The sequence below is a fragment of the Pseudomonas sp. Con_6 genome (assembly GCF_059379395.1).
Window position 1 is genome coordinate 4,928,612 of sequence record NZ_CM182011.1, and the last position, 56,570, is coordinate 4,985,181.

Here is a 56,570-nt window from a genome sequence, read left to right on the forward strand (position 1 = left end):
GACCGATCACGCCGGCACCGATCACGCCCAGGCGCTTCGGTACGCTCTGGAATTCCAGGGCGCCGGTGGAGTCAACGATGACGTTCTGGTCGACCGGAGCCGGAGGAATGTCGATCGGACGGGAACCGGAAGCCAGGATCACGTTCTCGGCTTCGATGATTTCAGTGGTGCCGTCAGCCTTGGTGACTTCGACCTTCTTGCCAGCCAGCAGCTTGCCGTGGCCCTGGATCGAGGTCACGCCGTTGGCCTTGAACAGGGTGGCGACACCGCTGGTCAGGTTCTTGACGATGCCAGCCTTGCGGCCAACCATCGCGGCGACGTCCATCTTGACTTCGCCGGTGGAGATACCGTGGACGTTGAAGCTCTCTTTGGCTTCCTTGTACTTCCAGGAGCTGTCCAGCAGCGCCTTGGATGGAATGCAGCCAACGTTCAGGCAGGTACCGCCCAGGGCCAGCTTGCCGTCGGCATCGGTGTATTTCTCGATGCAGGCAGTGGAGAAGCCCAGTTGCGCGGCTTTGATGGCGGCCACGTAGCCGCCAGGACCTGCACCAATTACTACTACGTCGAACTTCTGGCTCATAAAAGATTCCTTTATAGCTTCAAGCAGCAAGCCTCAGGCTGCAGGGCGACCGGCTTCTCTTCGAAGCCCGCGCCCCGCAGCGTGCGGCTGCGTGATTAGATATCCAGCAGCAGACGTGCCGGGTCTTCCAGCAGGTTCTTGATGGTCACCAGGAAAGTCACGGCTTCTTTACCGTCGATCAGGCGGTGGTCGTAGGACAGCGCCAGGTACATCATCGGACGGATCACGACCTGGCCATTGACGGCCATTGGACGCTGGATGATGTTGTGCATGCCGAGGATCGCGGCTTGCGGCGGGTTGACGATCGGGGTCGACATCATCGAGCCGAAGGTACCGCCGTTGGTGATGGTGAAGGTGCCACCGGTCATCTCTTCGATGGCCAGCTTGCCGTCACGAGCCTTCTTGCCGAAAGTGGCGATGCCGTTCTCGATTTCCGCCAGGCTCATCGACTCGGCGTTACGCAGTACCGGTACCACCAGGCCACGGTCGCTGGAGACGGCAACGCCGACGTCCGCGTAGCCGTGGTAGACGATGTCGTTGCCGTCGATCGAGGCATTGACAGCCGGGAAGCGCTTCAGCGCTTCGGTGGCGGCCTTGACGAAGAACGACATGAAGCCCAGGCGCACGCCGTTGTGGGACTTCTCGAACAGGTCCTTGTACTTCGAACGCAGGGCCATGACTTCGGTCATGTCGACTTCGTTGAAGGTGGTCAGCATGGCCATGTTCGACTGGGCTTCGACCAGACGCTCGGCGATCTTGGCGCGCAGACGGGTCATCGGCACGCGCTTCTCGGTGCGGTCGCCAGCGGCGGTGACCACAGGAGCAGCAGCGGCAGCCGCGGCCGGCTTGGCAGCCGGTGCAGCGGCAGGTGCGGATTTCTTCGCGGCAACGGCGGCTACGACGTCTTCCTTGGTCACGCGACCGCCCTTGCCGGTACCGGCAACGGAAGCCAGGTCGATGCCGTTCTCTTCAGCCAGCTTGCGCGCGGCCGGAGCGGCGATCGGGTCGTCTTCGCCAGCGTCGGCGGCAGCAGCAGCCTGGGCAGGCGCGGCAGCTGGAGCGGCGGCAGGAGCAGCAGCGGCAGCACCGCCAGCTTCGATCGAACCCAGGACTTCGTCGGAGAGGACAGTATCGCCTTCGTTCTTGACGATAGCGCCCAGCACGCCGTCAGCGGTGGCCAGCACTTCAAGGACGACCTTGTCGGTCTCGATGTCGACGATCAGGTCGTCGCGCTTGACGGCTTCGCCCGGTTTCTTGTGCCAGGTGGCAACGGTGCCGTCGGCAACCGATTCCGGGAAGGTAGGGGCTTTGATCTCGATAGCCATTATCAGTGGTTCCTTAATTCGGTTTCAGGTGCGCGAGGCATTAAACGGTGAAGGCATCTTGCAGCAGTTTTTCCTGCTGCTCGGCGTGCATCGAAGCGTAACCACAGGCTGGCGCGGCAGACGCATCACGACCAGCGTATTCGAGTACCAGGGCCTTGTTGTGACGGCCCAGGATGCGACGCATGTGGTGTTGGCTGCTGTACCAGGCGCCCTGGTTCATCGGTTCTTCCTGGCACCACACGACGTTCTTGAGCTCGGTGTATGGGGCGAGGATTTCGACCAGATCGTCCTCAGGGAACGGATACAGTTGTTCGATACGCACGATGGCGATGTCTTCACGACCTTCGGCACGGCGTTTTTCCAGCAGATCGTAGTAGACCTTGCCGCTGCAGAGGATCAGACGGGTGACTTTCTTCGGATCGAGGGTATCGATTTCCGGGATTACCGTCTGGAACGAGCCTTCGGCCAGATCTTCCAGGGTCGAGACGGCCAGCTTGTGGCGCAGCAACGACTTCGGCGTCAGCACGATCAGCGGTTTGCGCAGCGGACGGATCACCTGACGACGCAGCAGATGGTAGATCTGCGCCGGGGTAGTCGGTACGCAGACCTGGACGTTGTGCTCGGCGCACAGTTGCAGGTAGCGCTCAAGACGTGCCGAGGAGTGCTCAGGGCCCTGACCTTCATAACCGTGTGGCAGCAGCATGGTCAGGCCGCACAGACGACCCCATTTGTGCTCGCCGCTGGTGATGAACTGGTCGACGACCACTTGCGCGCCGTTAGCGAAGTCACCGAACTGGGCTTCCCAGATCACCAGCGCGTTCGGCGTGGTGGTCGAGTAGCCGTATTCGAAGGCCAGAACAGCTTCTTCGGACAGGAACGAGTCGTACAGGTCGAAACGTGGCTGGCCCGGGAAGAGGTTCTGCAGCGGGATATAGGTGCTGGCGTCCTTCTGGCTGTGCAACACCGCGTGGCGGTGCGAGAAGGTGCCGCGGCCGATATCCTGGCCGGTCATGCGGATCGGATGACCTTCGAACTGCAGCGTGGCGTAAGCCATGGTCTCGGCGTAACCCCAGTTGATCGGCAAGCCACCGGCCTGCATCTTCTGACGGTCTTCGTAGATTTTCGAGACCTGGCGCTGAACCACAAAGCCTTCCGGCAGCTCCAGCAGCTTGGCGGACAGTTCCTGCAGGGTCTTGAGATCGAAACGAGTGTCGTGACGCGCGGTCCAGGCATGACCCAGGTATGGACGCCAGTCGACGAACAGCTCCTTGTTCGGTTCCTTGACCAGGCTCTTCACCACGTGCAGGCCGTTGTCCAGGGCGTTACGGTACTCGTCGACCTTGGCCTGCACGCGTTCGGCGTCCAGACGACCGGCTTGCACCAGGCTGTCGGCGTACAGCTCACGGGTGGTGCGCTGCTTGGAGATCTGTTGGTACATCAGCGGCTGGGTGCCGTTCGGCTCGTCGGCCTCGTTGTGGCCGCGACGACGGTAGCAGACCAGGTCGATGACCACGTCACGCTTGAACTGCATGCGGTAGTCGACGGCCAGCTGGGTCACGAACAGCACGGCTTCCGGATCGTCGCCGTTCACGTGCAGGATCGGCGCCTGGATCATCTTGGCGACGTCGGTGCAGTACTCGGTGGAACGGGAGTCCAGCGGGTTGCTGATGGTGAAACCAACCTGGTTGTTGATCACGATGTGCACGGTGCCGCCGGTCTTGAAACCGCGGGTCTGCGACATCTGGAAGGTTTCCATGACCACGCCCTGACCCGCGAACGCGGCGTCACCGTGGATGGAGATCGGCAAGACCTTGTCGCCAACAGCGTCGTTGCGGCGATCCTGACGGGCACGGACAGACCCTTCCACCACTGGCGAGACGATTTCCAGGTGGGACGGGTTGAATGCCATGGCCAGGTGGACTTCGCCACCAGCGGTCATCACGTTGGAGGAGAAGCCCTGGTGGTACTTCACGTCACCGGAGCCCAGCTCGACCTTCTTCTTGCCTTCGAACTCGTCGAACAGCTCGCGCGGGTTCTTGCCGAAGGTGTTGACCAGCACGTTCAGACGGCCGCGGTGGGCCATGCCGATCACGACTTCCTTGGTGCCGTAGGAGCCGGAACGCTGGATCATTTCGTCCAGCATCGGAATCAGACTTTCGCCGCCTTCCAGGCCGAAACGCTTGGTGCCCGGGTACTTGGTGCCCAGGTACTTCTCCAGACCCTCCGCCGCAGTGACGCGCTCGAGCAGGTGACTCTGGATATCGGCGGAGAAGGATGGACGCCCACGCACGCTCTCCAGACGCTGCTGGAACCAGCTGCGCTGCTCGGAGTCGACGATGTGGGTGAACTCGGCGCCAATGGTGCGACAATATGTCTGCTGCAAAGCCTCGAAGATTTCGCGTAGGCTCGCCTCCTCCTTGCCGATGAACAGGTCGCCGGCACGGAAGGTCGTATCAAGATCGGCATTGGTCAAGCCGTAATGATTGATCGACAGGTCTACTGGCGCAGGGCGCTGCCACAACCCCAACGGGTCGAGCTTCGCAGCTTGGTGGCCGCGCATACGGTAGGCCTGGATCAGTCGCAGCACTTCGACCTGCTTCTTCTCGTGTTCACTGCTCACGCTCCCGGCGGATACCGGTTGGGCGCGGCGCTGGTTCTTCGCCAGCAGTACGAAATGGTCGCGGATCGTCGAGTGCGATACATCGGTAGCAGTGCTGCCTTCGGCGGGCAACTTCTGGAAGTAGGTGCGCCACTCTTCTGGCACAGCGTTAGGGTCGTGCAGGTAGAGCTCATAAAGCTCTTCCACATATGCAGCGTTACCACCTGACAGGTGGGCGCTGTTCCACATGCGCTGCATCACGCTTTCTTGCATGCTTGGTCACCCTCGGTTAGGGGCCTCGATCGGCAGAACCACGTAAGCCTGGAGTCTTCTCACCAAAACCAGGCCTGCAAGATCCCGCAGATTTACCGGGTACCAGCCCGGATGCCCCTGCTGGTCTCATATCTTCATAGGTAAAAGCTCGGGCTTATGACCCTCGCTCGGGTTTCACCTCGGTGCGGGCTAGCGCCCGCACTTTGGCGTACTGCGGTTACAACTTCACACTTGCAACATCACACTTTCAGAATCAGGTACCGCTCTGGAGCAGCATGTTACGTACGTGACCGATTGCCTTGGTCGGGTTCAGACCTTTCGGGCAGACGTTCACGCAGTTCATGATCCCGCGGCAGCGGAACACGCTGAACGGGTCATCCAGGGACGCCAGGCGCTCCTGGGTCTTGGTGTCACGGCTGTCGGCCAGGAAGCGATAGGCCTGCAGCAGAGCGGCTGGACCGAGGAACTTGTCAGGGTTCCACCAGAACGACGGGCAAGAGGTCGAGCAGCAGGCGCACAGGATGCACTCGTACAGACCGTCGAGCTTGTCACGCTCTTCTGGCGACTGCAGACGCTCGATGGCCGGGGCCGGGGTGTCGTTCTGCAGGAATGGCTTCACCTTCTCGTACTGCTTGTAGAAGATGCTCATGTCGACGACCAGGTCACGGATTACCGGCAAACCTGGCAGCGGACGCACCACCAACTTGTTACCTTTTACGACAGAGGACAGCGGCGTGATGCACGCCAGGCCGTTCTTGCCGTTGATGTTCATGCCGTCGGAACCGCAAACGCCTTCACGGCAGGAACGACGGTAGGAGAAACCTTCGTCCTGTTCCTTGATCAGCGCCAGCACGTCCAGCACCATCAGGTCCTTGCCACCGGTGTCGATCTGGAACACCTGGGTTTTAGGCGCCGAGTCGGTATCCGGGTTGTAACGATAAACTTCTACTTGCAACATGGCGGCCACCCTTAGTAAGTCCGGACTTTTGGTTCGAACGCCGGTACGGTCTTCGGCGCGAAGTTGACTGCACGCTTGGCAACCCGCTTCTCACCTGGGAAGTACAGGGTGTGGCACAGCCAGTTTTCGTCGTCACGGTCTTCGTAGTCTTCACGGGCGTGGGCGCCGCGCGACTCTTTACGGACTTCGGCCGCGATGGCGGTAGCTTCGGCGACTTCCAGCAGGTTCTGCAGCTCCAGCGCTTCGATACGCGCGGTGTTGAAGGCCTGGGACTTGTCGTTGATCTTGACGTTGGCGATGCGCTCACGCAGGTCGGCCAGCTGGGCGATACCTTTCTGCATGTATTCGCCAGTACGGAACACACCGAAGTAGTTCTGCATGCAGCTCTGCAGCTCGCGCTTCAGGGTTGCCACGTCTTCACCGGTGGTGCGCTCGTTGAGCTTGTTCAGACGGTTCAGGGCGACTTCGACATCGGTGTCGCTGGCGTCGCGGTACTCGATACCGTCGGTCAGCGCTTTTTCCAGATGCAGGCCGGCGGCGCGACCGAAGACCACCAGGTCGAGCAGCGAGTTGCCGCCAAGGCGGTTGGCACCATGGACCGAAACGCAAGCGACTTCACCTACGGCGAACAGACCCGGAATGATCTGGTCCTGGCCGTTGGCGTCCTGGGTGATGGCCTGGCCATGAATGTTGGTGGCAACGCCACCCATCATGTAGTGGCAGGTCGGAACGACCGGAACTGGCGCGACGACCGGGTCAACGTGAGCGAAGGTCTTCGACAGTTCGCAGATACCCGGCAGGCGGCTGTGCAGCACTTCCTCACCAAGGTGGTCGAGCTTCAGCATCACGTGGTCGCCGTTCGGGCCACAACCATTGCCCGCGATGATCTCTTTCACCATCGAACGGGCGACGACGTCACGACCGGCGAGGTCCTTGGCGTTCGGCGCATAGCGCTCCATGAAACGCTCGCCATGCTTGTTGATCAGGTAGCCACCTTCACCGCGGCAACCTTCGGTAACCAGTACACCTGCGCCGGCGATGCCGGTTGGGTGGAACTGCCACATCTCGATGTCCTGCACCGGCACGCCGGCGCGCAGGGCCATGCCCACGCCGTCACCGGTGTTGATCAGGGCATTGGTGGTCGAGGCGTAGATGCGACCGGCGCCGCCGGTAGCCAGCACAGTGGCCTTCGAACGAATGTACTGGGTTTCGCCGGTTTCGATGCAGATCGCGATCACACCGACGAATGCGCCGTCCTGGTTCTTCACCAGGTCAACCGCATAGTACTCGTTGAGGAAGGTGGTGCCTGCCTTAAGGTTGCCCTGATACAGGGTGTGCAGCAGCGCGTGACCGGTACGGTCGGAAGCGGCACAGGTACGGGCAGCCTGGCCACCCTTGCCGAAGTCCTTGGACTGACCACCGAACGGACGCTGGTAGATACGACCGGTTTCGGTACGGGAGAACGGCAGACCCATGTGGTCCAGCTCGAAGACTGCAGCCGGGCCCTCCTGACACATGTACTCGATAGCGTCCTGGTCACCGATGTAGTCGGAACCCTTGACGGTATCGTACATGTGCCAGCGCCAGTCATCGTTCGGGTCGGCCGAAGCGATGGCGCAGGTGATGCCACCCTGGGCCGATACAGTATGCGAACGGGTCGGGAAGACCTTGGTGATCACGGCAGTCTTGTGACCGCCCTGGGCCAGCTGCAGCGCTGCGCGCATGCCGGCACCACCGCCGCCAACAATGATGGCGTCGAAAGAAATCGTTGGAATGATAGCCATGAATCAGATACCCCAGAGAATCTGCACACCCCAGACGAAGTACGCGAACATCGCGACACCACATACCGCCTGGAACAGGAAACGAATCGCAGTCGCCGATTTACCGAACGCCATAGGGGTCAGGTAGTCGGTCGCAATGGTCCACATGCCGACCCAGGCGTGAGCGCCCAGGGCAACCAGTGCCAGCAGACTGAAGATACGCATCGCGTTGTTGGAGAACAGAGCGTGCCACTGGGCATATTCGATGCCAGGGTGCGCAACCAGGTAGCCGATCAGAAAAATGAAATAAGCCGCGAGAACGACCGCAGAAACGCGCTGCGCCATCCAGTCATAGAGGCCCGAACGCGACAGGTTCGTGACGTTGGTTACCATATCCAAACTCCCGCCAGGATGATCACCACCACGGAGATGACGATGACGATTTTCGAGCCCAGTTTGCCGCCTTCCAGCGTCTCACCGATGCCCATGTCCATGATCAGGTGGCGCACACCGGCCACCAGGTGATACAGCAAGGCGGACAGCAGAGCCCAGAACACGAACTTGGCCAGCGGACTGGTCAGACACGCCTTCACCTCGCCGAAGCCTTCCTCGGAACCCAGGGATTTGCCCAATGCATAAAGCATGATGGCCAGGCCCAGGAACAGGATGACGCCGGAGATACGGTGGAGAATGGACGTGTAAGCGGTGATCGGGAGTTTGATGGTCCTTAGGTCTAGGTTTACAGGTCGTTGGCTTTTCACGGCTTTTTTCACACTGAAGAGCCCCTAGCAAGCAGGGCAAAGTTGTTGGTAAGTGTACTGGTCAGGTACCCACCACCCAGGGAGCGGCGACCCCCAGAGAGACGGGCGCGCAAGCCCTTGGAGGTCGGGTGCCGAGTATAGACAGTTAGGCTACTAATGACAACGTGAAGGGCTAGCCCAAATAGCGCATTGCCTTTACCGGACAAAAGGCGTAAATGGGCGGGATTTTCGAGGAAAAACAGGGCCTAAAGCCTATTACAACCATGCTTTAGGCAAATTGACTTTCGAATTTATCTCACTATAGTGGTGCGGGCCCTGCGTGGGGGGTCTGTCAGATGATTTCAAGCATTAATAGGAGGCCACATGGCTGACAAAAAAGCGCAGTTGGTCATCGAGGGCGCAGCCCCCGTCGAGCTGCCCATTTTAACCGGCACCGTTGGTCCAGATGTTATCGACGTTAGAGGGTTGGGGGCCACGGGTCACTTCACTTTCGACCCTGGTTTCATGGCGACCGCATCCTGCGAGTCGAAGATCACCTACATCGACGGCGACAAGGGCATCCTGCTGCATCGCGGCTACCCGATCGAACAGCTCGCCCAGCAATCCGACTACCTCGAAACCTGCTACCTGCTGCTCAACGGCGAACTGCCGAACGCCGAGCAGAAGGCCCAGTTCGTCAGCACCGTGAAGAACCACACCATGGTGCACGAGCAGTTGAAGTCCTTCTTCAACGGCTTCCGCCGCGACGCCCACCCAATGGCCGTCATGTGCGGCGTGGTTGGCGCCCTGTCGGCGTTCTACCACGACTCGCTGGACATCAATAACCCGCAGCACCGCGAGATCTCCGCCGTGCGCCTGGTCGCCAAGATGCCGACCCTGGCGGCGATGGTCTACAAGTACTCCATGGGCCAGCCCATGATGTACCCGCGCAACGACCTGTCGTACGCGGAAAACTTCCTGCACATGATGTTCAACACCCCGTGCGAGATCAAACCGATCAGCCCGGTGCTGGCCAAGGCGATGGACCGGATCTTCATCCTCCACGCCGACCACGAGCAGAACGCCTCCACCTCCACCGTGCGCCTGGCCGGCTCCTCGGGTGCCAACCCGTTCGCCTGTATCGCCGCCGGCATCGCCGCACTGTGGGGCCCTGCCCACGGCGGTGCGAACGAAGCCGTGCTGACCATGCTGGATGAAATCGGCGATGTCTCGAACATCGACAAGTTCATCGCCAAGGCCAAGGACAAGAACGATCCGTTCAAGCTGATGGGCTTCGGCCACCGCGTCTACAAAAACCGCGACCCGCGCGCCACCGTGATGAAGCAGACCTGCGACGAAGTCCTGCGCGAGCTGGGCATCAAGAACGACCCGCAACTGGAACTGGCCATGCGCCTGGAAGAGATCGCCCTGACCGATCCGTACTTCATCGAGCGCTCGCTGTACCCGAACGTCGACTTCTACTCGGGCATCATCCTGAAGGCGATCGGCATTCCGACCAGCATGTTCACCGTGATCTTCGCCCTGGCACGTACTGTCGGCTGGATCTCGCACTGGAAGGAAATGCTCTCCAGCCCCTACAAGATCGGCCGTCCTCGCCAGTTGTACACCGGCTACGAGTCCCGCGACCTGGTCAAACTGGAAGACCGCAAGTAAGCTTCGGCCGAATGCGAAAAAAGGCTGCCTGATGGCAGCCTTTTTATTGGGCAGTATTTCTACAGTTGCCGAAAAAGCAGTATTCCCGGCAACTGTAACGCTTCACTTAGCCTTTTCGGCCCGCTCCTTCAGCGCCTTCAGGGTATTGAACGGCGCATCCACGATGAACTTGTTCGCAACCATGGCTGGCACGCTGCCCCCAGGCTCGGTATGCAATTGATAGGTCACTTCGGTGGAGTCACCTCTAGGCACCAACTTCCAGAAGCCGTCGGCCGCAGCAACACGAACGAAGCCTTTCTCTTCCGGCTGATAGGTCGGTTCAGCATTGATCTTGCGGGTCACGCTGCCGTCCGCCTCCTGGACCGTGGTGATATGCAGAATCGAATCCCGCGGCGTCACCGGCCACGGCGTATTGAACTGAGCATAGGTCCAGCTCTGGTCACCTTCGTGCTTGAGCAGCTTCTGCAGCTTGCACTCGTGAATCCAGGCACAGGAGCCAGCCACGTCCTCCTGTAACTTCGTGATGGTCGCCACCGGCGCCTTGATCACGGTCTCGCCACGATAGGCCTTGTACTTGGAACCTGGCACCTCACTGAGGGAAACCTTGATCCCCTCCTCATTTTTGGCGACTTCCCATTGCTCGGCCAACGCCATGCTCGACAAGGCAGTCAAACCCACGATTACTGCTACACGCTTCAACGATCTCATCCGCTTGTTTTCCTTGTTGTCGAAGATCAGCCTTCAGGCCGCAGTCATCTGCTCCCACCAACCGATGATCCTGATCGCCTCGTCGCGATCCGTGCCGCAGACCTCGCTGTCCGCCTTGAAACCCGAACAGACCGCCGGACGTTCCGGCTTGCCGAACAGATCGCACAGATTGACGGCGGACAGGTGAATGCAGCGCTCGCCGGCCGGCTTGCCGTCGGGCATGCCGGGAATGAACGAGCTGATCGATGGCGCAATGCAGCAGGCTCCACAGCCTTCACGGCATTTCATGGAAATCAGAACCTCAGAGAAGCAAATAGTGCGGATGAAAGGATAGTAGCGACTAAAACAATCGTTTGAAATTACCGACAGGATGAAATAACGCTGACCGACCAGTTCCCGTCGTGAACGGCTACTGCTTGAATTCGAATTCGATGGCGGCGCCTTCGATCTCTTGCTGGCGGCTTTCGTTGCGCAATTGCAGCTGCATTTCGTTGCTCAGCAGGCGGCCATTGAGCTGGAACGGGCTTTGCGTCTCAGGCTTCTCACCGAACATCGCCGGCAGCAGCGGCTTGCGCACTTCGGCCTCGATCTGCTCAACCGGCTTCATGGTCTTGACCATGTCCGGTGGCAGGCTGAGGTCGAGCTTGACCTTGGGCAGCGGTGCGGCAATGGCATCCGCCTTCTTGCGACTGGGCGTCTTGCTGGCCTTGATCGGCTTTTTCACCGGCTTCTGCGTGGCAGCAGGCTTCTTGGCCGGTTGCGGCCTGGCCTTGCCGGCCTCGACTTTCTGCGCCGGTGCCTTCGACTCGGCTAGCAACAGAGGGGCAGCCGCAGGATTGGCCAGCGCCGGGGCGACCAATGGCACCGCGAGCAAACCCGCCAACAGCAGACCGGCACAACGCAATGGAGTCATAGGCAACGACAGAACACCCGAGGAAAGTCGCTATGGTCCCTGTTCCAGACATGCCTGACAAGATGCAGATTACAGATAGCCAGTACCGGTCGCTGCTTCCTGGCACAGCTGGTTCGCCAGCATACCGAGAGTCATCAGCGCCCTCTCCGCCTCACGATTCCAAGGGATGCCGCAGTTGAGACGAATGCAGTGGTTGAACTGCTCGGTATTACTGAAGATCAGCCCCGGCGCGATGCTGATGCCTTGCTGCAATGCCCGAACATGCAATTCCTGAGTATTGACCCGCCCCGGCAGGCTGACCCAGAGGATGAAGCCGCCGGTTGGCCGGGTCATCTGCGTGCCGTCGGGGAAATACTGCTGCACCGCCAACTGATAGGCGCTGAGGTTCTTCCGGTATTCCTGACGGATAAAGCGCAAGTGGCGGTCGTAGCCGCCATTCTCCAGGTAAGAGGCCACCCCCATCTGCGTCACGCTGCAAGCGGAATGGGTACTGAAGGTCTGCAGGCGCTGGATTTCCTGCTGGTAGCTGCCGGCGACCATCCAGCCGATGCGCACCCCCGGCGACAGGGTCTTGGAAAAACTCGAGCAGTAGATCACCCGACCAAGGCGATCATGCGCCTTGAGCGACTTTGTCTTGCCCTGCTCGAACATCAATTCGCCATAGATATCGTCTTCGATGATCTGGATATTGAAGTCCGAGGCCAGACGCAACAGTTGCTTCTGCCGGTCTTCCGGAATGGTGCCGCCCAGCGGGTTGCTCAGGCGCGCAGTCAGCACCAGGGCCTTGATCGACCACTGGTTGGCCGCCAGTTGCAGTGCTTCGAGGCTGATACCGGTGGACGGATCGCTGGGGATCTCGATCACTTTAAGGCCAAGCAGATCGGCCAGTTGCAGCAAGCCATAATAGGTCGGCGACTCGGCGGCGATCAGGTCGCCGGGACGGGTAAGCACCCGCAACGACATCTGCAGGGCATCGACGCACCCATGGGTGACTACCACTTCCGACGGGTCGACCACCACCCCGGCATCGCGCATGCGAATGGCGATCTGTCGACGCAGCGGCTCGAAGCCCGGGCTGAACATGTAGCTGAACGCCCGCGGGCTCTGGAATCGTGTGACCTTGGCCAGTTGCTGGTGCAGCGCGCGTACCGGCAGGTAATCCACGTGGGGCACCGCAGCGCCCAGCGGGAACACGCCATCGCGGCGGGCTTCGGTCAACACCTGCTGGATGATGCTGGCACGGGTGACCAGGCCCGGCCGCTCGACCCGGGCGATATCCGGCGTCGAAGCGGTCAGCGCGGGCGTCTGGTGCACATAGTAGCCGGACTGCGGACGAGCGCGGATCAGCCCCTGGTCCTCAAGATTGGCGTAAGCCTGCAGCACCGTGGCATGACTGACGTTCAGTTGCGAACTCATCTTGCGCACCGACGGCACGCGCTCGCCCGGCTGATAGACGCCGCGCCGGATATCTTCGGCGAGCTGTTGGGCGATACGCTGATAAAGCAACAGGTTGGTCATGATCCACTCTCGACACGCGCAGGCAATCTTGATTGTTGTAGTCCAGGCCAGCGAAGAATACCGTAACAGTTGCCAAGTGTACTGGAACAGATTGCAGATCAGACGACAATACAGTTGCATGAAAGCGCTGAAAAGCGCTGCGTTGGAATAAGTAGAACCGTATCCATAAAAAAACCCGGCCTCTTTCGATGGCCGGGTTCTTCATGCCGCCTGACTTAACGCTCCGCGCCAAGCCGGCCCTTTTCGTCGGAGAAGACGATCTCGACGCGGCGATTTTGCGCCCTGCCCCGCTCCGAGGCATTCACCTCGACCGGATACTGGTCGCCGTAGCCGATCACCTTGATACGTTTCTCGTCGATGCCGAGGTCCACCAACATGTCGGCCACCGATTGCGCCCGATCGCGCGACAGAGTGAGGTTGTCCTCCGGGTTGCCGGTGCTGTCGGTGTAACCCTCGATACGTACCACCCGCTTGGGGTTCAACTGAAGGAACTGCACCAGCTTGAGCACGGTACGGCTCGCGGAATTCTTCAGCTCGGCCTGACCGGTGTCGAACAACACGTCGCCAAGGGTCATCACCAGTCCGCGGTCGCTCTGGGTCGTAGCGAGGCTGACGATCTGCTCTTCCAGCCACTTGCCTTGCTGCTGCACGCTGCTCAGCTTGGCTTCGCGCAAGGCCAGTTGCAGGCGCTGGCGCTCCAGCTCCAGCTTGGCCTGGCGCTCCTGATTGAGCATCAGGTTGCTGTGCTCGCGGGCAATCTCGCTGTAGCGCTGACTCAGGTAGGCGTAATGCCGCACATCGCTGCCAGTGCCCCAGTAAGTGGCCAGGCGCTCGGCCTTGGCCAGTGACTCGCCGGCGCGAATGACGTCCCGCGGCGCGCTGCGCAGGACATTGGAATCATCCTTGACCGACTGGAAGCTGGTGCTCGCCTGCTCCAGGGCCACTTCGCTGCGCTCACTGGCGCAGCCCTGCAGGCCAAGCACGCCGGCCAACGCCAGCAGGGCCAGAGATTTGTTCGAACTCACTGCTGTTCCCCCAGTTGCTTGCGCAGGCGATCCACCCGGGATTGCAGCAAGGTCAGTTGTTCCTGGCTCTTCAGGGTCAGCACCCGGGCTTCAGCCAGGCGCGCATCCAGCTCGGCCTGCTCGGCGCGCATACGCGCATCGCGGAACGACTCGCTGGCCATATTGGACCGAGCCCTTGCCAACTTGTCTTCAGCCAGTTTCAGCTCGGCCACATCATCGGTCGCACCGACAGCCTTGGCCTGTTCCAGCGCCTGTTCAGTCAGGCGCATCTGTTCCTCGGGGGCCGGATCACTGGCGCAACCGGCCAGGGCCAGCAACGCCAGAGCAATGAATAGCGGTTGAGTTCTCACACGGATTTCCTACTGTTTTGGGGCGTCGAGCGGCGCCGGCAACTGCGCCTGCCAGCGCTCGACGTTGCGTTGCACCACCGCCTGGACTACGCCAGAAGCCGGCAATTCTGTCAGTTTTTTCGCCAACTGTCCGCGCAACCAGGCATCGTTACAGGCGGAATTGTGCGACAGCGCCAGAAACAACCCGGGATGATCCAGGGCCTGGCCGCGGGCCACCAGGTCATTGGCCATGCCCAGGCTCTGCGCCATGGCCATACCGGCATAACGCCCTGCAAGCACGTAGTCGACCTGACCGAGCAGCAGCTTCTGCATCGCCTGGGTCAAGTTAGGTACCACTGCCAGTTTGAGCTCAGCCTTGGTGAAGGCGGAGAACTCCGGGGTCAGGCGAGCCTTTTCCGAGATGGCGCCCTGGTGCTTGTGCAGGTCGGCGAGGTTGTCATAGACCAGCGCGGAGTCGTGACGGGTCCAGACCACGTATTCGTTCTGAACCACGGCCGGATGGATGTAGTCCATGGTGGTCAACTCGTCGACGGCCAGCGGCGCGTCCACCAACAGATCCATGCGCCCGCTGCGCACCTCGGCCTGGGCATCGGCGCGCTTGCCGCCGTACAGCACCTCGATTTTCAGCCCCAGCTCGGCAGCGACCTGCTGCAGCAGGTCAACATTGGCACCGACCAGGTGCCGGGGATCCTGCGGATCACGCCAGGAGTAAGGCGGCGCATCCGGACTGCCGGTGGCTACCAGCCGCTCGCATTTGCCCACCGCTAGCGCCAACGATGGCAGGCAGGCCAGCCCGAGTACGGCCAGCATTCCCTTCCTCATGCACCTACCCCTTTTTCCGATCTGCAGAAATCAAAAAGCCCGGTTGCCCGGGCCGCGCGAGATGGAAACCACCCCCACACGGCCCGTGACAACCGGGCCCTTTATAAGTGAAGCGACTGGATTAAACCAGCTTCTCCAGCTCAGGAACGGCTTCGAACAGATCCGCCACCAGGCCGTAGTCGGCCACCTGGAAGATCGGTGCTTCTTCGTCCTTGTTGATCGCGACGATCACTTTCGAGTCCTTCATACCGGCCAGGTGCTGGATCGCGCCGGAGATACCGACGGCGATGTACAGCTGTGGCGCGACGATCTTGCCGGTCTGGCCGACCTGCATGTCGTTCGGTACGAAGCCTGCGTCGACCGCGGCGCGGGAAGCGCCCACTGCCGCGCCCAGCTTGTCGGCCAGGGCGTACAGGTGCTTGAAGTTGTCGCCGTTCTGCATGCCGCGGCCGCCGGAAACGACGATCTTGGCAGCGGTCAGCTCAGGGCGGTCGGACTTGGCCAGCTCTTCGCCAACGAAGGACGACTTGCCAGCGTTGTGCACGGCAGCGACAGCTTCGACGGCAGCCGAACCACCTTCGCCGGCAACGGCGTCGAAGCCGGTGGCGCGAACGGTGATGACCTTGACCGCAGCGCTCGATTGCACGGTGGCAATGGCGTTGCCGGCGTAGATCGGACGCTTGAAGGTGTCGGCGGATTCAACCGAGATGATCTCGGAGATCTGGTCGACGTCCAGCAGCGCGGCAACGCGTGGCAGGACGTTCTTGCCATTGGAGGTGGCAGGCGCCAGCACGTGGCTGTAGGCCTTGCCCAGTTCGGCCGCCAGCGGCGCGACGTTTTCCGGCAGGAAGTTGGCGTAGGCGGCGTTGTCGGCAACCAGGACCTTGGCCACGCCAGCGATCTTGGCTGCAGCTTCGGCTACACCACCGACGTTCTGGCCAGCGACCAGGACGTGGATGTCGCCACCGATCTTGGCGGCAGCGGCAACGGTGTTCAGGGTAGCGGGTGCAACGGCACCGTTTTCGTGTTCAGCGATAACCAGGATAGTCATTTAGATTACCTTCGCCTCGTTCTTCAGTTTCTCGACCAGTTCAGCAACCGACTTGACCTTGATGCCCGCGCTGCGTGCAGCCGGGGCTTCGACTTTCAGGGTCTTGTTGGTCGAGGCGGTGGAAACGCCCAGCGCGTCTGGAGTGACGGTCTCCAGCGGCTTCTTCTTGGCCTTCATGATGTTCGGCAGCGACGCGTAGCGCGGCTCGTTGAGGCGCAGGTCGGTGGTGACGATCGCCGGCAGGTTCAGGGCAACGGTCTGCAGGCCGCCGTCGATTTCGCGGGTGACGTTGACCTTGTCGCCAGCCGGTTCGACTTTCGAGGCGAAGGTCCCTTGGGCGAAGCCGGTCAGCGCAGCCAGCATCTGGCCGGTCTGGTTGTTGTCGCTGTCGATGGCCTGCTTGCCGAGGATGACCAGCTGAGGCTGCTCTTTATCGACGACGGCTTTCAGCAGCTTGGCGACAGCCAGGGAAGTCAGCTCTTCGGCAGACTCCACCAGCACGGCGCGGTCGGCACCCAGTGCCAGGGCGGTACGCAGTTGCTCCTGGGCAGTGGCCGGGCCGACGGTAACGACGACGATCTCGCTGGCGACGCCTTTCTCTTTCAGGCGTACGGCTTCTTCGACGGCGATCTCGCAGAAGGGGTTCATGGACATTTTGACGTTGGCGAGGTCGACGCCGGAGTTGTCCGCCTTGACGCGAACCTTGACGTTGTAGTCGACCACTCGTTTGACAGCTACAAGAACCTTCATGGATTCCTCGTTACTCTCCGGTGAAAAGAATGTCGCCTGGGCCGAAGCCGGCGATTGCGCGTGGGTACAAGGGCACCTCTGAAAACGATCACGGCGGAACGAATTTAGACTGACTGGGCAGTCCCGATTCGACCCTTCATCGCAAAACCCCAAGGCCATTTCTTGTCGTGGCGTGTAAACTCCACTACACAGCGGGGTTTGGCATAACTGCCCTGCTCTTTGCCAGGTTTTTAGGGGTGCTCCTGCATCCGACGGTCAGCCTACGGCGAGCGTAAAACCGCCCGTATCTTGACCGTAACGCCCAATCCGGTCAATACGGCAAAACCGCCAGCTTCCAGCCGCGCCTCTTTGATTTTACTGGGCTGCGGCAAATTCAAACAAACGTTTGTATTGGACCGCGCAAGTGGTGTAGATATAATGCGCGGCCAAGAGAAAGCGGTGTAGTACGTCATCCCCCGAAGCTACAGAATCGCCCCCTTCGACGTGACCGCCTTGCACCCACTACAAAGAAAAACCTGATGAGCCTTGAGTAGGAGAGAACCTGTGGAACGCGAATACATGGAATTCGACGTGGTCGTCGTCGGCGCAGGCCCGGCGGGCCTGTCCGCCGCCTGCCGCCTGAAGCAGAAGGCCGCCGAAGCCGGTAACGAAATCAGCGTCTGCGTGGTCGAGAAAGGTTCCGAGGTCGGTGCCCACATCCTCTCCGGCGCGGTCTTCGAGCCGCGCGCCCTGAACGAACTGTTCCCCGACTGGAAGGAACTCGGCGCGCCGCTGAACACCGAGGTCAAGCGCGACGACATCTACGTCCTGAAGAACGGCGACAGCTCGATCAAGGTACCTGACCTGTTCGTGCCCAAGACCATGCACAACCAGGGCAACTACATCATCTCCCTCGGCAACCTGTGCCGCTGGCTGGCCCAGCAGGCCGAAAACCTGGGCGTGGAAATCTACCCGGGCTTCGCCGCCCAGGAAGTGCTGTTCGACGACAACGGCGTGGTGCGCGGGATCATCACCGGCGACATGGGCGTGGACCGCGAAGGCCACCCGAAGGACGGCATGTACACCCCTGGCATGGAACTGCGCGGCAAGTACACCCTGTTCGCCGAAGGCTGCCGCGGTCACCTGGGCAAGCAACTGGTCAAGCGCTTCAACCTGGACAGCGACGCCGACGCCCAGCACTACGGCATCGGCCTCAAGGAGATCTGGGAAATCGACCCGGCCAAGCATGAGCAGGGCCTGGTGGTGCACACCGCCGGCTGGCCGCTGGACGTGATGAGCAAGGAAAACACCGGCGGTTCCTTCCTTTATCACCTGGAGAACAACCAGGTGGTGGTCGGTTTGATCGTCGACCTGTCCTACTCCAACGCCTACCTGTCGCCGTTCGACGAGTTCCAGCGCCTCAAGCACCACCCGGTGATCAGCCAGTACCTGGAAGGCGGCAAGCGCATCAGCTACGGCGCCCGCGCCATCTGCAAGGGCGGCCTGAACTCGCTGCCGAAGATGGTCTTCAACGGTGGCGCGCTGATCGGTTGCGACCTCGGCACCCTGAACTTCGCCAAGATCAAGGGCAGCCACACCGCGATGAAGTCCGGCATGCTCGCCGCCGAAGCGGTGGCCGATGCCCTGCTGGCCGGCAGCGAGGGTGGCGACCAGCTGAACAGCTATGTCGACGCGTTCAAGGCCAGCTGGCTGCATGAAGAACTGTTCGCCAGCCGCAACTTCGGCCCGGCGATGCACAAGTTCGGCCCGCTGTTCGGCGCGGCGTTCAACTATGTCGACCAGAACTGGTTCGGCGGCAAGCTGCCGTTCACCCTGCACGACACCAAGCCGGACTACGCCTGCCTCAAGCTGGCGGCCGACTCGAAGAAGATCGATTATCCGAAGCCTGACGGCAAGCTGAGCTTCGACAAGCTGAGCTCGGTGTTCCTCTCCAGCACCAACCATGAAGAAGAACAGCCGTGCCACCTGAAGCTGGCCGACGCCGGCATCCCGATCGGCACCAACCTGCCGCTGTACGACGAACCGGCGCAGCGCTACTGCCCGGCTGGCGTATACGAGGTGGTCGCCCAGGAAGACGGCAGCAAGCGCTTCCAGATCAACGCCCAGAACTGCGTGCACTGCAAGACCTGTGACATCAAGGATCCTTCGCAGAACATCACCTGGGTGACGCCGGAAGGTGCGGGTGGGCCGACCTACCCGAACATGTAAGCCAAAAAAGCCCCTCGCATGAGGGGCTTTTCATTTCAGGGCACCGCGGCCGCGCGTCGCGTTTTCGGTTTCAGTTGTTGGCCAGGGCCAGGTCGTCTTCCGCGCAGAGACGCTCCCGCCCGCTGAAATACAACGCCGTCATCACCCCGACAAACCCCATCACCGCACAGAATCCGACACAAACCCAAGGACTCCAGGGCATCAGCGCGATCAGCATCAACGGCGTGGTGCTCGCCCACAGTGCATAGGCCACGTTGTAGGTAAAGGAAATCCCCGAAACCCGGATCCGCGCCGGGAACAGACCGACCATCACCGACGGCACCACCCCCACCACCCCGCAGGCCAGACCGGCCAGGGCGTAGGCCAGGCCTACCGTGTCCCAGCCCGCCACCAGGCTGCCATACAGGGCGCCGATACCCAGCGGCAACAACAGCGAATACAGGATCAACGCCCGCCAGGCACCGATGCGGTCCACCAGCACGCCGGCCAGCACGCAGCCGATATTGAGGAAGACGATACCTATGCTGCTGAGGGCAAAGGTCTGCCCGGCCGCCATACCGAAGCGCTGCTGCATCACCGTCGGCGTGATCACCACCAGCACCACCACCGCCGACGTCAGCACGCAGGTCAGCAGGGCCGCCGGGACCAGCGCCCGGCGATGCTCGCGCAGCACCGCACGCAGGGAAAACTCCACCGGCTGGTCATGGCGCTGCGCGGCCAGGGCAAGGAACACCGGGGTCTCGCTGAGCCAGCGACGCAACCAGACGCCGATCACGCCAAACACCCCACCGAGCAGGAACGGATAACGCCAGGCGTAGTCGAGAATCTCTTCAGGGGTGTACACGCGGGCCAGCAATGTCGCGGTGAGGGCACCAAGCAGATAGCCGAAGGTGAGCCCGGCCTGGAGAAAGCCAAGGGCATAACCGCGACGTCCCACAGGCGCATGCTCGGCGACGAAGGTCCAGGCGCTCGGCACCTCGCCGCCCACCGCTGCGCCCTGAAGGATGCGCAGGGCGAGGAGGATCAGCGGTGCGGCATAGCCGATCTCGGCATAGGTCGGCATCAGGCCGATCAGCAGGCACGGCAGCGCCATCATCAGGATGCTCAGACTGAACACCTTCTTGCGTCCCAGGTGGTCGGCGAAGTGGGCCATGAGGATGCCGCCCAGGGGCCGCGCCAGGTAGCCGGTGACGAAGATCCCGAAGCTTTGCAGCAGACGCAGCCACTCGGGCATTTCCGGCGGGAAGAACAACTGGCTCAGGGTCAGGGCGAAGAACACGAAGATGATGAAGTCGTAGATCTCCAGCGCACCGCCCAGGGCCGCGAGACCAAGGGTTTTGTGGTCGCCGCGCGAGAGCCGCGCGGAATCGTTGGCAGTCATAGGGGTTTCCGCAGGAATGAACGGGACCGCGCGCCGCGCGCGCCTGAACGAGGGGCAGAGCATAACAAAAATGAGCCGCGTGACAGGCGCTTCAGGTAGGCCGGGAAAACACCGTGTGACCGAGGTTGTGCGAGCGCTTGGCGCAGAGGCGCAGGGTCTTGCCCGACGGATGAGGCAACTGACCGATCACCCGCGGCGCATCCACGAGGGCCATGAACGCATGCAGGGTCTCGTCATCCGGCACCTTGGGCAGGCTGATGCTTACCGCCTGGCGCTGGCCCGGCGGCACCGCGGGCATCTTCAGGTGTTGCGACTCGTACAGCAGCGCATGCTGGATCTGCACATTGACCCGACAGAAGCGCTCCAGGTCGACCCCGGCATGGCTGGCCAGGTCGATGTTGCCAATCAGCAGGTTGAACGGCAGCAAGGCATTCTGCACCAGATGCTGCAGGTCTTCGAAGGACTGCACGGGAGCGATGCGGAAGTAACCCATGCCGTTGAGCATCTTCTCCAGTTGCAAGAGCTGCATCGGATGCGCATCGGCCAGCAGGATTCGCAAGGATTTATCGGCCATCGTCGTTGACCAGGGTGCGGTGGTTGTGGGGAACGATCCTTGGTCAAGACTTCCGCGCCGAGGCGCATTCCTGGGAGCTTCCCTTGATAGTTGACGGGAAACCGTCGGAAATCAAGGCAGCGTCAAGAATTTGTTGGAGTAGCGGATTGCCGCTTCGCTCCACTCGAAACGATATATCGATCAAATGGTAATAATTCTCACCAGCATTTGACCATTTCGCCTTACCATCCCACCCTCTCCGCCAGGGCGCCCCCGCCCCGCGGGTAAATTAAGGCATGAGCCTCTCGTCTACCTGGGAGCCTCCCGTGCGCCGCGTTCCCGCCGCCCGGGCCAATCCCTCTGGCTGGAACCCCGCATGAGACGTCCGACGTTCAAACGCCGCCTGCTGATCTGCACCCTGGGCATGGCCGCCCTCGGCGCACTGGTGGCCTGGAAAGCCTTGCCGGGCAACGATCCGCTGAGCACGGTCGCGGTCACCCGCGGCGATATCGAAAGCAGCGTGACCGCCCTCGGCACCCTGCAACCACGACGCTATGTCGATGTCGGCGCCCAGGCCTCGGGACAGATCCGCAAGTTGCACGTGGAGCCCGGCGACCAGGTCCGCGAAGGCCAGCTGCTGGTGGAAATCGACCCCTCGACCCAGCAGGCCAAGCTTGATGCCGGACGCTACTCCATCGACAACCTCAAGGCGCAACTGGCCGAGCAGCAGGCCCAGTACAAGCTCGCCGAACAGCAGTACAAGCGCCAGCAGAGCCTTGCCGCCGGTGGCGCTACCCGCGAGGAAGACGTGCAGACCGCCCAGGCCCAGCTCAAGGTGACCCAGGCGCGCATAGACATGTTCCGCGCGCAGATCCTCCAGGCCCAGGCCAGCCTGCGCAGCGATGAGGCAGAGCTGGGCTACACGCGGATCTATGCACCGATGTCCGGCACCGTGGTCGCGGTGGACGCCCGTGAAGGCCAGACCCTCAATGCCCAGCAGCAGACGCCGCTGATCCTGCGCATCGCCAAGCTGTCGCCGATGACCGTCTGGGCCCAGGTGTCCGAGGCGGATATCGGTCATGTCAAACCGGGCATGCAGGCCTACTTCACCACCCTCGCCGGCGGCAAGCGGCGCTGGATTAGCACCGTACGGCAAATCCTGCCGATTCCGCCCAAGCCCCTCGACCCCAGCATGCAAAGCAGCGGTGGCTCATCCAGCGCCAGCGGCGGCAGCACCGGCAAAGTGGTGCTGTACACCGTGCTGCTCGACGTGGACAACCCGGACAACAGCCTGATGGCGGAAATGACCGCCCAGGTGTTCTTCGTCGCCGGCCAGGCCAGCAACGTGCTCACCGCGCCGCTGGCGGCCCTGGAAGACGATGGCGACCAGGCCGACCGGCGCCTGGCTCAGGTGGTGGGGCGCGACGGGCGCATCGAGCAGCGCCACGTGCGCACCGGTATCAGCGACCGCCTGCGGGTGCAGGTGCTAGACGGCCTGGCCGAAGGCGAGCACCTGCTGATCGGCGCGCCTGTCGCCAGCGGAGGCTGAATGAGCACGCCCCTGATCGAGCTACGGGATATCCGCAAGTCCTACGGCGGCGTCGACACGCCTAAGGTCGAGGTCGTGCGCGGCATCGACCTGGCCATCCATCCCGGCGAGTTCGTCGCCATCGTCGGTGCCTCCGGCTCCGGCAAATCGACGTTGATGAACATCCTCGGCTGCCTCGACCGCCCCACCAGCGGCCAGTACCTGTTCGCTGGCAAGGACGTCGCCGAACTGGACGGCGACGAACTGGCCTGGCTGCGCCGCGAGGCCTTCGGCTTCGTGTTCCAGGGCTACCACCTGATCGCCTCCGGGTCGGCCCAGGAGAACGTCGAGATGCCGGCGATCTATGCCGGCACCCCGGCTGCCGAGCGCCATGCCCGCGCCGCCGCCCTGCTGGAACGCCTGGGTCTTGGCGAACGCACCGGCAACCGCCCGCACCAGCTGTCCGGCGGCCAGCAGCAACGGGTGTCCATCGCCCGCGCGCTGATGAACGGCGGGCACATCATCCTCGCCGACGAACCCACCGGCGCCCTCGACAGCCACAGCGGCGCCGAGGTCATGGCCCTGCTCGACGAACTGGCCAGCCAGGGCCATGTGATCATCCTTATCACCCACGACCGCGAGGTCGCCGCCCGCGCTCAACGGGTCATCGAGATTCGCGACGGGCTGGTGATCAGCGATTCGGCGAAGGACGCAGCACCACGCCAGGCAGTGCAGAAATCCGGCCCGCAGGCCGAAGAACTGCGCCAGCACCTGGACCGCGGTGCGACCCAGCGCGGCGCCTGGAAAGGCGAACTGCTGGAGGCCCTGCAGGCGGCCTGGAGAGTCATGTGGATCAACCGCTTCCGCACTGCGCTGACCCTGCTCGGCATCGTCATCGGCGTCGCCTCGGTGGTGGTCATGCTCGCGGTCGGCGAAGGCAGCAAGCGCCAGGTAGTGGCCCAGATGGCCGCGTTCGGTTCCAACATCCTCTACCTCAGCGGCAAACCGGCCAGCCTCCACGCCCCGGCGGGCATCGTCACCCTGGACGATGTCGAGGCGCTGTCCGGCCTGCCCCAGGTGAAGAAGATCATGCCGGTGATCGGCAGCGAGCTGACCGTGCGCTTCGGCAACGCCAGCGGCAAGTTCTACGTCGGTGGCAACAACACCTTTTTCCCCGGGATCTTCAACTGGCCAGTGGCCGAGGGCAATTTCTTCACCGACGCCGACGAGCGCAACGCCGCCGCAGTGGCGGTGATCGGACCCAAGGTGAAGGAGAAGCTGTTCGGCGAGCGCAACCCCATCGGCCAGTACATCCTGATCGGCCAGGTACCGTTCCAGGTCCTCGGCATCCTGGTGGCCAAGGGCGCCAGCTCGGGCGACACCGACAGCGACGGGCGCATCGTGGTGCCCTATTCCGCCGCCTCGATCCGCCTGTTCGGCAGCCGCGATCCGGAATACGTGACCATCGCCGCCGCCGACTCGGCCCGGGTCAAGGAAACCGAAGCAGCGATCGATCACCTGATGCGCAAGCTGCACTACGGCAAGCAGGACTACGAGCTGACCAACTTCGCCGCGCTGATCCAGGCCGAAGCACGCACGCAGAACACCCTGTCGCTGATGCTCGGCGCCATCGCCGCGATTTCCCTGCTGGTGGGCGGCATCGGGGTGATGAACATCATGCTCATGACGGTGCGCGAGCGCACCCGCGAGATCGGCATCCGCATGGCCACCGGCGCGCGTCAGCGCGACATCCTGCGCCAGTTCCTCACCGAGGCGGTGCTGCTGTCGATGGTCGGCGGTGTTACCGGCATCCTCCTCGCTGCGCTGATCGGCGGCGGTCTGATGCTCGCAGACATCGCCGTGGCCTTCTCCCTCGGCGCCGTGCTCGGCGCCTTCACCTGCGCCGTGATGACCGGCGTGGTGTTCGGCTTCATGCCGGCCCGCAAAGCGGCCCGGCTGGATCCGGTCAAAGCCCTGACAAGCGAATAATCGATGAAAGTGCCTAGCCGTCTCAGCCTCCTGTCCCTCTGCGTGCTGCTTGCCGCTTGCTCCAGTCACGAGCCGGACAGCGCCTTGCCGCCCACCCCTGCGCAGTGGCAGGGCGAAACTTCACCCGCGCCACTCGCTGACGGCGCCTGGTGGAAGGCCTTCGCCAGCCCGCAGTTGAACGCCTTGATCGAACAGGCGCAGGCCAACAGCTTCGACCTCGCCGCCGCCATGGCCCGGGTGCGCCAGGCCCAGGCCAGCGCGGTGATCGCAGGCGCGCCGTTGTTGCCGGAAGTGAAGTTCGGCCTCGACGCCAGCCGCCAGCGCCTGCTGCGCGGAAGCGGCTACAACGGTATCGATGCCAGCCGCAACGAGCGCACCTACACCTCCTACGGCACCCGCCTCAGCGCCAGCTATGAAGTGGACTTCTGGGGCGGCAAGGCCGCCGCCCGCGACAGCGCCCTGCACAGCCTCGACGCCAGCCGCTTCGACCGCCAGACCGTGGAACTGACCCTGTTCAGCGGAGTAGCCAACAGCTACCTGCAGAGCCTGGCGCTGGTGGAGCAGCTTGCCATCGCCCGGCTCAATCTGACCAATGCGCGGGATGTGCTCAAGGTGGTGCAGACCCGGCATGACGCCGGTTCGGCCACGACGCTGGAGCTGGCCCAGCAGCGCAGCCTGGTGGCCGCGCAAGAGCGCCAGGTACCCTTGCTCGAACAACAGTTGCAGGACATCCGCATCACCCTGGCCACCCTGCTCGGCGAACCGGTGCAGCAGTTGCCGGAAAGCCGCGAGGCCTTCGCCGCCATCCACTGGCCGCGGATCGGCACGGGCGTGCCCAGCGACCTGCTCAGCCGCCGCCCGGATATCGCCGCCGCCGAAGCGCGACTGGCGGCGGCCAAGGCCAATGTCCGGGTGGCCCGCGCGGCGATGCTGCCGAGCCTGACCCTGGGTACCGATCTCGGATCGGGTGCACAGGTGTTCGACCAGTTGCTGCGCAGCCCCTACTACAGCCTGACCGCCGGACTGGCGGCGCCGATCTTCGACAATGGCCGGCTCGCGGCCGAGCGGGACAAGGCACGGGCCACACAGGATGAACTGCTGGAACTGTATCGCGGCAGCATCGTCGCCGGCTTCGGTGATGTGGAAAAGGCATTGAACGGCATCGATGGCGTGGATCGCCAACGGCAATGGCAGGATGAAGAAGTGCGCCAGGCGCGGACGGCGTTCGAGCTGGCGGAGAGTCGCTATCGGGCGGGGGCGGAGACCTTGCTTACGGTGCTGGAAACGCAGCGGACCTTGTATCAGGCGCAGGATCAGCAGGTGCAGTTGCGGCTGGCACGGGTGCAGGGAAGCGTGGCGTTATACAAGGCTCTTGGTGGGGGGTGGCAGGTAGCTGCCCGCTAGGCTTCAGGGCCTCATCGCGGGCAACGCCCGCTCCCACAGAGCCCATGTCGGCCACTTGGGTAGAACCCCCTGCCGGCCTTCAGGTTATCCCTTTCATCGACAGATGCCGCGCATACCAGGGCCGCTGCGGTACCCGCTTCATCAGCGGCTCCAGCAGATCATCCTTGGCAAAGACGATACGCAGCGCCAGCTTCATGGTCTCGATATCCATCTCCACCGACTTGCCCGGGAACATCCCAGGCGTGGTGTTGCAGCCATGAGTGCTCGGCCCCAGCCATGGGTCTTCGACCTCGTTCCAGCGCCCCGGCGCGAACCACTCCACGCCGTTGACCTGCAAGCGCGCGACCTGCCCCGGGTTGTGCCGCTCATGGGCGCGGTACCAGTCCTCGATGCGGTCGTCGATCCAGCCATGGAAGCCCCAGAACACCGGGCTGACATGGGACGAAAACGGATCTCCGAGGAAGTCATTCTCCGGCCCGTACCAGCGCGCAGCGAAGTCCGACGGATCGCGGGCGAACGGGACCGGCGCGCCATTGGACGGGTCCCGCGGCACCGAAGCCCAGCACATGTGCAGCCAGTCGTGCAGGTTCATCTCCAGTTCCGACCCCAACTCGCCGAGGGTCATCTTCGACAGGTACTGCGGGTCCTGGTACTGCGATTCCCAAACCTGGAAGTTGCTGCAGAAAGTCTCCTGCGCCTTGATCGCCGCGACCCACTGGGTGTAATCGCTGTCCCCCGGCGCGCGCCAGGTCGGCGGGACGCTGTAGCCATCGTGGTTGTCGAAGTAGCGGGCGAAGCCGTGGCGGTCGTATTCCACATTCGGCTGCGGCAGAGGGAAATGTGGCCACGACGGCAGCGGCTGGAAGGTACGGGCGGCCTGGAGCATGTGCCGATGCATGAATAGGAAGTCCACCCCGGAACCGTTGCGATGCTTGCGCGGGCCGCGCGCGTCGCGCTCCTTGTCCCGGGGACCAGGTTGCCAGCCGAGGCCGCGCAGCGAAGCGTGGCGCTCTTGCGAGAGACGGTGCCACTTGTCCCGGGTCGCATGCCAGAGCTGGTGGAACAGGCGGTGCTCGGCGCTGATCAGCCAGGCGCGCAGTTCCGGGGTGTAGGTAATGCGCTCGCGGGCCTCGGGGACCATGCGCTTGACCGCGACGAAATGGCTGTCCGGCAGCGGCAGCACCATGGAGCGATCGAGGGGTTGCAGGCGGCCACTGAGGGTGCCGCTGCCGGCATTGCCGAACTCGCCCCAGACTTCGTCGAGGGTAGCGATGCATTCGAAGCCGGGGCCGCCTTGGTTGCTCAGCAGGCGCCAGCGCACCTGGGCGGTGGAGGCACCGACCAGGTCGCCAAGCACGCGGTAGCTGGCGGGGCCGGGTTGTTCGAGGTTCTCGCGGGTGCCAAGCACTCCACGCAGGCCGCGGCCCTTGGCGGCGATGTCGAGGTACATCTGCACGCCTTCGCGGGGCAAGCCAGGCAGGCCATCGTCGGCGCCGGTGAAGCGGATGTCCCAGACGCCACGCAGCTGGTTGCCCAGTTGCTGGCCGGCGATGTCGGCCAGTTCGACGCTGGCCTCGCCGGGGGTGACGACATCGTCCTCGGGGTCATGGGTCAGCTTCTGATGGGCGTAGTACACCGCCGGCACCGCCGCGCCCGTTACCGCCAGACCTGCTATGAAACCGCGCCGCGATATCGTCATTCCCCACCCGTGCCAGCCATGGAAACTGCTTATGTCCAAGCTAGAACGTTGGGTCGGGGAGGAAATTTAGGGTTGGAAAGCGAATAGTCGGGACACTGCAAAACCTTGTGGGAGCTGACTTGCTCCCACAGGGATCACCTGCACCGGACCATCGAGTCAGGCAGTTGCTTTCAACGGCATCTGCAACAACACCCGCAACCCATCCGCCCGGCTCTCGAAGTGCAACGAACAGGCACAGCGCTGCACGATGGCCTGGACAATCGCCAGCCCCAACCCGCTGCCCTCGCTTTGCCCGTTGCGCCAGAAGCGCTGGGTGAGATGCTGCAGGTCATGATCGGCGATCCCCGGTCCATGGTCACGCACCAGGAAGCCGACACGCTCTTCTTCCACCTGCACCTCCAGCTCCACCGGCGCCTCGCCGTTACTATGGCGCAAAGCGTTGTCCAGCAGGTTGCGCAAAGCCGCCACCGCCAATGCACCGGGCATGTCCAGCAGCACCTGGGCGGCCCGTGGCGGAGCCTTGAGGACGATACGCCGATTGTCACCGGTATCCTGGATCGCCTGGCGCGCCACCTGGTCGGCACTGCACTGCACGCCGTCATCGAATGACAGGCTGCCCTCGACCCGCGCCAACAACAGCAACTGTTCCAGGGTCCGGTGCAGGCGATCGGCGCCCTCTTCGGCATGGGCCAGTGCCTGCTCGCGCACCAGGCCGTCGGTCATCCGGGCCACCTGCAGGTGGGTCTTGATCGCGGTCAGCGGGCTGCGCAGTTCGTGGGCGGCATCGCCGGTCAGGCGGCGCTCGCGCTCGATGGTCTGGCCGATACGCAGGAACAGTTGGTTCTGGGTATCCAGCAACGGCTGCAACTCGCTGGGCACCGCCTTGATCTGCAGCGGCTCCACCGAGTCCGGACTGCGCCGGCGCAGTGCCTCACGCATCCAGTTCAACGGTGCCAGGCCCTTGCCGATGCCGATCCACAACAGTGCCAGGCTGCCGAGCAGGGCCACCAGCACCGGCGCCGAGGCCGCCAGAAGAATCGAACGGTTCAACGCCTCACGTTCCAGATGGCGGTCCGCCGTGGTGATGCGGATGTCGTCATGGACGAAGGTAAAGCTGCGCCAGGGCGCACCGTCGATGATCTGGTCATGGAAACCGCCCTTGCCGTCGTCAAGGTGCTGGTCGGCGCTATGGTGGCTGCGGGCGAGGATCTCCCCGCGCAACGAGGTGACCTGGCAGGACATGCCATCCGGCACGCTCAACTGGTCGGCACTCAACCGTGTACCCTCGCCCTGGCTGGTCAGCGGCTGCGGCAATTGGTCGATCAGCCCGGCGACCATCCGCGCCGAGGCCACCAGACGCTGGTCGAGGGAGAACATCATCTGCTGGCGCAGGTCGCGCAGCATCCAGGCTGCGGCCAGGGCCCAGATCAGGACGAAGGCGGTGCCGAGGATCAGGCTCAGGCGCAGGCGCAGGCTCATCGCGCCCCCTCGTTGGGCAACTGCGCTGGGCCAAGACGGTAGCCAAGGCCGCGCACGGTCTCGACGATGCCGTTGCCGAGCTTGCGCCGCAGGTGGTGGATATGCACGTTGAGGGCATTGCTTTCCACTTCGTCGCTGAAGCCGTAGACGCTGTCCTTCAGTTGTTCACTGGACAGCACCCGCCCGGGGTTGTTGAGCAGGGCCTGGAGCAGGGCCTGCTCGCGGCGCGACAGGTCCACCGCCTTGCCGCCGAGGCTGACTTCGCAGTTGCTCGGGTCGAAGCTCAGCGGGCCGTGCTCGATGATATTGACGCAGCGCCCAGCCATGCGTCGCACCAAGGTGTGCAGGCGCGCGGCGAGTTCGCGCAGGTCGAAGGGCTTGAGCAGGTAATCGTCGGCGCCGGCCTGCAGGCCGTCGACGCGGTCGGTGACGGCGTCGCGGGCGGTGAGGATCAGCACCGGCAGGCTGTGGCCCTGCTGGCGCAGGCGCTGCAGCAGCTTGAGGCCGTCTTCGTCGGGCAGGCCGAGGTCGAGCACCATCACGTCGAAATGTGCAGCCTGGAGCAGTGCCCGCGCTGCGCTGGCGTTGGCCACGCGGTCCACGGTCAGGCCCTGGGCGCTAAGCCCGGCAATGATGCCGCTGGCGATCAGGTCGTCGTCTTCACAGAGCAGTACATGCATGGGCGGATTCGGTCATCGGACAGGAAAGCCGGTAGTGGGCCATGACAGGATTAACCCGGGATTATGCGCTTCTGCGAAAGCCGCGTCGCCTGCCGGTCGACGGCTTAACCCTGGGTTAATCCAGGCGGGTCAGCCTTGGTCGCTCATGAAATTGCAAGGCTTCGACATGCGTGCATTGATCCTGGCGTTCCTCTGCCTGTTCAGCTCCCTGAGCCAGGCGCAGCCCTTCGCCAATCCATTCGCCCAGAGCGACTTCCTGCCGGTGGAGAAGGCCTTCGTCTTCACCAGCGAACGCCTCCCCGACGGCCAGACCCGCCTGCACTGGGCGATCAGCGACGGCTACTACCTGTACCAGAAACGCCTGAAGTTCGATGGTTTGACAGCGGAGCAGATCCCGCCATTGCCGCCGGCCCAGGACCATCACGATGAATTCTTCGGCGACCAGCCGGTGTACCGCGGCCAGCTTGAACTGCTGCTCCCCGCCTCCGCCCAGGGCAGCCTGCGCATGGGCTGGCAGGGCTGCGCCGATGCCGGCCTGTGCTATCCGCCGCAGACCTCGCAGGTCGACCTGGGCGGCACCGTCGCCAATACCGCGAACCAGGCCGACGACCAGGCCCTGGCCGGCACCCTGCAGCAACGCCATCTCGGCTGGGGCCTGCTGGTGTTCTTCGGCCTGGGTCTGCTGCTGGCCTTCACCCCTTGCTCGCTGCCGATGCTGCCGATCCTCGCCGGGCTGGTCATGGGTAACAACGCCAGCAGCCGGCGTGGCTGGGCCCTGGCCGGGGTCTACGTGCTGAGCATGGCGCTGGTGTATGCCGCCCTCGGGGTGGTCGCCGCGCTGCTTGGCGCCAACCTCCAGGCCTGGCTGCAACAGCCGTGGCTGCTGGGCAGCCTTGCAGCGCTGTTCGTAGTGCTGGCCCTGCCGATGTTCGGCGTCTTCGAACTGCAACTGCCGATGTTCCTGCGCGACCGCCTGGAGCGCGCCGGGAGCAAGACCCGTGGCGGCAACCTGGCCGGCGCGGCTCTGCTCGGTGCCCTTTCGGGTCTGCTGATGGGCCCGTGCATGACTGCGCCGCTGGCCGGCGCGCTGCTGTATATCGCCCAGAGCGGAAATGCCGTGCACGGTGGCCTGGTGCTGTTCAGCCTCGGCCTGGGCATGGGCCTGCCGTTGTTGCTGCTGGTGACCCTGGGCAACCGCTACCTGCCCCGTCCGGGCACCTGGATGAACCTGGTCAAGGGCTTCTTCGGCTTCGTCTTCCTCGCCATGGCCCTTTACACCCTGCGGGCGGTGCTACCGCCGAGTCTGTGGCTGGCCCTCGCCGGCGCCTGGCTGCTGGCGCTTGCCTGGAGCGCCCGGCCGTCCATTGGTCGCTGGCGTTCCGCGCAACCGGCGCTGCTGATCGGCGGGTTGTGGGGCATGCTGGCGATCATCGGCGCCGCCGGCGGTGGCAGCGATCCGTGGAAACCGTTGGCGCCGTATACCGGAGGTGGAACGGTGGCGTCGGTCGCCGCTGCCCATGATGCCTTCACCACCGTGAGCACCCCGCAAGCCCTGCAGGCCGAGCTGGACGCCGCCCGCGCCCAGGGCCAGTGGGTGTTCCTCGACTACTATGCGGACTGGTGCGTGTCCTGCAAGGTCATGGAAAAGCAGGTGTTCGAACGCGCCGATGTGCTCGCCGCCCTCGGTGGCGTGCGCCTGGTGCGTCTCGATGTCACCGCCGATGCCGCGCCCGCCCGCGAACTGCTCAAGCGCTACCAGGTTCCGGGACCGCCGAGCATGCTGTGGATCGGTCCTGATGGCGAAGAACGCCGCGCCCGTCGCCTGGTCGGCGAGGTGGATGCGCAAACCTTCCTCAAACACTGGAATGCCACCCGGAGCGAAGGCTGATGCTGACGGTGAATATCGGCCCGGTCGCCCTGGCCCTCGACCACCTGCTGCTGCTCCTGGCCCTGGGCCTGGCGACCCTGGTCGGCTGGCGGGTGGCAAAACGTGGCGGCGACAATCCCGAGTCTTCGCTGTTCAACCTGTTCATCCTCGGGCTGATCTGCGCACGCATCGGCTTCGTCATCGCCTACTGGCCGATGTACCGCGACGACCTGCTGCAGATCGTCGATATCCGCGACGGCGGTTTCCTGCCCTGGGTCGGCCTGCTCACCGTGTTGCTCGGCGCGCTGTGGATCGCCTGGCGCAAGCCGGCGCGGCGCCGTCCGCTGGGCTGGGGCCTGGCCAGCGGTGCGCTGTTCTGGCTCCTGACAAGCTGGGCCAGCCACCTCTATGAAGAAGGCACGCAACTGCCGCAAATAACCCTCAAGGATGCACGTGGCCAGGCCGTAGCGCTCGACAACCATCGCGGCAAGCCGCTGGTGATCAACCTGTGGGCCACTTGGTGCCCGCCGTGCCGGCGGGAAATGCCAGTGCTGCAGCAGGCTCAACACGAGTACCCTGGGATCACCTTCCTTTTCGTCAATCAGGGCGAGACGCCGCAGATCGTCACCAACTTCCTCGCCACCACCGGCCTGAACCTGTCCCACGTGCTGTTCGACGCTGGCGGACAACTGGCGGCTCAGGTCGGCTCGATGGCGCTGCCCACCACCCTGTTCTACGACGCCGACGGCCGCCTGGTGGGCAGCCACCTCGGTGAACTGTCCCGTGCCAGCCTGCACCACGCGCTGCAGACCTTCGATGAAGGCCAGCAGCCGCTCACCACTCCAACAAGGAATGCACCATGAGGATCCCTGTTTCTCTGGGCCTGGTCCTGGGCCTGCTCGCCAGTCCGCTGCTCCAGGCCGATGAACTGCCGGCGGCGGTCCGGCAGATCGAAGCCAAGGGCGCGAAGGTCATCGGCAGCTTCGATGCACCCAACGGCCTGAAAGGTTATGCCGCGCAGTTCCAGAACCGTGGCGTGGCCCTGTACCTGACCCCGGACGGCAAGCATGTGCTGGTCGGCAGCCTGTTCGACGAAAAGGGCCAGGACCTCAGCGAGCAACCGCTGGAAAAACTGGTTTACGCGCCGATGGCCAAGGAAGTCTGGGCGAAGATGGAAAAAGCCGCATGGATCGCCGACGGCAAGGCCGATGCGCCGCGCGTCGTGTACCTGTTCAGCGACCCCAATTGCCCCTATTGCAACATGTTCTGGGAGCAGGCGCGGCCGTGGGTCGAGTCGGGCAAGGTGCAGTTGCGGCACATCATGGTCGGCATCATCCGCGCCGACAGCCCGGGCAAGTCCGCTGCCCTGCTCGCGGCCAAGGATCCGCAACAGGCCCTGCTGGAGCATGAGAAGGCCGGCAAGGCGAGCAAGCTCAAGCCGCTGGAAAGCATTCCGGCGCAGGTGCAGGCCAAGCTTGCCGCCAACCAGGCGCTGATGGACGAACTGGGCCTGTCCGCCACCCCGGCGATCTTCTATCTCGATGACCAGCAACGCCTGCAGACCCAGCAGGGCGCGCCGCGTCCCGAGCTGCTCGGACAGATCCTCGGCAAGCGCTGAGCCTTCCTCCCGCCCGGCGCGGATTCAGCCACGCACCGGGTTTCCTTCGGCCGCCGCCCAGGCGGCCTTTTTTTGCCCGCCGTTGGCACGGTTTCGTCATTTGCCTGTGCGATAAGCAAGAAGGCCGGACCTGCTCCCACAGGGTCCGTGTCGTGCTTTGGGTCTAGGTAGAAAACCCTGCCTGGGAGCCACGTCACAGTTCATGGCTTAGATCAAAATCGCAGCACCTCTCATCAACTTTCGCATTTGACAATAATTATCATTAATACTAGTTTGTCGCACGTCGTCGCGAACGGCCCCGTAAGGCAGTTCGCTATCCACTTCGAGAAAAGGTGATTTCCATGGCGGAACAACTATCCACAAGTAAGTGCGATTCACCGTTACTCCAAGCGTTCGTCGACAACCGTGGCATCCTCGTCAAGATCGCGGCCCGTATCACCGGCTGCCGCTCCCGAGCCGAGGACGTGGTGCAGGACGCTTTCTTTCGCCTCAATTCCGCGCCGCAGATCACTTCGTCGTTCAAGGCGCAACTGAGCTATCTGTTCCAGATCGTGCGCAACCTGGCCATCGACCATTACCGCAAGCAGGCAATGGAGCTGAAGTATTCAGGTAGCGAAGAGGAAGGCTTGAACGTGGTGATCCAGGGTGCCTCGCCCGAAGCCGCGCATATCAACTTCGCCACCCTCGAACACATCGCCGAGGCACTGACCGAACTGCCCCCGCGCACCCGGTATGCCTTCGAGATGTACCGCCTGCACGGCGTGCCGCAAAAAGACATTGCCAAGGAACTGGGCGTCTCCCCGACCCTGGTCAACTTCATGATCCGCGATGCCCTGGTGCATTGCCGCAAGGTGTCGAGCGCCCGCGGCGCCGGCCTGCTCCACTGACTCGCCGCCCCTGCGGCCCGCTCAGTGGTTGTGCGGGGCTATGACCTGGATCCGGTAGGGCTGGAAGATCCTCAACAACTCGCCATTGGCCCGCAGTTGGTCGAGCAGCGCGGCGAATTCGTCGCCGCTGATCTTGCCCTGCGGGCGCAATAGCGCGTAGTGATGGTAGACCTGATCGATACGTTCCGAGGCCAGCAACTGCCCGTCGCTCTCTGGATTGCGCACCAGGTAATCGCTCAGGTACGAACGGGTAACCAGGGCGATATCGGCGCGGTCGCGCTGCACCATCAGCAAGTTGCTGTCGTGGGAATAGGTCAGCGTGGCGTTGAAGGTGCTGGCCAGGTAGCGCGGATCGGGATTGAAGCCGGCGAACGCATAGTGGTAGCCACTGAACAGGGCCAGGCGCTTGCCCTTCAGGTCATCGAAGTAATGCTGGTCGCGCCCGGCGGTGCGATGGGCGACGAAAATCTCGGCGTCCTCCAGGCCCATGTCGACGCTGACATGCTCGATGTTCTGCCAGCCCCAGTCGGGATTCTCGAAGATCGCCATGTCCACCCGGCCCTGCTCGAAATCGCGAAAACGCCGCGGGATCGAGGTAGGGACGAGGACAAAATGGAAACGACCTTGCGCCTTGTTCAGCGCTTCAGTCAGTTGCGGCAGCAGGCCGGTGTCGGCGCCCTGCTCGGGACGGACGGTGTAGGGCGGAAAGTGCGCGGCGCCGATGCGGACTTCGACGGCATCGGCCGCAGAGGCCACGCCGGCCCACCAGGTCAGTGCGCAAAGCATTAGCGAAGAAATTACCCGCAGTAGGGGCGCTGGAATCAAGGTGACACTCTCAAGGATTCGGACCCGGATCCAATTAAGCTAGGCGTTTTCCCCAGGTAGTACAACCCGCCGCATGCGCCATTTTCGAGCATTGAGGCAAAATGCCATGGGATATCGCCAATGCCGGTGTTTGGCTACGCTTGAGCCACGTCTTGTCAGGGATACAGTTTATGGGCCATTGGTTGGTGATCGACCTGGAAGCCACCACCGACGACGGTGGTTGGCCGATCACGGATATGGAAATCATCGAAATCGGCGCCAGCCTGGTCAATCGCGAAGGCCGGGAGGTGGATCATTTCCAGCGTTTCGTCAAACCGCGGCGGCGCCCGCAGCTCACGCCGTTCTGCCGCCAGCTGACCCACATCACCCAGGCCAATGTCGATGGCGCGCAGCCGTTCAACGAGGTCTGGGCGCAGTTCGAGCGCTGGCTGGGGCACTACCAGCCGCGCCTGGAAGGCTGGACCAGTTGGGGCGACTACGACCGCAAGCAACTGCTGCAGGATTGGCAAGCCAACGGCCTAGACAGCCTGCTGACGCAACTGCCCCACCTCAACCTCAAGCAGCGCTTCGCCAAGGCCCGCCACCTGCAGCGGCCATTGGGGCTCAATGGAGCATTGCAACTGGCCGGATTGCAGTTCAACGGGCAGCAGCACCGAGCCCTTGAGGACGCCCGCAACACCGCGCGGTTGCTACCGCTGACACTACCGCTCCAGGGCACCTGAAAGCGGATGACGGGACCAGAAGGCTTGGGCATACTGGCCAGCCTTTTTGGTCCCTTTCTTTTCAGGAGTCGCCCATGTTCAAAGTCAACGAGTACTTCGATGGCACGGTCAAATCGATCGCTTTCGGCACCGCTGAAGGCCCGGCCACCGTCGGCGTGATGGCACCGGGCGAATACGAGTTCGGCACTGCCCAGCGCGAGATCATGCACGTGGTCGCGGGCGCCCTGACCGTCAAGCTGCCGGACAGCGACAACTGGGAAACCTTCTCCGCAGGCAGCCAGTTCAATGTACCGGCCAATGCCAAGTTCCAGCTGAAGGTGGCGGTGGATACCGCTTACCTGTGCGAGTACCGCGACTAAGACGGTACACGCCGACCCTGTGGGAGCGGGTTCACCCGCGATGAGGGTAGTGAATCCACCATTGCAATCGCGGGTGAACCCGCTCCCACAGGGCCCTCGGCTCAACCCAGGAATTGTGCAGTCTGCTCCGCCGCCGTCTGCAGATGATCCTCATGCTTGAACCCTGAAGCCTTCAACGGCTTGAGGTCATGGTCCCCCGCCACCAGCCAGCACAGCTTGATCGCCGGCGACAGGTCATACCCCTCCACCGTCTCCCGGCTCCCCAACGCATCCCGCTCGCCCTGGACGATCAAGGTCGGTGTCTTCAACTCCGCCAGATGCGCCACCCGCGGCTTCTCCGGCTTGCCCGCGGCATAGAACGGATATCCCAGGCATACCAGCGCATCCGCCCCCAGCTCATCGGCCAGCAAACTGGCCATCCGCCCGCCCATGGACTTGCCGCCGATTGCCAGCGGCCCAGCGACTAATGGTCGCACCTCACGCCACACCTCGCGCCAGCACTCCAGCAGCAGCGCCTGCGGATTTGGCGGCCTTTTGCCACCAGTGATACGGCGCTCGGCCATGTACGGAAACTCGAAGCGCAACACCCCCAGGCCTTGCCCGGCAAGCCTTTGCGCCATGTCCTCCATGAACCCGCTGTCCATCGGCGCACCAGCACCATGGGCCAGGATCAGGACGCCTTTGAAGCCGCCATCTGCCTGATTCTGCGGGGCATTCCACAGCCACCCCCGCACGTTCGCCCTGTCAGCCAGTTGATCCCCGTCAATACCGGGAAGCGCCCCATTAATCATGCTTGCCTCGCTTTTTAGCCTGCCTATAACCGTGGATGGGAACCCATACATGAACACAACCAGCAGTACCGCCTACAACTACAAGGTGGTCCGCCAATTCGCCATTATGACGGTGGTGTGGGGAATCGTCGGGATGGGGCTCGGCGTTTTCATCGCCGCGCAACTCGTCTGGCCAGCCCTCAACTTCGACCTTCCCTGGACCAGCTTCGGGCGCTTGCGCCCCCTGCACACCAACGCGGTGATCTTCGCCTTCGGTGGCTGTGCGCTGTTTGCCAGTTCTTTCTACTCGGTGCAGCGTACCTGCCAGACCCAACTGTTCGCGCCCGCCCTCGCGGCGTTCGTGTTCTGGGGCTGGCAACTGGTGATCCTGCTGGCCGCCATCACCCTGCCGCTGGGTTATACCAGCTCCAAGGAATACGCCGAGCTGGAATGGCCGATCGACATCCTGATCACCATCGTCTGGGTGGCCTATGCCGTGGTGTTCTTCGGTACGCTGATGAAGCGCACCACCAAGCACATCTACGTGGGCAACTGGTTCTTCGGTGCATTCATCCTCACCGTGGCGATCCTGCACCTCGTCAACAACATGGAACTGCCGGTCAGCCTGACCAAGTCCTACTCGCTGTACAGCGGCGCTACCGACGCCATGGTGCAGTGGTGGTACGGCCACAACGCCGTGGGCTTCTTCCTCACCGCCGGCTTCCTGGGGATGATGTACTACTTCGTGCCCAAGCAGGCTGAACGTCCGGTCTACTCGTACCGCCTGTCCATCGTCCACTTCTGGGCGCTGATCACCCTGTACATCTGGGCCGGTCCCCACCACCTGCACTACACCGCCCTGCCTGACTGGGCCCAGTCCCTGGGCATGATCATGTCCCTGGTGCTGCTGGCCCCGAGCTGGGGCGGCATGATCAACGGCATGATGACCCTCTCGGGCGCCTGGCATAAGCTGCGCAGCGACCCGATCCTGCGCTTCCTCGTGGTCTCCCTGGCGTTCTACGGCATGTCGACCTTCGAAGGCCCGATGATGGCCATCAAGACCGTCAACGCCCTGTCCCACTACACCGACTGGACCATCGGCCACGTACACGCCGGTGCCCTGGGCTGGGTCGCGATGATCTCCATCGGCGCCCTGTACCACATGATTCCGAAAGTCTTCGGCCGTACCCAGATGCACAGCATCGGCCTGATCAACGCGCACTTCTGGCTCGCCACCATCGGCACCGTGCTCTACATCGCCTCGATGTGGGTCAACGGCATCGCCCAGGGCCTGATGTGGCGTGCGGTCAACGCCGACGGCACCCTGACCTACTCGTTCGTGGAAACCCTGGTGGCCAGCCACCCAGGCTTCATCGTGCGCTTCGTCGGCGGTGCGATCTTCCTGACCGGCATGCTGCTGATGGCCTGGAACACCTGGCGCACCGTGCGTGCCCCGGCGCCGGCAACCGCAGACGCAACCGCGCAGCTGGCCTGAGGAGTAGGACATGAAACACGAAGCTATCGAGAAAAACGTCTTCCTGCTGGTGCTGCTGATGGTCTTCGCCGTGAGCATCGGCGGCCTGACCCAGATCGTCCCGCTGTTCTTCCAGGACGTCACCAACAAGCCGGTGGAAGGCATGAAGCCCTACACCGCGCTGCAACTGGAAGGCCGCGACATCTACATCCGCGAAGGCTGCGTCGGCTGCCACTCGCAGATGATCCGTCCGTTCCGCGCCGAGACCGAGCGCTACGGCCACTACTCCGTGGCTGGCGAAAGCGTCTGGGATCACCCGTTCCTGTGGGGCTCCAAGCGTACCGGTCCTGACCTGGCCCGCGTTGGCGGCCGCTACTCCGACGACTGGCACCGTGCGCACCTGTACAACCCGCGCAACGTTGTGCCCGAGTCGAAGATGCCGTCGTACCCATGGCTGGTGGCGCAACAGGTCGATACCAGCCACACCGAAGCCAAGATCAAAGCCATGCGCACCCTCGGCGTGCCTTACACCGACGACGACATCAACGGTGCCGTCGCCTCGATCAAGGGCAAGACCGAAATGGACGCGCTCGTCGCCTACCTGCAGGTGCTCGGCACCGCGATCAAGAACAAGAGGTAAGCGCCATGGACTTCAGCCTGGATATCGGCCAGTTGCGCGGCCTCGGCACGCTGGTGGTGGCGATTGCCTTCATCGGCCTGTCGCTCTGGGTCTTCAACCGTCGCCGTGACCGTGAATTCGCCGAGGCAGCCCTGCTGCCCTTCGCCGACGAGCGCCTGCCTGGCGCTGAGAAAGACAAAGACTTGAGGAGTAAGGGGCAATGACCACCTTCTGGAGTACGTACATCAGCGTACTGACCATCGGCAGCCTGATCGGCCTGACGTGGCTGCTGCTGTCCACCCGCAAGGGCGAGACACCCGGCAGCACCGACCAGACCATGGGTCACGCGTTCGATGGCATCGAAGAATATGACAACCCGCTGCCACGCTGGTGGTTCTGGCTGTTCGTCGGCACCCTGGTGTTCGCCGCCGGCTACCTGGTGCTCTACCCAGGCCTGGGCAACTGGAAAGGCATCCTGCCTGGCTATGAGAATGGCTGGACCGGTGCCAACGAATGGCAAAAGGAAATGGAGCGCGCCGACGCCAAGTACGGCCCGATCTTCGCCAAGTTCGCCGCCATGCCGGTGGAGGAAGTGGCCAAGGATCCGCAGGCGCTGAAGATGGGCGGACGCCTGTTCGCCTCCAACTGCGCGGTGTGTCACGGTTCCGACGCCAAGGGTTCCTACGGCTTCCCCAACCTGACCGACAAGGACTGGCGCTGGGGTGGCGAGGCGGAAACCATCAAGACCACCATCATGCTCGGTCGTCACGGCGTGATGCCGGCGTGGGCCGAAGTCATCGGTGAGCAGGGCGTGGCCGACGTGGCCGCCTTCGTCCTGACCAACCTGGATGGTCGCAGCCTGCCGGAAGGCACCAAGGCCGACCCGGCCAACGGCGAGAAGCTCTTCGCCACCAACTGCGTGGCCTGCCACGGTCCGGAAGGCAAAGGCACTCCAGCCATGGGCGCGCCGAACCTGACTCACCCACAGGCGTTCATCTACGGTTCGAGCTTCGCTCAACTGCAGCAGACCATCCGCTACGGTCGCCAGGGCCAGATGCCTGCCCAGCAGGACATCCAAGGCAACGACAAGGTCCATCTGCTCGCCGCCTACGTCTATAGCCTTTCGCAGCAAGGCGACAAGACTTCTGCACAGTGATACATCAGTCCATCTGAGCATTGACTGAAACCGCTGCATCCGACCCGGATGCAGCGGTTCACTCCCCCTCCTGCGACAGAGTGTCGCACCCCTTCCCCGCCCTGCCTTGCACCCCTTCCGAACGGGACTAAGCTTGTTGCCACATGTGTTTGTTGGCGATGTAGCGCATGCACCCCTGTCTGGTTCTGCCCACCTCGTCTTCCAGCGCAAAGGCCGACGGCTGCCTGCTTTCCCTTATTTTTCGTAGGGCGAAAAGCGCGATTCCGCCGGGTTTTCATACCATCGCGAGCATGCAACCAACAATAAAAATGGTGCACATAAAGAATTGATTATTGTGTACAATTTTCGCGGCAGATGAATCGGACGAGCCGGTACAAAGGCTCTGGCGTGCTGTGGAGCGGGTCCCCTTGCGTTGCAATACCCACACTGCCTGTAGATACTTGCGCCGATTTGCCTACCTACAAAAACACCTAAAAACCGTGGAACCTTAGAATGAGCACAGCAATCAGTCCGACTGCTTATAACTATAAGGTCGTCCGCCAGTTCGCCATCATGACGGTGGTCTGGGGGATCCTTGGCATGGGCCTCGGTGTCTTCATCGCCTCGCAACTGGTCTGGCCGCACCTGAACCTTGACCTGCCGTGGACGAGCTTTGGACGCCTGCGCCCCCTGCACACCAACCTGGTGATCTTCGCCTTCGGTGGTTGTGCGCTGTTCGCCACTTCCTACTATGTCGTGCAGCGAACCTGCCAGACCCGACTGATCTCCGACAGCCTCGCGGCCTTCACCTTCTGGGGTTGGCAAGCGGTCATCGTCGGCGCGCTGATCACCCTGCCGCTGGGTTACACCACCACCAAGGAATACGCCGAGCTGGAATGGCCGATCGCCATTTTGCTGGCCATCGTCTGGGTGACCTACGCGGTTGTATTCTTCGGCACCATCGTCAAGCGCAAGACCAAACACATCTATGTCGGCAACTGGTTCTACGGTGCCTTCATCCTGGTCACCGCGATGCTGCACATCGTCAACCACATGTCGCTGCCAGTGAGCTTCTTCAAGTCCTACTCGGCCTATGCCGGCGCCACCGACGCGATGATCCAGTGGTGGTACGGCCACAACGCCGTGGGCTTCTTCCTGACCACCGGCTTCCTGGGGATGATGTACTACTTCGTACCCAAGCAGGCCGAGCGTCCGATCTACTCGTATCGCCTGTCCATCGTCCACTTCTGGGCGCTGATCACCCTGTACATCTGGGCCGGCCCCCACCACCTGCACTACACCGCCCTGCCGGACTGGGCCCAGTCCCTGGGCATGGTGATGTCGATCATCCTCCTGGCCCCGAGCTGGGGTGGCATGATCAACGGCATGATGACCCTGTCCGGCGCCTGGCATAAGTTGCGTACCGACCCGATCCTGCGCTTCCTCGTGGTATCGCTGGCGTTCTACGGCATGTCGACCTTCGAAGGTCCGATGATGGCGATCAAGACCGTCAACTCGCTGTCCCACTACACCGACTGGACCATCGGCCACGTGCACGCCGGCGCCCTCGGCTGGGTGGCGATGATCTCCATCGGCGCCGTGTACCACATGATTCCGAAACTCTACGGTCGCGCGCAGATGCACAGCGTCGGCCTGATCAACGCGCACTTCTGGCTCGCCACTATCGGCACCGTGCTCTACATCGCCTCGATGTGGGTCAACGGCATCACCCAGGGCCTGATGTGGCGTGCGATCAACGATGACGGCACCCTCACCTACTCCTTCGTCGAAGCCCTGCAAGCCAGCCACCCCGGCTACATCGTCCGCGCCCTGGGCGGTGCGTTCTTTGCCTCGGGCATGCTGCTGATGGCCTGGAACGTTCTGCGCACGGTACGCGCGGCGAACCCGGTCGAAGCCAAGGCCGCCGAACAGATCGTCGTCGTGGGAGCGCACTGATGAAACATGAAGTAGTCGAGAAGAATATCGGCCTGCTGGCCTTCTTCATGGTCATCGCCGTGAGCATTGGCGGCCTGACCCAGATCGTCCCGCTGTTCTTCCAGGACGTCACCAACAAGCCGGTCGAAGGCATGAAGCCGCGCACCGCGCTGGAAGTGGAAGGCCGCGACGTCTATATCCGCGAGGGCTGCGTGGGTTGCCACTCGCAGATGATCCGTCCGTTCCGCGCCGAGACCGAGCGCTACGGGCACTACTCGGTCGCCGGTGAAAGCGTCTGGGACCACCCATTCCTCTGGGGTTCCAAGCGTACCGGTCCGGACCTGGCGCGGGTCGGCGGTCGTTACTCCGACGACTGGCACCGTGCACACCTGTACAACCCGCGCAACGTCGTGCCCGAGTCGAAGATGCCGGCCTACCCATGGCTGGTGGAAAACAAGCTCGATGGCAAGGACACCGCGAAGAAGCTGGAAGTCTTGCGCACCCTCGGCACGCCGTACACCGACGCCGACATCGCCGGTGCCCGCGACGCGGTCAAGGGCAAGACGGAAATGGACGCCCTGGTCGCGTACCTCCAGGGCCTCGGCACCATCATCAAAAGCAAACGGTGACTGCGATGGATATCGGGATGATTCGAGGCCTGGGCACTGTCGTGGTGATGGTGGCCTTCGTCGGCCTGGCGTTGTGGGTGTTCAGTTCTCGACGCAAGTCCGAGTTCGACGAAGCGACCATGCTGCCCTTCGCGGATGATCCCGAGGCCAGCAAGCACGTCGAGCAAGCGCAAGCGAAAGCGTCTAGGAGTAACAACGAATGACTACCTTCTGGAGTCTGTACGTCACCGTTCTGAGTCTGGGCACCATCTTCGCCCTGACCTGGCTGCTGCTGTCCACCCGCAAGGGCCAGCGCAGCGAAACCACCGAGGAAACCGTCGGCCATTCCTTCGACGGCATCGAGGAATACGACAACCCGCTACCGAAGTGGTGGTTCATGCTGTTCGTCGGCACCATCATCTTCGCCCTGGGTTACCTGGCGCTGTATCCGGGCCTGGGCAACTGGAAAGGCATCCTGCCGGGCTACCAGTACCTGGACACCGAGAAGAAGGTCGACTTCGCCAACGGCCAGGCTGGCTGGACCGGCGTCCACGAGTGGGAAAAGGAAATGGCCCGGGCTGATGCCAAGTTCGGCCCGATCTTCGCCAAATTCGCCGCCATGCCGATCGAAGAAGTGGCCAAGGACCCGCAAGCGCTGAAGATGGGTGGCCGCCTGTTCGCCTCCAACTGCTCGGTCTGCCACGGTTCCGACGCCAAGGGTTCCTACGGCTTCCCCAACCTCACCGACAACGACTGGCGCTGGGGCGGCGAGCCGGAAACCATCAAGACCACCATCATGGGCGGTCGCCATGGCGTGATGCCGGCGTGGGCCGAAGTGATCGGCGAGCAGGGCGTGGCAGATGTCGCCGCGTTCGTCCTCACCAATCTGGATGGCCGCACCCTGCCGGAAGGGGCCAAGGCCGATCCGGTAGCCGGGCAGAAGATCTTCGCCGCCAACTGCGTGGCCTGCCACGGTCCGGAAGGCAAAGGCACCCCAGCCATGGGCGCGCCGAACCTGACCCACCCGCAGGCGTTCATCTACGGTTCCAGCTTCGCCCAGTTGCAGCAGACCATCCGTTACGGCCGCCAGGGCCAGATGCCTGCGCAGCAGGAAATCCAAGGCAACGACAAGGTCCACCTGCTGGCGGCCTATGTCTACAGCCTGTCGCACAAGGACGAGAAACCGGCCGAGGCGCAGTAAGGCCCGGCGGTAGAAAAGGCCCCGTCAGTGCAGGCTGGTGGGGCCTTTTTTCTTGGATCGGGATGCAAGACTGTACGCGGACCCTCTGGGAGCGGGTTTACCCGCGATTGCAATAGTGGCTTCACCGACGTCATCGCGGGTGAACCCGCTCCCACAGGGTCCGCGTAAGACCGGCCGGCAATATGCCTTAAAGAACAGCCTCATGACCTGGATCAATTGACAGCGCCAATACACCATTGCCGGCTTTCAACCAACGCGACCCAGTGTCGCACCCGCGTCCGAGAGCCCCTGCACAGGCGTATGATGCGGACAGTTCAGCAACACTTCTGACTGCGGTCGGCATGCACTGGCCGCGGCGTTTTTCCACTGCCGTGGGACTGTAAACGATGAGCAAGCAGATTCCTGTACAAGACATCACCCCGCCTGCCAAGAACAAGAAAGACACGGGCGTCGACCTCTATGCCGCCCGGGAAAAGATCTACACCCGGGCCTTCACCGGGCTGTTCCGCAACCTGCGCATGGCCGGTGGCGCCTTCCTCTTCCTTCTCTATTTCGGCACTGTCTGGCTCAACTGGGGCGGTCACCAGGCGGTCTGGTGGAACCTGCCGGAACGCAAGTTCTATATCTTCGGCGCAACCATCTGGCCGCAGGACTTCATCCTCCTGTCCGGCATCCTCATCGTCGCCGCCTTCGGCCTGTTCTTCATCACCGTCTTCGCCGGCCGCGTCTGGTGCGGCTACACCTGCCCGCAAAGCGTGTGGACCTGGATCTTCATGTGGTGCGAAAAGGTCACCGAGGGCGACCGCAACCAGCGCATGAAACTGGACAAGGCGCCGATGAGCGCCAACAAGTTCGCGCGCAAGGCGGCCAAGCACAGCCTGTGGCTGCTGATCGGCTTCGTCACCGGCCTGACCTTCGTCGGCTACTTCGCGCCGATCCGCGAGCTGATGATCGACTTCTTCACCGGCCAGGCTGACGGCTGGTCGTACTTCTGGGTCGGCTTCTTCACCCTCGCCACCTACGGCAATGCCGGCTGGCTGCGCGAACAGGTGTGTGTGTACATGTGCCCCTACGCGCGCTTCCAGAGCGTGATGTTCGACAAGGACACCCTGATCGTCTCCTACGACCCGCGCCGCGGCGAAACCCGTGGTCCGCGTAAAAAGGATATGGACTACAAGGCCAAGGGCCTTGGCGACTGCATCGACTGCACCATGTGCGTGCAGGTCTGCCCCACCGGCATCGACATCCGCGACGGCCTGCAGATCGAGTGCATCGGCTGCGCCGCCTGCATCGACGCCTGCGACAGCATCATGGACAAGATGAACTACCCGCGCGGCCTGATCAGCTACACCACCGAGCACAACCTCTCCGGGCAGAAGACCCATATGCTGCGCCCGCGGCTGATCGGCTACTTCGTCGTCCTGCTGGTGATGATCGGGCTGCTGGCCAGTGCCTTCTTCATGCGCTCGCTGGTCGGTTTCGATGTCAGCAAGGACCGCGTGCTGTACCGCGAGAACGCCCAGGGCTGGATCGAGAACGTGTACAGCCTCAAGGTCATGAACAAGGACCAGCACGACCACGTCTACGTGCTGGAAGCGAAAGGCCTGCCGAACCTGCGCCTGGACGGCGCCAAGGAAATCCGCGTGTCCGCCGGCGATATCGTCAGCCTGCCAGTGCAGTTGTCGGTGTCCCCTGAGCAGTTGCCGTCGACCACCAACGAAGTCACCTTCATTCTCCGCGATGCCGATAACAGTGGCACCGAAGTCGAAGCCAAGAGCCGGTTCATCGGCCCGCAAATCCGTTAAGAGAGCATGCCCATGCCTGCAACGAACACTGTTCACAGCGTCTGGTACAAGAACCTCTGGCCGTGGATCATCATCGGCATCCTGGCCACTTCGGTGACCCTGAGCCTGACCATGGTCAGCATCGCGGTGAACAACCCGGACAACCTGGTCAACGACAACTACTACGAGGCTGGCAAGGGCATCAACCGCTCGCTGGACCGCGAGCTACTGGCGCAGACCCTGAAGCTCAAGGCCAGCGTGCACCTGGACGAGGTCACCGGCGAGGTGGAACTGCGCCTGACCGGTGACACCCAGCCACAGACCCTGGAGCTGAACCTGATCTCGCCGACCCAGCCGGAGAAGGATCGCAAGGTGGCGCTGACCCTGAGTGGTGAGGGGCGCTATGTCGGGCAGTTGCCGGATCGGGTGGAAGGCCGGCGCTTCGTCGAACTGCTGGGCACCGAGAAAGGACAGACCTGGCGGCTGTTCGAGGAGGAAGAGGTCAAGCATGACGTGACCTTGCTGCTTGGGGATGAAGAACTGAAAGGGGCCGAGCACCTGGACAAGTAATGCCGTGCTGCTAATGGCCTCATCGCTGGCAAGCCAGCTCCCACAGGGTTCGCGGTGTTCACAAATCCTGTGGGAGCTGGCTTGCCAGCGATTGGGGTCACCACCGAAAGACCTGCGATAAGACAGTCATGACCACCCCCACGCCTTGCTACCACTGCGCCCTCCCCGTCCCCGCCGACAGCCGCTTCACCGCTGTCGTGCTCGGCGAGCCACGGCACTTCTGCTGCCCCGGCTGCCAGGCCGTGGCCGAGGCCATCGTCGCCGGCAAGCTGGAGAGCTACTACCAGCACCGCAGCGAAGCCAGCGCCAACCCCGAAGCGCTGCCCAAGCAATTGCAGGACGAACTGGCCCTGTACGACCGCGCCGACGTCCAGCAACCCTTCGTCCGCCACGAAGGCGAACTCGCCGAAACCACCTTGCTGATCGAAGGCATCAGCTGCGCCGCCTGCGGCTGGCTGATCGAGAAACACCTGCGCGCGCTGCCCGGCGTCGTCCAAGCGCGACTGAACCTGTCCAACCACCGCCTGCTGGTGAACTGGGCCGACAGCCATTTGCCGCTGTCCCGGCTGCTCGCCGAACTGCGCCAGATCGGCTACGCCGCCCACCCTTACCAGGCCGACCGCGCCGCCGAGCAACTGGCCAGCGAAAACCGCACCGCCCTGCGCCAACTGGGCGTCGCCGGCCTGCTGTGGTTCCAGGCGATGATGGCGACCATGGCCACCTGGCCCGAATTCAACATCGACCTGAGCGCCGAGATGCACACCATCCTGCGCTGGGTGGCGATGTTCCTCACCACCCCCATCGTCTTCTACAGCTGCGCGCCGTTCTTCAAGGGCGCCGCCCGCGACCTGCGCACCCGTCACCTGACCATGGACGTCTCGGTATCCCTGGCCATCGGCCTGGCCTATGTCGCCGGGATCTGGACCGCCATCACCGGCAGTGGCGAGCTGTATTTCGATGCGGTAGGCATGTTCGCCCTGTTCCTGCTGGCTGGCCGCTACCTGGAACGCCGCGCCCGCGAGCGCACGGCAGCAGCCACCGCGCAACTGGTCAACCTGCTGCCGGCCTCGTGCCTGCGACTGGATGCCACCGGCAACGCCGAACGCATCCTGCTGCGCGAACTGCAGATCGGCGACCGCATCCAGGTCCAGCCCGGTGCCGTGCTGCCGGCGGACGGGCGCATCGTCGAAGGCCAATCGAGCATCGACGAATCGCTGCTCACCGGCGAATACCTGCCCCACCCGCGGCAGAGCGGCGACCAGGTCACCGCCGGTACCCTCAACGTGGAAAGCATGCTGACCGTGGAAGTCCAGGCCCTCGGCCATGACACCCGGCTGTCCGCCATCGTTCGCCTGCTGGAACGGGCCCAATCGGAAAAACCGCGCCTGGCGGAAATCGCCGACCGCGCCTCGCAATGGTTCCTGCTGTTCAGCCTGGTGGCCGCCCTCGGCATCGGCCTGCTCTGGTGGCAGATCGATTCCGGACGGGCCTTCTGGATCGTCCTCGCCATGCTCGTGGCCACCTGCCCCTGCGCCCTGTCCCTGGCTACCCCGACCGCCCTCACCGCCGCCACTGGCACCCTGCACAGCCTCGGCCTGCTGCTGACCCGCGGTCATGTGCTGGAAGGCCTGAACCAGATCGACACGGTGATCTTCGACAAGACCGGCACTCTTACCGAAGGCCGCCTGACCCTGCGCGCCATCCGCCCGCTGGCCGACCTCGACGCCGACCACTGCCTGCGCCTTGCCGCCGCCCTCGAAAACCGCTCCGAACACCCCATCGCCCGCGCCTTTGGCCGCACCGTCGCCGTGGCCGAGGCAGTGCAGAGCACGCCAGGCCTGGGTCTCGAAGGCCAGGTGGAAAACCGCCAACTGCGTATCGGCCAGCCGGCCTTCGTCTGCCAACTGAGCGGCGCCGCCCTGCCCGTCATGCCGGACGAGCCCGGCCAGTGGCTGCTGCTCGGCGATGCCCAGGGCCCACTGGCCTGGTTCGTCCTCGACGACCGCCTGCGCCATGACGCCGCCGACCTGCTCGACGCCTGCCGCGCCCGTGGCTGGCAGACCCTGCTGCTGTCCGGCGACAGTTCGCCGATGGTGGCCAGCGTCGCCGCCGAACTGAAGATCGACCAGGCCATCGGCGGCCTGCGCCCGGACGACAAGCTGCAACACCTGAAAACCCTGCAGGCCGAGGGCCGAAAGGTGCTGATGCTCGGTGATGGGGTCAACGACGTGCCGGTACTAGCTGCCGCCGACATCAGCATCGCCATGGGCTCGGCCACCGACCTGGCCAAGACCAGCGCCGACGCCGTGCTACTGTCCAACCGCCTCGACACTCTGGTGCAGGCCTTCGGCCTGGCCCGTCGCACCCGCCGGATCATCATCGAGAACCTGTGTTGGGCAGCGCTGTACAATGGCCTCATGCTGCCGTTCGCCGCCCTCGGCTGGATCACACCGGTGTGGGCGGCGGTCGGCATGTCGGTCAGTTCGCTGATCGTGGTGCTCAACGCCCTGCGCCTGACCCGGCTGCGCGGCACAGCGCCGGCGCACAGCGCGTCCGCCACCCGGCAACCCGCGACGGCCTGAGGAGACAACATGCCCGCGCTCTACGTGATGATTCCCGCCGCCCTGGTCCTGGTCGGCATCGCCATCTATATCTTCTTCTGGGCGGTGGACAGCGGTCAGTACGAGGACCTCGAAGGTCCGGCCCACAGCATCCTCTTCGACGACCAGGACCCCAAGCACCAGGCCGCCGTGAAAGGCCAGGACAACGTCGAGGACGACCAGAAAGAGCCCCCTGCCCGTGGTTGAACTGCTGCCCCTGCTGGGTTCCGCGCTGATCCTCGGCCTGCTCGGCGGGGGTCACTGTCTGGGCATGTGCGGCGGCCTGATGGGCGCCTTGACCCTGGCGATCCCGCCGGAACAGCGCGGCCGCCGCCTGCGCCTGCTGATCGCCTACAACCTCGGCCGCGTGCTCAGCTACGCCAGCGCCGGCCTGCTACTCGGCCTCGCCGGCTGGGCCCTGGCCGGGAGCCCGCTGGCGACAGGACTGCGTGTAATCGCGGCGTTGCTGCTGATCTGCATGGGCCTGTACCTCGCCGGCTGGTGGAGCGGCCTGACGCGGGTGGAAAGTCTCGGGCGCGGGCTGTGGAAGCATATCCAGCCGGTAGCCACGAGCCTGCTGCCGGTGTCCAGCCTGCCCCGCGCCCTGCTGCTTGGCGCCCTGTGGGGCTGGCTCCCTTGCGGCCTGGTCTACAGCACCCTGCTGTGGGCCTCCAGCCAGGGCAATGCGCTGCACAGCGCCCTGCTGATGCTGGCCTTCGGCCTCGGCACCTGGCCGATCCTGCTGGCCACGGGCCTGGCCGCCGAGCGTGTCACCGCCCTCCTGCGCCGGCGCGGCGTGCGCGTGGCGGGCGGGCTGCTAGTGATCCTGTTCGGCCTGTGGACCCTGCCGGGGCCGCACCAGCACTGGCTGATGGGTCACTGAAGCGCGCTTGATGCAAATCAACACAGATGTACGTGGCGCTCCCTAGACTCCGGACACTGCCGTAATTCCCGGGAATGCCACCATGCACGATGCCCTCCAATGGGACGCCGCCCTGATCCGCCGCTACGATCTGGCCGGTCCGCGCTACACCTCCTATCCGACCGCGGTGCAACTGCACAGCGAGATCGGCTCCTTCGACCTCCTCCACGCCCTGCGTGACAGCCGCCGCGCGGCGCGCCCGCTGTCCCTCTACGTGCACGTGCCGTTCTGCGCCAACATCTGCTACTACTGCGCCTGCAACAAGGTCATCACCAAGGATCGCGCCCGCGCCCAGCCGTACCTGCAGCGCCTGCAACAGGAGATCCAGCAGATCGCCTGCCACCTCGACCCCGGGCAGACGGTCGAGCAACTGCACTTCGGCGGCGGCACCCCGACCTTCCTCAGCCACGTCGAACTGCGCGAGCTGATGGCTCACCTGCGCCAGCACTTCAATCTGCTGGACGACGACTCCGGCGACTACGGCATCGAGATCGACCCGCGCGAAGCCGACTGGTCGACCATGGGCCTGCTCCGCGAGCTGGGCTTCAACCGCGTCAGCCTCGGCGTACAAGACCTCGACCCGGCCGTACAGCGGGCTATCAATCGCCTGCAGAGCCTGGAACAGACCCGCACCATCATCGAAGCGGCGCGCACCCTGCAATTCCGCTCGATCAACCTCGACCTGATCTACGGCCTGCCCAAGCAGACCCCGGAAGGCTTTGCCCGCACCGTCGACGAAGTGATCAAGCTGCAGCCGGACCGCCTCTCGGTGTTCAACTACGCGCACCTGCCGGAGCGCTTCATGCCGCAGCGGCGCATCGACGCCAGCGACCTGCCGGCCCCGGCGGCCAAGCTGGAGATGCTGCACGCCACCATCGAACAGCTGACCCGCGCCGGCTACCGCTACATTGGCATGGACCATTTCGCCCTGCCCGACGACGAGCTGGCCATCGCCCAGGAAGAAGGCACCCTGCAACGCAACTTCCAGGGCTACACCACCCACGGGCATTGCGACCTGATCGGCCTGGGCGTGTCCTCCATCAGCCAGATCGGCGACCTGTACTGCCAGAACAGCAGCGACCTGACCGAATACCAGAACGCCCTCGACGCTGCACAACTGGCCACCAGCCGCGGACTGATCTGCAACCAGGACGACCGCATCCGCCGGGCGGTGATCCAGGACCTGATCTGTCATTTCGAGTTGAGTTTCGAGCGTATCGAAAGCCTGTTCACCATCGATTTTCGCGGCTACTTCAAGGACCTGTGGCCGGCGCTGGAAGGCATGGCCAAAGATGGCCTGATCGAACTGCGCAACAACGGCATCAGCGTGCTGCCGGCCGGCCGCCTGCTGGTGCGTTCGGTGTGCATGGTGTTCGATACCTACCTGGACCTGACCAATCGCCAGCGTTTCTCGCGGGTGATCTAGTGTGGTGTTTTGCAAATACGACCAATAAGTCGCGAGTGATTTTTGCGCTCAGGCAAGACGGCGCGACGAGTCGTAGCCCAGCTACGGCGAGGAGCGACAACGCAGCATGAGTGCAAAAAGCGCCGCGAGTTATGGTCGTTATTTGTGAAACACCACACTAGTCAGGCAGCGAGGAACTTCATCGCCTTGTTCACATCGTCAGGGCTGAGGTCGGCCTGGCTCATGGCCCGGACCAGACCGAAGTTGAGGGTATTGAGGGAGGCGGACAAGGCACTGACCCGCGCTTGGAGCGCTGCGGTCTTCTTCTGCATTTCAACCGGATCGAGGGAGCGATCGCGCATCAACGCCTGGAGCTGGCGGCTGGCCTCGGCCAGTTCCTTTTGCAGTTTGCGAATCATCTTGAGCAACTGACGAACGGACTCCGGCAACCCGCTTTCGTCGATATCGGTATCGGCCTGGTGTTTGCTGGAGACTTCCAAGCCCTTGAGGGACAGCTCGACGCGGATTCCCTCGGTGGACGATGCACTCCGGGCCGAAGCCTCTGCCACGGGGCTTGTGCGGGTATCGGCCGGACTGGCAGGAAGCGTCTGGCGAGTCGTTTTACTGTCGACGGTCAACATGGCCGGGCCTGCCTGGAGAGATGATTCATGTCGTTTTATCGGCTTCGAAGCCGCGAACTTGAGCGAAAGCCGCACCAAGACAGAGCAAGCTGGCCTACAGTAGCCCGGCTGGGTTACCCTTGCGTTCTATGTGTGCTTTCCCACAAGGATCGATGAAATGTCTGAGCCAGTTAAACTGCGCCCTCACAACCAGGCTCATTGCAAGGATTGCAGCCTGGCGCCACTGTGCCTGCCGCTGTCGCTGAACCTGGAAGACATGGACGCACTGGATGAAATCGTCAAACGCGGGCGACCCCTGAAAAAAGGCGAATTTCTGTTTCGGCAGGGCGACAACTTCGGCTCTGTCTACGCAGTACGTTCCGGTGCCCTGAAAACCTTCAGCCTCAGTGACGGTGGAGAGGAGCAGATCACCGGCTTCCACCTGCCCAGCGAACTGGTCGGCCTGTCCGGCATGGACACCGAAACCTACCCGGTGTCGGCCCAGGCCCAGGAAACCACCTCGGTGTGCGAAATTCCCTTCGAGCGCCTGGACGAGTTGTCGGTGCAACTGCCGCAGTTGCGCCGCCAGTTGATGCGAGTGATGAGCCGTGAGATTCGTGACGACCAGCAGATGATGCTGCTGCTGTCGAAGAAAACCGCCGACGAACGCATTGCCACCTTCCTGGTCAACCTGTCGGCGCGCTTCCGTGCCCGTGGCTACTCGGCCAACCAGTTCCGCCTGAGCATGTCGCGCAACGAGATCGGCAACTACCTGGGCCTGGCGGTGGAAACCGTGTCCCGCGTGTTCACCCGCTTCCAGCAGAACGGCCTGATCGAGGCCGAAGGCAAGGAAGTGCGGATCGTCGACCCGATCCAGCTCTGCGCGCTGGCCGGTGGTGCGCTGGAAGCCTGACTTCAGCGTTAAACGGGTATACTGACGGGCGTTTTGCCCACCAGGATACCCGTTCCATGCCCAGCGAAAGCTTTGATCTGAAATCCCTCATCCGCCCGGTCGTGGACTTTCCCAAGCCCGGCGTCATCTTCCGTGACATCACCCCGCTGTTCCAGTCGCCCCGGGGCCTGCGCCATGTCATGGACCAATTCATCGAGCGTTATGTCGAGGCCGAGTTCAGCCATATCGGCGCGATGGATGCCCGTGGCTTCCTGATCGGCTCGATCATCGCCCATGAGCTGAACAAGCCGCTGATCCTGTTCCGCAAGCAGGGCAAGTTGCCGGCGGATGTGATCAGCCAGGGGTATCAGACCGAGTACGGAGAAGCGTTCCTGGAAGTGCATGCGGACAGCCTGTGCGAAGGCGACCAGGTGCTGATCTTCGATGACCTGATCGCTACCGGCGGGACCTTGCTGGCGGCGGTGAACCTGGTGCGGCGCATGGGGGCTGCGGTGTTCGAGGCGGCGGCGATCATCGACCTGCCAGAGCTGGGTGGATCGCAGAAGCTGGTCGAGGCCGGGGTACCGACGTTCTGCCTGACCGAGTTTTCGCTCAGCGAATACTGACAGGAAGCACCGCGAACAGTGTGAGCGGGTTCACCCGCGATTACGATAGTGAATTCACCACCGCAATCGCGGGTGAACCCGCTCCCACAGGGTCCTGCGCACTACAGGGAAATGGGCTTCCGGCCAGCGAACGAGTGCGCCAGAGTCCCGCCATCCACCAGTTCCAGCTCCCCGCCCAGCGGCACCCCATGGGCGATCCGCGATGCCACCAACCCTTTCTCCACCAGCAACTGCGCGATGTAATGCGCCGTCGCCTCGCCTTCCACCGTCGGGTTGGTCGCCAGGATCACCTCGGTAAAGGTCCCCTGCTCCTCGATCCGCGCCATCAGCTGCGGAATGCCAATGGCCTCAGGCCCCAGCCCGTCCAGCGGCGACAGATGCCCCTTGAGCACGAAATAGCGCCCGCGATACCCGGTCTGCTCCACCGCATACACATCCATCGGCCCCTCCACCACGCACAGCAGCGTGTCGTCCCGGCGCGGGTCGGCGCATTGCGGGCACAGCTCCTGCTCGGTCAGGGTGCGGCACTGACGGCAGTGCCCGACCCCTTCCATGGCCTTGGTCAAGGCCTCGGCCAGGCGGGTGCCGCCGCTGCGGTCGCGCTCAAGCAGTTGCAGGGCCATGCGCTGGGCGGTTTTCTGACCCACGCCCGGCAGGGTGCGCAGGGCATCGATCAACTGGCGGATCAGGGGACTGAAACTCATGGTAATGGGCCTGGCAAATCAACGAATGGGGAGAAACGACGATGGGAGCAACGACCTCGCGGCCGCGCTCCCACCGGGATGTAACGGAATGCCGTCTTAGAACGGCATCTTGAAGCCTGGAGGCAGCTGCATGCCGGCAGTCATGCCGCCCATTTTTTCCTGGCTGCTCTGTTCGACCTTGCGCACCGCGTCGTTGACGGCGGCGGCGATCAGGTCTTCCAGCACTTCCTTGTCTTCCTGCATCAGGCTGTCGTCCAGGCTGATGCGCTTGACGTCATGACGACCGGTCATGACCACGCTGACCAGGCCGGCGCCGGATTGACCGGTCACTTCGGCGTTGGCCAGTTCTTCCTGCATCTTGGCCATCTTTTCCTGCATCTGCTGCGCCTGCTTCATCAGGCCGGCCATGCCACCTTTCATCATGAGAATCACCTCGGTAGTTGTTGGACGCACCGCGCACGGAGCGCGGCGCTGGATATACGGTTACTCGCCCTGGGTCACCACGGCGTCGACAGGTTCAATAGTATCGTGGCGCACGCTGGCACCGAACTTCTGGATCATCTGCTGGATGAACGGGTCGTTCTCGATCGACTCCTCGGCCTCGCGCTGGCGGTTGGCCCGCTTGCGCGCCGCGGCCTGGGCCGGGGTTTCCTGCTCGGGGCGGATCAGCTCGATGCTCAGGTTGAGCGTGCGGCCAAGGTGCTGGTTCAGGGCCTCGTTCAGGCGCCGTTGCTGGGTGGCGTTGAACAGGGCGCTGTGGTTCGGGTCCAGGTGCAGCAGCCAGTTGTCGCCCTCGGCAGAGATCAGCGTGCAGTTGGCGGCGATGCTGCCGGTCATGCCGGAAATCGGCAGGTGCGGATACATCTCCAGCCATTGCAGGGCCAGGCCGGTGGCCGGCTGCGCGGCGGGCTCGGGTTCCGGCTCGGCGGCCGGCTCGTCAGAGAGTTCGGCAGCGTGCTCGGTGGCCAGTTCGTCCAGGTAGCTGAAGCCGGCCGGATCGAGGTCGCTCGGGTAGTAGTCGTCGTCCGGTGGTGGCTCGTCGTCGCGGTCCATGCCGGCGGGGCTGTAGGCGTGGTCGTCCAGTGGCGGTTCTTCACGCGGGGCGACCGCCTGCGCGGCCTCAGGGGCCGGAGTGGGTTCAGGCTGTGGTGCGGCGACTGGCGCGGGGGCCGGGTCTTCCCAGGGCAAGTCGATGACTTCCGCGACGGGCTCGGGCTCCGGCGCGGCTTCGACCACAGGCTCGGGTTCTGGCACAGGTTCCGGTTCCGGTTCGGGCTCAGGAACCGGCGCAGGGGCCGCCTCGACGACTGGAGCTGGAGCTGGAGCTGGAGCTGGAGCTGGAGCTGGAGCTGCCGCAGGCTGGGCAACTGGCGCGGCGACCGCAACCGGGGCCACCGGTGCCGGGGAATCAGTCGTGGCCTGGCTGATCCCCACTGGCTTTAGCGTCGTGCCCGGGGCATCGCCGCTGTCGGCCGGACGGAAGGCCAGCATGCGCAGCAGGACCATTTCGAAGCCGCCGCGCGGATCCGGCGCCAGCGGCAGGTCGCGGCGGCCGATCAGGCCCATCTGGTAGTAGAACTGCACATCCTCGGCCGGCAGGGCCTGGGCTAGCGCCAGCACCTTGTCGCGGTCGCCGTGGCCGTTATCCACCGCTTCCGGCAGGGCCTGGGCGATGGCGACGCGGTGCAGCACGTTGAGCATTTCCGAGAGCACGCCGTTCCAGTCCGGGCCCTGCTCGGCCAGATGGCGCACGGCTTCGAGCAGCGCGCGGGCATCGCCGTCCAGCAGGGCCTGGAGCACGCCGTAGACCTGGCCGTGATCGAGGGTGCCAAGCATGGCGCGGACATCGGCGGCGAGCACCTTGCCTTCACCGAAGGCGATGGCCTGGTCGGTAAGGCTCATGGCATCGCGCATCGAACCGTCGGCGGCGCGGCCGAGCAGCCACAGGGCGTCGTCCTCGAAGGGCACGTTCTCCACGCCCAGCACATGGGTCAGGTGCTCGACCACGCGCTCGGGGGTCATGTTCTTCAGGGAGAACTGCAGGCAGCGGGACAGGATGGTCGCCGGCAGTTTCTGCGGGTCGGTGGTGGCGAGGATGAATTTTACGTAGGGCGGCGGCTCTTCCAGGGTCTTCAGCAAGGCGTTGAAGGAGTGGCTGGAAAGCATGTGCACTTCGTCGATCAGGTAGACCTTGAAGCGCCCGCGGCTGGGGGCGTACTGCACGTTGTCGAGCAGTTCGCGGGTGTCCTCGACCTTGGTCCGGCTCGCGGCGTCGATCTCGATCAGGTCGACGAAACGGCCCTCGTCGATCTCCCGGCATACCGAACAGGTGCCGCAGGGGGTCGAGGTGATACCGGTTTCGCAGTTGACGCACTTGGCGATGATCCGCGCGATGGTGGTCTTGCCCACGCCGCGGGTGCCGGTGAACAGATAGGCGTGGTGCAGCCGCTGGTTGTC

General features: G+C 63.4%; 54 protein-coding genes (2 of these 54 running past the window's edge). 27 read left to right on the forward strand and 27 right to left on the reverse strand.

The features are described from left to right. The 7 genes from lpdA to sdhC all read right to left on the reverse strand — a co-directional run. Positions 1-580 carry the start of a dihydrolipoyl dehydrogenase gene (gene lpdA, locus AC5QPF_RS21890; RefSeq protein ID WP_494959855.1) on the reverse strand. Its footprint begins 857 nt before the window's first position, so the window shows 580 of its 1,437 coding nt (coding positions 1-580); it begins with the start codon at positions 578-580; the stop codon falls past the left edge of the window. 95 nt (positions 581-675) lie between these two features. Continuing rightward, on the reverse strand, positions 676-1,905 hold the full coding sequence (odhB, locus tag AC5QPF_RS21895; protein WP_494959856.1) for a 2-oxoglutarate dehydrogenase complex dihydrolipoyllysine-residue succinyltransferase: 1,230 nt from the start codon (positions 1,903-1,905) through the stop codon (positions 676-678). 40 nt (positions 1,906-1,945) lie between these two features. Continuing rightward, positions 1,946-4,777, reverse strand: coding sequence for a 2-oxoglutarate dehydrogenase E1 component (locus tag AC5QPF_RS21900; RefSeq protein WP_494959857.1), 2,832 nt, complete (start codon positions 4,775-4,777; stop codon positions 1,946-1,948). A 253-nt stretch (positions 4,778-5,030) separates the two neighbouring features. Then, positions 5,031-5,735: a succinate dehydrogenase iron-sulfur subunit gene (locus AC5QPF_RS21905; protein WP_489016006.1), complete on the reverse strand. Its 705-nt coding sequence runs from the start codon at positions 5,733-5,735 to the stop codon at positions 5,031-5,033. A gap of 11 nt (positions 5,736-5,746) precedes the next feature. Continuing rightward, complete coding sequence (gene sdhA / locus AC5QPF_RS21910; protein ID WP_009396298.1) at positions 5,747-7,519, reverse strand: succinate dehydrogenase flavoprotein subunit; 1,773 nt, start codon at positions 7,517-7,519, stop codon at positions 5,747-5,749. 3 nt (positions 7,520-7,522) lie between these two features. Continuing rightward, entirely contained in the window at positions 7,523-7,891 is a 369-nt protein-coding gene (gene sdhD / locus AC5QPF_RS21915; protein WP_009396297.1) for a succinate dehydrogenase, hydrophobic membrane anchor protein, read from the reverse strand. Beyond that, positions 7,885-8,271, reverse strand: a complete 387-nt coding sequence (gene sdhC, locus AC5QPF_RS21920) for a succinate dehydrogenase, cytochrome b556 subunit (protein ID WP_458978215.1) — start codon at positions 8,269-8,271, stop codon at positions 7,885-7,887. Before sdhC ends, sdhD begins: the two co-directional genes overlap by 7 nt. 351 nt (positions 8,272-8,622) lie before the next feature. On the opposite strand from sdhC, the gene gltA reads away from it, so the two are divergent. Beyond that, positions 8,623-9,912 carry a citrate synthase gene (gltA, locus tag AC5QPF_RS21925; protein ID WP_330074228.1) on the forward strand — a complete coding sequence of 430 codons (1,290 nt, stop codon included), beginning with the start codon at positions 8,623-8,625 and terminating at the stop codon, positions 9,910-9,912. A gap of 102 nt (positions 9,913-10,014) precedes the next feature. Here gltA and AC5QPF_RS21930 read toward each other — a convergent pair whose 3' ends face one another. The 9 genes from AC5QPF_RS21930 to AC5QPF_RS21970 all read right to left on the reverse strand — a co-directional run bounded on the left by AC5QPF_RS21930 (position 10,015) and on the right by AC5QPF_RS21970 (position 17,049). Then, the gene (locus AC5QPF_RS21930; protein ID WP_494959858.1) at positions 10,015-10,620 is read right to left on the reverse strand and encodes an START domain-containing protein; all 606 of its coding nucleotides are present in this window, start codon (positions 10,618-10,620) and stop codon (positions 10,015-10,017) included. Positions 10,621-10,653: 33 nt separating this feature from the next. Then, a complete protein-coding gene (locus AC5QPF_RS21935; RefSeq protein ID WP_494959859.1) occupies positions 10,654-10,908 on the reverse strand; it encodes a YkgJ family cysteine cluster protein in 255 nt (84 codons plus the stop codon). 121 nt (positions 10,909-11,029) lie between these two features. After that, on the reverse strand, positions 11,030-11,533 hold the full coding sequence (locus tag AC5QPF_RS21940; protein WP_494959860.1) for a translation initiation factor 2: 504 nt from the start codon (positions 11,531-11,533) through the stop codon (positions 11,030-11,032). Positions 11,534-11,602: 69 nt separating this feature from the next. Then, a complete protein-coding gene (locus AC5QPF_RS21945) occupies positions 11,603-13,051 on the reverse strand; it encodes an aminotransferase-like domain-containing protein (protein ID WP_330074224.1) in 1,449 nt (482 codons plus the stop codon). Positions 13,052-13,266: 215 nt separating this feature from the next. Continuing rightward, positions 13,267-14,076, reverse strand: coding sequence for an OmpA family protein (locus AC5QPF_RS21950; RefSeq protein ID WP_494959861.1), 810 nt, complete (start codon positions 14,074-14,076; stop codon positions 13,267-13,269). Further along, positions 14,073-14,426, reverse strand: a complete 354-nt coding sequence (locus AC5QPF_RS21955) for a DUF4398 domain-containing protein (protein WP_494959862.1) — start codon at positions 14,424-14,426, stop codon at positions 14,073-14,075. The genes AC5QPF_RS21950 and AC5QPF_RS21955 overlap by 4 nt, the downstream gene beginning before the upstream one ends. A gap of 9 nt (positions 14,427-14,435) precedes the next feature. Further along, entirely contained in the window at positions 14,436-15,236 is an 801-nt protein-coding gene (locus tag AC5QPF_RS21960; RefSeq protein WP_494959863.1) for a transporter substrate-binding domain-containing protein, read from the reverse strand. A gap of 133 nt (positions 15,237-15,369) precedes the next feature. Next, on the reverse strand, positions 15,370-16,299 hold the full coding sequence (locus AC5QPF_RS21965; protein ID WP_494959864.1) for an FAD-binding protein: 930 nt from the start codon (positions 16,297-16,299) through the stop codon (positions 15,370-15,372). Further along, positions 16,300-17,049, reverse strand: a complete 750-nt coding sequence (locus AC5QPF_RS21970) for an electron transfer flavoprotein subunit beta/FixA family protein (protein ID WP_494959865.1) — start codon at positions 17,047-17,049, stop codon at positions 16,300-16,302. A 543-nt stretch (positions 17,050-17,592) separates the two neighbouring features. On the opposite strand from AC5QPF_RS21970, the gene AC5QPF_RS21975 reads away from it, so the two are divergent. Continuing rightward, entirely contained in the window at positions 17,593-19,257 is a 1,665-nt protein-coding gene (locus AC5QPF_RS21975; protein WP_494959866.1) for a 4Fe-4S dicluster domain-containing protein, read from the forward strand. 70 nt (positions 19,258-19,327) lie between these two features. Here AC5QPF_RS21975 and AC5QPF_RS21980 read toward each other — a convergent pair whose 3' ends face one another. Both AC5QPF_RS21980 and AC5QPF_RS21985 read right to left on the reverse strand, forming a co-directional pair. Next, positions 19,328-20,638, reverse strand: coding sequence for an MFS transporter (locus AC5QPF_RS21980; protein ID WP_494959867.1), 1,311 nt, complete (start codon positions 20,636-20,638; stop codon positions 19,328-19,330). Between the two features lie 91 nt (positions 20,639-20,729). Beyond that, positions 20,730-21,212 carry a histidine kinase gene (locus AC5QPF_RS21985; RefSeq protein WP_494959868.1) on the reverse strand — a complete coding sequence of 161 codons (483 nt, stop codon included), beginning with the start codon at positions 21,210-21,212 and terminating at the stop codon, positions 20,730-20,732. 355 nt (positions 21,213-21,567) lie between these two features. Between AC5QPF_RS21985 and AC5QPF_RS21990 the strand changes: the two genes are divergently transcribed. From AC5QPF_RS21990 to AC5QPF_RS22000, 3 genes are read left to right on the forward strand one after another with little or no spacing between them, the layout of a single operon-like run. Next, complete coding sequence (locus AC5QPF_RS21990) at positions 21,568-22,740, forward strand: efflux RND transporter periplasmic adaptor subunit (protein ID WP_494959869.1); 1,173 nt, start codon at positions 21,568-21,570, stop codon at positions 22,738-22,740. Continuing rightward, positions 22,741-24,708: a MacB family efflux pump subunit gene (locus AC5QPF_RS21995; RefSeq protein WP_494959870.1), complete on the forward strand. Its 1,968-nt coding sequence runs from the start codon at positions 22,741-22,743 to the stop codon at positions 24,706-24,708. 3 nt (positions 24,709-24,711) lie between these two features. After that, entirely contained in the window at positions 24,712-26,112 is a 1,401-nt protein-coding gene (locus tag AC5QPF_RS22000; RefSeq protein ID WP_494959871.1) for an efflux transporter outer membrane subunit, read from the forward strand. Positions 26,113-26,191: 79 nt separating this feature from the next. Here the strand turns inward: AC5QPF_RS22000 and pvdP are convergent, their stop codons facing one another. The 3 genes from pvdP to AC5QPF_RS22015 form a co-directional block, all read right to left on the reverse strand. Next, positions 26,192-27,811, reverse strand: a complete 1,620-nt coding sequence (gene pvdP / locus AC5QPF_RS22005; RefSeq protein ID WP_494959872.1) for a pyoverdine maturation tyrosinase PvdP — start codon at positions 27,809-27,811, stop codon at positions 26,192-26,194. Positions 27,812-27,967: 156 nt separating this feature from the next. Then, positions 27,968-29,290 carry an ATP-binding protein gene (locus AC5QPF_RS22010; RefSeq protein ID WP_494959873.1) on the reverse strand — a complete coding sequence of 441 codons (1,323 nt, stop codon included), beginning with the start codon at positions 29,288-29,290 and terminating at the stop codon, positions 27,968-27,970. After that, positions 29,287-29,970, reverse strand: a complete 684-nt coding sequence (locus tag AC5QPF_RS22015; protein WP_494959874.1) for a response regulator — start codon at positions 29,968-29,970, stop codon at positions 29,287-29,289. The genes AC5QPF_RS22010 and AC5QPF_RS22015 overlap by 4 nt, the downstream gene beginning before the upstream one ends. Before the next feature lie 166 nt (positions 29,971-30,136). Between AC5QPF_RS22015 and dsbD the strand changes: the two genes are divergently transcribed. The 4 genes from dsbD to AC5QPF_RS22035 all read left to right on the forward strand — a co-directional run bounded on the left by dsbD (position 30,137) and on the right by AC5QPF_RS22035 (position 34,342). After that, complete coding sequence (gene dsbD / locus AC5QPF_RS22020; RefSeq protein WP_494959875.1) at positions 30,137-31,858, forward strand: protein-disulfide reductase DsbD; 1,722 nt, start codon at positions 30,137-30,139, stop codon at positions 31,856-31,858. Beyond that, on the forward strand, positions 31,858-32,700 hold the full coding sequence (locus tag AC5QPF_RS22025) for a prolipoprotein diacylglyceryl transferase family protein (protein WP_494959876.1): 843 nt from the start codon (positions 31,858-31,860) through the stop codon (positions 32,698-32,700). The genes dsbD and AC5QPF_RS22025 overlap by 1 nt, the downstream gene beginning before the upstream one ends. Next, positions 32,697-33,455, forward strand: coding sequence for a thiol:disulfide interchange protein DsbG (gene dsbG, locus AC5QPF_RS22030; RefSeq protein ID WP_494959877.1), 759 nt, complete (start codon positions 32,697-32,699; stop codon positions 33,453-33,455). The genes AC5QPF_RS22025 and dsbG overlap by 4 nt, the downstream gene beginning before the upstream one ends. A gap of 341 nt (positions 33,456-33,796) precedes the next feature. After that, positions 33,797-34,342 (forward strand): RNA polymerase factor sigma-70, encoded by a 546-nt coding sequence (locus AC5QPF_RS22035; RefSeq protein ID WP_494959878.1) that lies wholly within the window; start codon positions 33,797-33,799, stop codon positions 34,340-34,342. A 21-nt stretch (positions 34,343-34,363) separates the two neighbouring features. On the opposite strand, the gene AC5QPF_RS22040 is transcribed toward AC5QPF_RS22035, so the two are convergent. Beyond that, on the reverse strand, positions 34,364-35,167 hold the full coding sequence (locus tag AC5QPF_RS22040) for a substrate-binding periplasmic protein (protein ID WP_494959879.1): 804 nt from the start codon (positions 35,165-35,167) through the stop codon (positions 34,364-34,366). Between the two features lie 170 nt (positions 35,168-35,337). Here AC5QPF_RS22040 and AC5QPF_RS22045 point away from each other — a divergent pair, with 170 nt between their 5' ends. Together AC5QPF_RS22045 and ppnP are read left to right on the forward strand one after the other, a co-directional pair. After that, on the forward strand, positions 35,338-35,889 hold the full coding sequence (locus tag AC5QPF_RS22045; RefSeq protein ID WP_494959880.1) for an exonuclease domain-containing protein: 552 nt from the start codon (positions 35,338-35,340) through the stop codon (positions 35,887-35,889). 74 nt (positions 35,890-35,963) lie between these two features. Continuing rightward, positions 35,964-36,248: a pyrimidine/purine nucleoside phosphorylase gene (gene ppnP, locus AC5QPF_RS22050; protein ID WP_330074203.1), complete on the forward strand. Its 285-nt coding sequence runs from the start codon at positions 35,964-35,966 to the stop codon at positions 36,246-36,248. Positions 36,249-36,349: 101 nt separating this feature from the next. Here the strand turns inward: ppnP and AC5QPF_RS22055 are convergent, their stop codons facing one another. After that, entirely contained in the window at positions 36,350-37,039 is a 690-nt protein-coding gene (locus AC5QPF_RS22055) for an alpha/beta family hydrolase (RefSeq protein ID WP_494959881.1), read from the reverse strand. 49 nt (positions 37,040-37,088) lie between these two features. On the opposite strand from AC5QPF_RS22055, the gene ccoN (AC5QPF_RS22060) reads away from it, so the two are divergent. The 14 genes from ccoN (AC5QPF_RS22060) (at position 37,089) to hemN (ending at position 51,292) form a co-directional block, all read left to right on the forward strand. Beyond that, complete coding sequence (ccoN, locus tag AC5QPF_RS22060) at positions 37,089-38,513, forward strand: cytochrome-c oxidase, cbb3-type subunit I (protein WP_494959882.1); 1,425 nt, start codon at positions 37,089-37,091, stop codon at positions 38,511-38,513. Between the two features lie 10 nt (positions 38,514-38,523). Continuing rightward, positions 38,524-39,132, forward strand: coding sequence for a cytochrome-c oxidase, cbb3-type subunit II (gene ccoO, locus AC5QPF_RS22065; protein ID WP_494959883.1), 609 nt, complete (start codon positions 38,524-38,526; stop codon positions 39,130-39,132). Positions 39,133-39,137: 5 nt separating this feature from the next. Next, positions 39,138-39,335: a cbb3-type cytochrome oxidase subunit 3 gene (locus AC5QPF_RS22070; RefSeq protein ID WP_330074199.1), complete on the forward strand. Its 198-nt coding sequence runs from the start codon at positions 39,138-39,140 to the stop codon at positions 39,333-39,335. After that, on the forward strand, positions 39,332-40,267 hold the full coding sequence (ccoP, locus tag AC5QPF_RS22075; RefSeq protein ID WP_494959884.1) for a cytochrome-c oxidase, cbb3-type subunit III: 936 nt from the start codon (positions 39,332-39,334) through the stop codon (positions 40,265-40,267). Before AC5QPF_RS22070 ends, ccoP (AC5QPF_RS22075) begins: the two co-directional genes overlap by 4 nt. Positions 40,268-40,759: 492 nt before the next feature. After that, positions 40,760-42,202: a cytochrome-c oxidase, cbb3-type subunit I gene (gene ccoN, locus AC5QPF_RS22080; RefSeq protein WP_458978248.1), complete on the forward strand. Its 1,443-nt coding sequence runs from the start codon at positions 40,760-40,762 to the stop codon at positions 42,200-42,202. Beyond that, positions 42,202-42,810, forward strand: a complete 609-nt coding sequence (gene ccoO, locus AC5QPF_RS22085; protein ID WP_458978249.1) for a cytochrome-c oxidase, cbb3-type subunit II — start codon at positions 42,202-42,204, stop codon at positions 42,808-42,810. The genes ccoN (AC5QPF_RS22080) and ccoO (AC5QPF_RS22085) overlap by 1 nt, the downstream gene beginning before the upstream one ends. Positions 42,811-42,815: 5 nt before the next feature. After that, positions 42,816-43,013 carry a CcoQ/FixQ family Cbb3-type cytochrome c oxidase assembly chaperone gene (locus AC5QPF_RS22090; RefSeq protein ID WP_028945389.1) on the forward strand — a complete coding sequence of 66 codons (198 nt, stop codon included), beginning with the start codon at positions 42,816-42,818 and terminating at the stop codon, positions 43,011-43,013. Then, on the forward strand, positions 43,010-43,990 hold the full coding sequence (gene ccoP, locus AC5QPF_RS22095; RefSeq protein WP_494959885.1) for a cytochrome-c oxidase, cbb3-type subunit III: 981 nt from the start codon (positions 43,010-43,012) through the stop codon (positions 43,988-43,990). The genes AC5QPF_RS22090 and ccoP (AC5QPF_RS22095) overlap by 4 nt, the downstream gene beginning before the upstream one ends. Positions 43,991-44,376: 386 nt before the next feature. After that, positions 44,377-45,795, forward strand: a complete 1,419-nt coding sequence (gene ccoG, locus AC5QPF_RS22100) for a cytochrome c oxidase accessory protein CcoG (RefSeq protein WP_494959886.1) — start codon at positions 44,377-44,379, stop codon at positions 45,793-45,795. A 12-nt stretch (positions 45,796-45,807) separates the two neighbouring features. Beyond that, a complete protein-coding gene (locus AC5QPF_RS22105) occupies positions 45,808-46,344 on the forward strand; it encodes a FixH family protein (protein ID WP_494959887.1) in 537 nt (178 codons plus the stop codon). A gap of 128 nt (positions 46,345-46,472) precedes the next feature. Continuing rightward, the gene (locus AC5QPF_RS22110) at positions 46,473-48,926 is read left to right on the forward strand and encodes a heavy metal translocating P-type ATPase metal-binding domain-containing protein (RefSeq protein WP_494959888.1); all 2,454 of its coding nucleotides are present in this window, start codon (positions 46,473-46,475) and stop codon (positions 48,924-48,926) included. A 9-nt stretch (positions 48,927-48,935) separates the two neighbouring features. Further along, complete coding sequence (gene ccoS, locus AC5QPF_RS22115; protein WP_494959889.1) at positions 48,936-49,151, forward strand: cbb3-type cytochrome oxidase assembly protein CcoS; 216 nt, start codon at positions 48,936-48,938, stop codon at positions 49,149-49,151. Further along, positions 49,144-49,827: an urease accessory protein UreH domain-containing protein gene (locus tag AC5QPF_RS22120; protein WP_494959890.1), complete on the forward strand. Its 684-nt coding sequence runs from the start codon at positions 49,144-49,146 to the stop codon at positions 49,825-49,827. Before ccoS ends, AC5QPF_RS22120 begins: the two co-directional genes overlap by 8 nt. An 82-nt stretch (positions 49,828-49,909) precedes the next feature. Further along, complete coding sequence (gene hemN / locus AC5QPF_RS22125; RefSeq protein WP_494959891.1) at positions 49,910-51,292, forward strand: oxygen-independent coproporphyrinogen III oxidase; 1,383 nt, start codon at positions 49,910-49,912, stop codon at positions 51,290-51,292. Between the two features lie 161 nt (positions 51,293-51,453). Here hemN and AC5QPF_RS22130 read toward each other — a convergent pair whose 3' ends face one another. Then, a complete protein-coding gene (locus tag AC5QPF_RS22130; RefSeq protein ID WP_494959892.1) occupies positions 51,454-51,840 on the reverse strand; it encodes a hypothetical protein in 387 nt (128 codons plus the stop codon). Between the two features lie 229 nt (positions 51,841-52,069). Here AC5QPF_RS22130 and fnrA point away from each other — a divergent pair, with 229 nt between their 5' ends. Both fnrA and AC5QPF_RS22140 read left to right on the forward strand, forming a co-directional pair. Beyond that, on the forward strand, positions 52,070-52,804 hold the full coding sequence (gene fnrA, locus AC5QPF_RS22135; protein ID WP_330074187.1) for a Crp/Fnr family transcriptional regulator FnrA: 735 nt from the start codon (positions 52,070-52,072) through the stop codon (positions 52,802-52,804). Positions 52,805-52,860: 56 nt separating this feature from the next. Next, on the forward strand, positions 52,861-53,409 hold the full coding sequence (locus AC5QPF_RS22140; RefSeq protein ID WP_494959893.1) for an adenine phosphoribosyltransferase: 549 nt from the start codon (positions 52,861-52,863) through the stop codon (positions 53,407-53,409). Positions 53,410-53,510: 101 nt separating this feature from the next. Here AC5QPF_RS22140 and recR read toward each other — a convergent pair whose 3' ends face one another. From recR to dnaX, 3 genes are all read right to left on the reverse strand, one after another. Further along, positions 53,511-54,113 carry a recombination mediator RecR gene (gene recR / locus AC5QPF_RS22145; RefSeq protein WP_494959894.1) on the reverse strand — a complete coding sequence of 201 codons (603 nt, stop codon included), beginning with the start codon at positions 54,111-54,113 and terminating at the stop codon, positions 53,511-53,513. 96 nt (positions 54,114-54,209) lie between these two features. Then, the gene (locus tag AC5QPF_RS22150; protein ID WP_075802553.1) at positions 54,210-54,536 is read right to left on the reverse strand and encodes a YbaB/EbfC family nucleoid-associated protein; all 327 of its coding nucleotides are present in this window, start codon (positions 54,534-54,536) and stop codon (positions 54,210-54,212) included. 60 nt (positions 54,537-54,596) lie between these two features. Next, positions 54,597-56,570, reverse strand: the 3' portion of a protein-coding gene (dnaX, locus tag AC5QPF_RS22155) for a DNA polymerase III subunit gamma/tau (protein WP_494959895.1). It continues 96 nt past the right edge of the window; the window shows 1,974 of its 2,070 coding nt (coding positions 97-2,070); its start codon lies beyond the right edge, outside the window — the gene reads right to left on this strand; it ends in the stop codon at positions 54,597-54,599.

Coding starts and splice junctions, on each gene's coding strand:
- odhB (WP_494959856.1), bottom strand. CDS start 1,905: ATGGCTATCGAGATCAAAGCCCCTACCTTCCCGGAATCGGTTGCCGAC.
- AC5QPF_RS21900 (WP_494959857.1), bottom strand. CDS start 4,777: ATGCAAGAAAGCGTGATGCAGCGCATGTGGAACAGCGCCCACCTGTCA.
- AC5QPF_RS21905 (WP_489016006.1), bottom strand. CDS start 5,735: ATGTTGCAAGTAGAAGTTTATCGTTACAACCCGGATACCGACTCGGCG.
- sdhA (WP_009396298.1), bottom strand. CDS start 7,519: ATGGCTATCATTCCAACGATTTCTTTCGACGCCATCATTGTTGGCGGC.
- sdhD (WP_009396297.1), bottom strand. CDS start 7,891: ATGGTAACCAACGTCACGAACCTGTCGCGTTCGGGCCTCTATGACTGG.
- gltA (WP_330074228.1), top strand. CDS start 8,623: ATGGCTGACAAAAAAGCGCAGTTGGTCATCGAGGGCGCAGCCCCCGTC.
- AC5QPF_RS21930 (WP_494959858.1), bottom strand. CDS start 10,620: ATGAGATCGTTGAAGCGTGTAGCAGTAATCGTGGGTTTGACTGCCTTG.
- AC5QPF_RS21935 (WP_494959859.1), bottom strand. CDS start 10,908: ATGAAATGCCGTGAAGGCTGTGGAGCCTGCTGCATTGCGCCATCGATC.
- AC5QPF_RS21940 (WP_494959860.1), bottom strand. CDS start 11,533: ATGACTCCATTGCGTTGTGCCGGTCTGCTGTTGGCGGGTTTGCTCGCG.
- AC5QPF_RS21945 (WP_330074224.1), bottom strand. CDS start 13,051: ATGACCAACCTGTTGCTTTATCAGCGTATCGCCCAACAGCTCGCCGAA.
- AC5QPF_RS21960 (WP_494959863.1), bottom strand. CDS start 15,236: ATGCTGGCCGTACTCGGGCTGGCCTGCCTGCCATCGTTGGCGCTAGCG.
- AC5QPF_RS21965 (WP_494959864.1), bottom strand. CDS start 16,299: ATGACTATCCTGGTTATCGCTGAACACGAAAACGGTGCCGTTGCACCC.
- AC5QPF_RS21970 (WP_494959865.1), bottom strand. CDS start 17,049: ATGAAGGTTCTTGTAGCTGTCAAACGAGTGGTCGACTACAACGTCAAG.
- AC5QPF_RS21980 (WP_494959867.1), bottom strand. CDS start 20,638: ATGACTGCCAACGATTCCGCGCGGCTCTCGCGCGGCGACCACAAAACC.
- AC5QPF_RS21985 (WP_494959868.1), bottom strand. CDS start 21,212: ATGGCCGATAAATCCTTGCGAATCCTGCTGGCCGATGCGCATCCGATG.
- AC5QPF_RS21990 (WP_494959869.1), top strand. CDS start 21,568: ATGAGACGTCCGACGTTCAAACGCCGCCTGCTGATCTGCACCCTGGGC.
- AC5QPF_RS21995 (WP_494959870.1), top strand. CDS start 22,741: ATGAGCACGCCCCTGATCGAGCTACGGGATATCCGCAAGTCCTACGGC.
- AC5QPF_RS22000 (WP_494959871.1), top strand. CDS start 24,712: ATGAAAGTGCCTAGCCGTCTCAGCCTCCTGTCCCTCTGCGTGCTGCTT.
- pvdP (WP_494959872.1), bottom strand. CDS start 27,811: ATGACGATATCGCGGCGCGGTTTCATAGCAGGTCTGGCGGTAACGGGC.
- AC5QPF_RS22010 (WP_494959873.1), bottom strand. CDS start 29,290: ATGAGCCTGCGCCTGCGCCTGAGCCTGATCCTCGGCACCGCCTTCGTC.
- AC5QPF_RS22015 (WP_494959874.1), bottom strand. CDS start 29,970: ATGCATGTACTGCTCTGTGAAGACGACGACCTGATCGCCAGCGGCATC.
- dsbD (WP_494959875.1), top strand. CDS start 30,137: ATGCGTGCATTGATCCTGGCGTTCCTCTGCCTGTTCAGCTCCCTGAGC.
- AC5QPF_RS22025 (WP_494959876.1), top strand. CDS start 31,858: ATGCTGACGGTGAATATCGGCCCGGTCGCCCTGGCCCTCGACCACCTG.
- dsbG (WP_494959877.1), top strand. CDS start 32,697: ATGAGGATCCCTGTTTCTCTGGGCCTGGTCCTGGGCCTGCTCGCCAGT.
- AC5QPF_RS22035 (WP_494959878.1), top strand. CDS start 33,797: ATGGCGGAACAACTATCCACAAGTAAGTGCGATTCACCGTTACTCCAA.
- AC5QPF_RS22045 (WP_494959880.1), top strand. CDS start 35,338: ATGGGCCATTGGTTGGTGATCGACCTGGAAGCCACCACCGACGACGGT.
- ppnP (WP_330074203.1), top strand. CDS start 35,964: ATGTTCAAAGTCAACGAGTACTTCGATGGCACGGTCAAATCGATCGCT.
- AC5QPF_RS22055 (WP_494959881.1), bottom strand. CDS start 37,039: ATGATTAATGGGGCGCTTCCCGGTATTGACGGGGATCAACTGGCTGAC.
- ccoN (WP_494959882.1), top strand. CDS start 37,089: ATGAACACAACCAGCAGTACCGCCTACAACTACAAGGTGGTCCGCCAA.
- ccoO (WP_494959883.1), top strand. CDS start 38,524: ATGAAACACGAAGCTATCGAGAAAAACGTCTTCCTGCTGGTGCTGCTG.
- AC5QPF_RS22070 (WP_330074199.1), top strand. CDS start 39,138: ATGGACTTCAGCCTGGATATCGGCCAGTTGCGCGGCCTCGGCACGCTG.
- ccoP (WP_494959884.1), top strand. CDS start 39,332: ATGACCACCTTCTGGAGTACGTACATCAGCGTACTGACCATCGGCAGC.
- ccoN (WP_458978248.1), top strand. CDS start 40,760: ATGAGCACAGCAATCAGTCCGACTGCTTATAACTATAAGGTCGTCCGC.
- ccoO (WP_458978249.1), top strand. CDS start 42,202: ATGAAACATGAAGTAGTCGAGAAGAATATCGGCCTGCTGGCCTTCTTC.
- AC5QPF_RS22090 (WP_028945389.1), top strand. CDS start 42,816: ATGGATATCGGGATGATTCGAGGCCTGGGCACTGTCGTGGTGATGGTG.
- ccoP (WP_494959885.1), top strand. CDS start 43,010: ATGACTACCTTCTGGAGTCTGTACGTCACCGTTCTGAGTCTGGGCACC.
- ccoG (WP_494959886.1), top strand. CDS start 44,377: ATGAGCAAGCAGATTCCTGTACAAGACATCACCCCGCCTGCCAAGAAC.
- AC5QPF_RS22105 (WP_494959887.1), top strand. CDS start 45,808: ATGCCTGCAACGAACACTGTTCACAGCGTCTGGTACAAGAACCTCTGG.
- AC5QPF_RS22110 (WP_494959888.1), top strand. CDS start 46,473: ATGACCACCCCCACGCCTTGCTACCACTGCGCCCTCCCCGTCCCCGCC.
- ccoS (WP_494959889.1), top strand. CDS start 48,936: ATGCCCGCGCTCTACGTGATGATTCCCGCCGCCCTGGTCCTGGTCGGC.
- hemN (WP_494959891.1), top strand. CDS start 49,910: ATGCACGATGCCCTCCAATGGGACGCCGCCCTGATCCGCCGCTACGAT.
- fnrA (WP_330074187.1), top strand. CDS start 52,070: ATGTCTGAGCCAGTTAAACTGCGCCCTCACAACCAGGCTCATTGCAAG.
- AC5QPF_RS22140 (WP_494959893.1), top strand. CDS start 52,861: ATGCCCAGCGAAAGCTTTGATCTGAAATCCCTCATCCGCCCGGTCGTG.
- recR (WP_494959894.1), bottom strand. CDS start 54,113: ATGAGTTTCAGTCCCCTGATCCGCCAGTTGATCGATGCCCTGCGCACC.
- AC5QPF_RS22150 (WP_075802553.1), bottom strand. CDS start 54,536: ATGATGAAAGGTGGCATGGCCGGCCTGATGAAGCAGGCGCAGCAGATG.